The organism is Geitlerinema sp. PCC 9228 (assembly GCF_001870905.1).
Classification (GTDB): domain Bacteria; phylum Cyanobacteriota; class Cyanobacteriia; order Cyanobacteriales; family PCC-9228; genus PCC-9228.
In genome coordinates this window covers 1-45,585 of the sequence record NZ_LNDC01000045.1, presented here as the reverse complement: position 1 = coordinate 45,585, position 45,585 = coordinate 1, and the positions used below count along the sequence as shown (strand labels likewise).

The window sequence follows — 45,585 nt, the reverse complement described above, 5'->3', positions numbered from 1 at the left end:
ATTCGCCATTATCATCAGAAGATTCATCATCATCTTCCATATCGGCTACTGTTTCTTCTCCTTCGTAATCGGAAGATTCGCCATCATCATCAGAAGATTCATCATCATCTTCCATATAGGCTACCGTTTCTTCCCCTTCGTAATCGGAAGATTCGCCATCATCTTCCATATAGGCTACCGTTTCTTCCCCTTCGTAATCGGAAGATTCATCATCGTCTTCCATATAGGCTACTGTTTCTTCTCCTTCGTAATCGGAAGATTCGCCATCATCATCAGAAGATTCATCATCATCTTCCATATAGGCTACTGTTTCTTCTCCTTCGTAATCGGAAGATTTCCCTTCGGAAGTTTCCTCTTCCAACATAATAGCCTCAATTGCCAGAGATTTTTCAGTATTGTCATCTAACTGAGTTAATTGCGTTGTGGTAAATGCCATGATACTCTCCCTTGAAAGATTGTTTGAATGCTTATGTAACCACCGCATATGTAGATTTCCCACCTGCTATGCTTGATGAAGGTTTCACAAAGCATGTGCGATGATTTGCCGTTTCTGGGTCTTTTTCCGTGAAAATCCGTAAAAATACGTAGTTACCACGCGATTGATAAGGAATCGATGAAATTTTATGTTCCCCTCAAAATCCCATTTCGAGTATGTCACAGCTTCTTCAAAATTCTGCCCAGAAAAGATAAAGTTTCGATAAAGAAACGCTTAAAATACGTGTTAATGCGTAAAGTGAGAAAAATAAACATAAAAAAGGAAAACCGCCTTTCATTGGTGGTATGCTTGATTTGTCAGAGGGAAAAGTCAAAGAAATCTATCTGCCATTTCTAGGAAAATTTTTGAAAGTCAAGAATTGAGGAAAATGGGAAACTTCGTTTCTGAAGAATCCTGTGGGATGGTGCGCTATCTTCAAGTTGGAAAGTGCGATCGCGGATAAAGAGGGGAACTGGGAACTTTTTCCGCTGTAACATCCATCCCCATTTTGAGTTGGTATTGGTTTGGAATCATTTTATATGGCTTCTCTCGCAAAGTTCGCAAGGCATTCCCCATCTCCTCGAACCCATCCCCAGGAACTAATGCAGTTTGGGTTGCAAATGATGCGGTTGTGACTGGTTTTGTTGGTTTTGGTGGGGTTGTTGGGAACGATCTTAGCGTTGTTCAATTTTTCCCAAGGTCAGAAAACCAATCCACCCTGGTTGTATGCTTGGCTGTGGGGGTACGATCGCTGGTTGCAGGGATGGCCACATGCTACGTTGGTTTTGTGTTGGTTAGTGGCGGGATTTTTTCTCTGTTCTACGTTAGCGAATCGCTACCACCATTGGGAACAGGCACAGGTTAAAGAAATGGCGGCTAGCATAGCTGGGGAAAAGATGGGGAACCATACGCACCGCAATTGCGGTATATGGTAGAACAGACCTATAACGTACTTCTTTGGCAATTTTTATTGCTACCATAAGCGGTGCGATTTTGCCAGTGTTGGGATTGTTGGTTCCCTATCGGGGGATTGACCCTCAGCATTGCCGGACTTTTGTCGGTGAGTTGGCTGGCGGTTTGTTTGTGGTATGGTTGGGAACCAGCAAGTTTTCAAAAACGATAGGGAGGATGGTTGGCTGCGATGTCGTTGACCTGGAAAGCGGATGTGGTAATTCGACCTTGGGAACCTGGCGATCGCGATATTTGTGCGAAGATTATTGAGGAAGTGTTAACGGAGTACGGTTTGGCTTGGGAACCGGAAACCAGCGATCGCGATGTGGTAGAGGTGGAAAAATATTATTGGGAAACTGGCGGCGAGTTTTGGGTGGTGGAAAAACAGGGAACTGTGGTGGGAACTGGCGGCTACTATCCCGTCTTTCGTGGAGAAAATCAAGCGTCTCAACTATCCTCAACCCAAGTGGAGATTCGGAAAATGTATTTGCTGCCGTCGGTTCGCGGCAGTGGGATGGGCAAATTTTTGCTACAACAATTAGAAGCTGCGATCGCAGCTAGAGGATTTGAAGCCATCTGGGTGGAGACAGCCAGCGTTCTCACCGAAGCGGTCAAGCTGTACGAAAAATATGGCTACCAACCAGCTACCGATGTAGAAACCCCTCGCTGCGATCGCGTTTACGTCAAGTTCCTTGATTCCCTATATTCAAAATATAGACAATCGTAAAGATGGATAGCTTCTGGAAACACCGATGACAACCACTACATTACAACAGATACAAAAAGACCTAGGTGCCACCTTTGATAGGGATACCCAGTCCATACCGGTGAGTTTTGGCAACGATGCCGAAGCGTTGGCGGCTGCCAGGAACCAAGTCGCTATATGCGATCGCTCTCACTGGGGATTGCTGCGGCTATCCGGCGAAGAACAGTTGCGGTTTTTACACAACCAAAGTACCAACGACTTTAACAATCTCCAGCCAGGACAAAGCCAAGATACCGTATTTACCAATTCTACGGCACGGACTATCGATCTGGCTACTGCCTATGCCACCGAAGATGCCATTTTGCTGCTGGTTTCTCCCAATCGACGGGAAACTATGATGAAATGGTTGGACCGCTATATCTTTCCTTTTGATAAGGTAGAACTAGAAGATATTAGCGATACCCACAGCATTTTTAGTTTAATTGGACCCCAAAGCGATACCGTTTGGGAAAAATTGGGAGTTTCGGTTGACTTACCTGCCAACAGCCACCAAATGGTTGATTTGCAACAAATGCAAGTACGGGTTGCCACCGGCAATGGATTGGCAATGCCAGGATATACACTAATAGTCAACCGCGAGGAAGCCGCCACCGTCTGGCAACTGCTAACAGAAACCGCCGGCGTTCCCCCTATGGGAGATGCTTGTTGGGAGAAACTACGAATTTTGCAGGGAAGACCGGCAGCAGAAGCAGAATTAACCGAAGATTACAATCCTCTAGAAGCCGCTTTGTGGCATAATATTTCTTTTGAAAAAGGTTGCTACATCGGTCAGGAAACCATTGCCAGGTTGAATACCTACAAAGGCGTGAAAACCCAACTTTGGGGAGTTCGCCTGCCAAGTTTCGTGGAACCGGGAACGCCAGTGATGCTAGACGGCAAACAGGTGGGAACCCTAACCAGCTGTACGGAAACGCCAGAAGGGGTGTTTGGTTTGGCGTATATTCGTACCAAGGCTGGCGGTCTCGGGTTGCAGGTATCCATCGGCAAGGTGGAAGCCGACGTGGTGGATCTCAATTTCGCTTCCCGGGGATATTTGGCAGCACAAACCTAACTTGCTTTGGTTACCTACCACCCCCGATAATAGCGATATTGGTTCATTTTTCATTGTACGTTATGGCTGCTTCTTTACAAGATATGTTTTTGGTTACTGTAATTTGTGAATCAGTTTTGCAAGACCGCATGGTCAAATTGTTAAAAAATTCTGGTGCCAGCGGCTACACAATTATCCAAGCCGTTGGTTCCGGTCGCCACGGTTCCCGCATGGGAGATATCGCTGGTTTCAATACCAATATTGAAATCAAAATCCTGACCTCTGAGGAAATTTGCGATCGCTTGATAGAAGAGATAAAACCGTTTCGGGAAAAATACGCTCTCATTGCCTTTCGCCAACCAGTGGAGGGGTTGCTGTAAAATCCCGTAACTACAAGAAGAAAATAAGGGCGATCGCTTGTCGCCCTTATTTTAACCATCTAGCTGACTGATGAAAATTCTATCAAGTTCCTTGAAAACCGGGTGCTTCTGCTCGTACAGCAGAACTCAAATCTGGCGTAAACTCAATCGTATAGTCAAAGGGAGAACTCGTATCGGGTCCATTATTTTCCATCCTGGTTTTATCTACCTGCAGAGGTGAGAAGTAGGATGCTGCCTGAACCACCACATTGCCATTGCTATTTAGCGACAAATCAGTGACCGTCATGGTATTGCTGTTGCCATTACTGAGTTTGGCATAGAGGAAAGTCGCATCCGTGGGAATACCAGTATTTGGGTCAATCTTGGCGATAATGGCAACCTTGGCACCACCGCCTTGACCGTAGCTAGTCAGCCAGCCATCAGTAGCAAACTCGCGGAAGTCTTCATTGGTACTGCCTTGCGTACCATCTGTACTAAAGACGGCATAGAGATTGTCACCGCCATCCCATAGTAAGCCATATCCCCGCGTATCGGTACTACTTTCTTCCAATTCGCTGCCAACCACCCAATCTTGCGTACCGTTGGTAAAGCTGACCATCACTGGATTTTGATTGAGGTTAGTCACTTGTTCGTAACCGATATAAATCGAGCGATTTCCCACAGTAACGCTAGGACCTCCTCTGGCAGCTACCTCAGATTCATTACTTAAATCTATGTCATCATTGTAACCGCCTAACTTAGCAGAGTCCGATACGGCGGTGGCAATATCATTATCCGAAATCGTTAGAGAGGTGGTATCCTGACTTCCCAAATTCGCATTACCGCATTGGTTAGCGTTAGCTGTAAGGTTTCGTTTCCTTCTGCATCGCTATCGTCGCTAATGGGAATTTCAATGGTTTTACTAGTTTCCCCAGCCGCAAAGGTTAAAGTTCCACTTTGGCTGGTGTAATCCGACCCAGCAGTTGCCGTATCGTCGCTAGTGGCGTAATGTACACTCACTTCACCATATCGCTACCACCAGTTCGGGTAACAGTAACCGTGGCATTGCCGCTATCTTCACTAACGCTATAGTTAGCAGTATCGAATGCTAAACTAGCTGGGTCTGGTGTCGGTGATGGGTCTGGTGTCGGTGATGGGTCTGGTGTCGGTGATGGGTCTGGTGTCGGTGATGGGTCTACGTTGCTGAGATTGACAAAATCATCACCATCAATAACCGAACTATCAATTCCTTTGAAAACCGCAAAATATTCACTACTTCCGCGACTGCGAATCACCGTATCTTCGCTGTATTCTCCTGTTCCTTGGGAAATTTCAATATCATCAGCGTCGATATTGCCAGCGATTTCGATACTATCCACACCATCGGTAAAATCATTAATGACATCTGCCTCTTCTACAGACATTCCCCCCAAATCTACACCAATAATAAAGCGATCGCTTCCCAAACCTCCTTGTAAAGTGTCTTTCCCTAAATCGCCGCTAAGGGTATCATCTCCTAAATTGCCAAAAATGCGATCGCTATCGCGACCACCGCGAATCAAATCGTTATTTTGACCGCCATAGATGTTATCTCGACCGCTGTTGCCGAAGAGTTGGTCGTTGCCTTGATTGCCGTAAATGAAATCGTTACCGTTACCGCCGGCAACAACGTCGTTATCTAAATCTCCGGTCATCACATCATTACCATCTCCCCCTAGCAGCCAGTCATCTTGCTGACCGCCTCGCAGAATATCTTCTCCTCCATTGCCGCTGAGGAGATCGTTTCCCTGGTTACCAAACAGATAGTCGTTGCCTCCCAAAGCCGCGACGATGTCGGAACCTCCCAAAGCCACAACCAAATCGTTCTGACCGTCGGTTGTGTAGGTATTGTCGTCTGGGTTTAATACGTGAATAGCGTCAAAATCCATATTTTTACCCCTTATGGATGTTTTGCAAGCAATACAATTGGTTGTCGGATTCTTACCGTTTGAGAAGTTCGCTGTAACGGTGGTTTCCTAGTTGCCAATAACTGCGATCGCGTATGTATATAGAAATAGAAAACTCCTGATGCTGGCTTCGGGTAGATGCGATATTTCTACCAAGCTTCTTTTGGGAATATCGTTGATTTTTTAATGAAAATTAACTCCCAAAACGCAAAATGCGATCGCAATTTATCAACCTATACAAGTTGTCCTTTCTTTCTCCGGAATCCCAAAATCACTTTTCTTAAAATTTCCCCAAATTCCCGTCTCATAAGGATTTACAACGAATGGTTTTTTCCTTCTCTGTTAAGAATAGATACAAAATTTCCGTAAAAATACGGATTTTTAAAGCCTTAGAAAAACAACGGATAAATTTTACGTAAAAACACGGAAATCCTGGCAGCGTTGTCTATATATAAAGAAAAAATATTCTATTTTTCGGAATAATTATCAGAAAAAAGAAAGAAAATATGCGATCGCATTTATTATTTTAAAAAAGAAAAAATAACAAGAAATCGATTTCAACATAGTGGACAGAAGAATGGCTGCATGGATTTTAAATTTATAAACTTTAGCGCTCGCTTTACCTACCAAATTAAAATAGACGTGCCACTACAAAATACATGCAAAATGATTGCCTATCGATCCAGCCAGCAGCTAGTATTTAATAGGACCAGCGTTTGATTTTCAAAAGCAATACATTCACTTTCGCTTTTAGGTAAAGGAATTTCGGGAACCACCCACTTAGCTAAAACGGGAGGTGTGGGTTGTTGTAGCGACGTCAAAGCCGTCTCGCTAGCCTCTTGGTATTGACGCAACCAGCGGTTTTTAGAAACGTATTCCGGGATAAACGCCACCCGGTCTATCAGCCAGAAATCAATATCGTAGGATTGAATAAAATTTTCCACCACAGCGCGATCGCGGCTATACTGGGCACGGATTAAATCTTCCGTACGTTGGCGAAATGGTTGGTAGTATCCCAAATGGTAGGGAATGGCATACTCGCTGGCAACCAACGTGGAACGACGTGCAAATGTAGGAATATTGTTGGCTTCCACGCTAACAGAAGCTACCAAGGTATCCTTCGGTGTTTGTTGGAGAAACTCGTATAATTTAGGATATCGTCCCACAATATATCCCGTCCAAGGAAAATTATCTAACGTTAGGGGATACAAAAGTAAATAACCAACCAAAAAAGCCACAATACTCAGCTGCCCCCCCCTTGCCAAAAATCGATTTTGCCGCTGGGAGAACCACTGCCAAATGCCATCTAACAGCAAAACCATAGCACATCCGGCTGCTAAGGAAATTGCCATGCGAAAACTATGCTGGGTGTAGCGACTGGGAAGGTGCAAGGCAAACAAAAGCATATGGGCAATCAAAAACATGCCCAAACCAGAAACCAGCAAGTGCGTTAGTGAGTGAACATTTTTCTGTACTTGATTCCCTAAAGGAAACCAATGGCGTAACTGCAAAAGCCAAGGCAGCAATAACCCCAAACACAGCAAAATTGGTTCTAACGACAAACGCAAACCACCGCGACCCACCATCCAAAACCGTCCCAAGTCATCATGGAAAAAGACTGTTCGCCCTTCGGGTTGGAATTCCGGCATAGTTTTTGCTGTTTCCAAAGACACAGTAGGGGCAAATTCCGACGTTGCGATCGCGTAGGGAAGCAAAATCAGAAACGAAACCCACAAGCCAACCCCGACCAACCTATAGCGATCGCGGGTGCCCAGCCAGCGAAATTCTAACTTGCGAAAGCCGAGCAACGAAAGCACCAACACCCCATCCGCAATAAAAACATACTGGGGATAAAATCCCCCCAAAACTGCGATCGCAGCTGCCATCAACCACAAATTCCGCCGCAGCCAGTAATACAAAAACACCAAAAACAAAGGATACACAAACGCCTTTGGCGTCGCCGACACCATACCATCCTGCAGCCAAAGACACTGATTCAGCAGCAACATCGACGCAAACCCAGCAAAGGGAACCGGCAAAATCTGCATGGATACCCCAAATCCGTATCCTGTTGCCAGCAACCCCAACACCAGCGGCAACAATTTGTGCAGCAATAGCGGCGAAATTCCCAGCCAACTTGCTCCTCGGTATAGCGTAGCGTATCCTTTGGGAGCAACCGATTGAAAATAATCGGCAATACGATCGTTGGGAAACAATTGCGGATCGACAAAACGCTGCATCCAGAACACATGCTGCCTGGCATCGTCTTGAACCACATACTCGCCGTCAAACGCCGCCTGCATCGCCAACAAAGCGTATACAGCCGCCAACGTGATGGTGAGGCTAAACCAAAAAATGCTGTGGGGATGCCAAAAACTGGCAACCGAACCGGTAAAAAATTTTCGTAGGCTGGGCATAGATGCTACCGCCATCTGGTACTGTGAAATGCTTGGGTCTGTCTTTATCGGTTTTATTGTCCCATCTTTAGACCGCGTAACCACCTACAAACAAAAAATCCCGTTATGCTATCCAAGTGGATTCACAAACAAAAATATTCCCAGAACTGGCTACCCCTGCTATGCGTTGTAGTCTTGGCAATCGGCATTTGCTTTCGCTTTGCCAACCTAGAGGATAAGGTATATTGGAGCGACGAAGCCTACAGTTCCTATCGCATTGCGGGATATGAAATGGCAGAGATGGTGGAGGAGTTATACGGCGGCGAACTGTTAACTGTAGACGATATTTTACAATTCCAACGTCTCAGTCCCGATCGCGGTTGGGATGATATGATGCATGTGATGAAAACAGAAGCTCCCCACCATCCCCCTTTATACTATGTGATGTCCCGTTGGTGGCAAGAATGGTTGGGGGATAGCGTTTGGTGGCAGCGGTGTTTTTCCGTGGTGGTGAGCTTATTTGCATTTCCTGCCATATATTGGCTGGCTTGGGAATTGTTTGGTTCGGCGGCGGCAGGATGGGTCGCGATCGCTTTATTGGCGGTTTCTCCTATTCATATTTTATACGCTCAAGAAGTGCGGGAGTATCCTTTATGGATTGTTACCACGATTTTATCCAGTGCAGCACTTTTGTACGCTCTGCGAAAGCAGACTATATGGGGATGGGGAATGTATAGTTTCTCCCTAGCTGCTTCCTTTTATTCCCATTTGTTTTCCGGTTTTGTGGTCATTGCCTACGGTCTTTACGTACTGGGTACGGAAGGTATACGTTCGATCGAATATTGGCTTTCTCCTTGGTTCAATTTCAAAATATCCCCAGAACAAGGCAGCAAAGCAAATAAAAATTTATTGGGATATTTTTTAGCAAGTGCGATCGCCACCGTATTGTTTTTACCCTGGTTGTTTGTCTTTTTAGAAAGACAACTACAAGTTAACAAAGGTTGGGCGTGGGTCATTAAAGAACTAACATTTCCCGTACTTTTCAAAAATTGGGCTACCAACTTCATACGGACCTTCTTTGACCTGGAACTCGCCTACGAAGACCCATTTAACGTTATGTTTCGCCCCGACAATCCCGTTGTATATCTTATCGTACCGTTGGGATTGCTGCTGGCGTATGCTAGTTATTATTTGGTTCGCCACACCTCTCGCGACACCTGGTTGCTGTTATTGTTCCTTGCTATTTCCACCACCCTCCCCATGGCAGGAACCGATGTTTTATCCGGAGGCAGGCGTTCGATTATTGCTCGCTACCAGTTTCCCGCCTACATCGCCATTCAACTGACCGTCACCTACTTGCTTGCTTCGCAAATTACCAATTTTGCTGCCAAATTGCGTACCCAACGCTTTTGGAAATTGGTAACGGTCTTTTTACTTTCGGGAGGCATTTTATCGGGAATTGCCATTGCCAAAGCCGAAACTTGGTGGACCAAATACAGTGATTTTCACAATATTTCCCTCGCTAAAGCCATCAATCAATTTGAAGGTGCTTTGGTATTAAGCGATAATCAAATTAACCGTGTCCTTTCTCTGAGCCACGCTCTCGATAAGGATGTACGTTTGAAATTGGTTGAAAGACCTTCCCGGGATTTCATGGAAGAAAACGGCATTCCCCAAGATATTTTACTAGATATTCCTCCCGGCGAAACCAATGTTTTGCTGTGGGAAACGATCCCTCCTTTTTCGCCATTGAGAACCGCCTACGAACAATACCGCAACTATTATTTTGAAGCGGTTTACCAAGAAGAAATCACCTTCAAACGCCGAACCCACCAATTGTGGAAACTGCCATCGATATTTTTAAAATAATATGAAATCCGGCTGTAGACTTATGGAGAAGAAATCTTTGTAAGTTCCCCTGACTAAGGAAGACCGCGACAGCCGGGGGTCTGAGAATTCAATCTATTCATACCAAATCCGCGACGCAAAACCCCAATTTTTCTGTAGGGGCAACCCCCTGTAGGGGATTCTTTTTTTAGGGTAGGCACAGGGGCGCTACCCCTACATTTTTTTGGGTCTACATAATACATCGGATTTGGTATCATATAAGAAAAGGAGGGAGAAATAGCATTATAGCCCCAAGGAAAATATGGTACACTTCTATCTCCCACGCTCAATAGGCTCCTATCCCCCCTCTCGCGAACGAACCACCAGATCGTCCAACGCAGCTTGCATATGCTGTCGAACTTGCTCGTAACAGGCATCCACGTATTTGCGATCGCGTGCGGCTTTTCTCCCAGAACGCTCAAAATCAATAGGAGAACAAACGCGGGTATAGATTTTTCTAGGCAGGGGAATATTGGGAGCTGCTCCCGCCGCCAATCCCCAAGGCAAACCCAAATAAATAGGAAATACGCGGGTAATGGGTGTACTGGCATCAATCAATCCTTGCTGTCGCAAAACCCCCATCAAATCCTTACAATCCGTCAAAACCATTAAAGTTTCGTGAGCGCCTAGGGATACCAAAGGAATAATAGGAACGTTCTCCCGCAGAGCCAATTTAATAAACCCCTTACGGCCGGCTAACTCAATACGATGGCGCTGGCTGTAAGGACGAAATACATCATCGATGCCCCCAGGATACACCAAAACCGGTGCCCCACGACGTAGGGCCGCTGCCGCAATTCTAGGTTCCGCCGGGAGTGCCCCCATTCTCGCTGCCGACGCTGCTGCATCTGGAGAGGTCAACACTTCCCGCTGCATCAAACCGTAGGCATTTCGTTGCACCCCAAAGCGGCGATACCAATCAACCAAAAACATGTGCATATCAGGGGCTGCCAAACCGCCGTTGTGGGAACCAACAAATAAAACGCTTCCCCGTTCGGGAATGTGATGCCAACCGTCGGTTTCTACGCGGAAGTATAAGTGATACAAAAATTCCCAAAAGGGGAGCATCGATTGAATCATTTCGGGATCGCGTTTGTCTAAGAGGGATTCTGGTTGGTAAGTTGAAAAAGTCATTTCTTGGTGGGTGAATTTGCTAGGGAAAGGGTCTGACGTCCCATTTTCCTAAGTTTTTAATAGCAGTGTAGCCGTTGGCGAATATCTGCCTCATCTAAATTGTACAAAACATCCAAAAAATGTACCGCCAGGCTCCCCGGTCCTGCTGCTTTCTCGGCTGCTATTTCTCCGGCAATCCCGGCAACGGCCATGGCGGTGGCAGCAGCAATCGGGGGAGGAGAGGTAACGCTCAGGCAGGCGGCAATAAAAGCGGAAGTGTTGCATCCCATGCCGGTGACTTTCGCCATTAAAGGATGACCGTTGGCAATGTGTAAAGTTTGGTGGCGATCGCAAATGGTATCGACAGCCCCGCTCACCACTACGGTACAATCGTACTGTTTGACCAAAATGCGAGCGGCTTCCTGGGCATTTTGAGAAGGTTGCGTTGCATCGACGCCTTTGGTGGTGCTTTCGTCGCTAACAAGGGCCGCAATTTCAGAAGCATTGCCGCGAACGACGGTAACTGGGTTACTTGCCAGCAGCCGGCGGGTTACCTGGGTCCGATAGGGGGTGGCACCAGCGCCCACCGGATCGAGTACGATGGGTTTGTGGCTATCTCTGGCTTGCTGCATAGCCAGGTCCATGGCTTCCACCCAGTCGGCACTTAAAGTACCAATATTCGCCACCAACGCCGAGGAAATGGTTACCATATCCCGCACTTCTCGCAAAGCATGGGCCATGACGGGAGAAGCTCCCAAAGCCAGCAAGGCATTGGCGGAAGAGTTCATGACCACCAAGTTGGTGATGTTGTGAATGAGGGGTTGGTTGTAGCGGATGGTTTTTAGGGTAGAAAATACCGACTGAGCGTCGAGTTGGGAGGTCATGGGCTTAAGATTTCTTAACGCTTGCGGTTCTAGTTTGCCATCCTACTATAAATCGGTAGTTCAAGAAGCCACTCGATCGCTGCTGGGACCATCTTTTGACTCTGGCGACCAGCTACTATCTTGCCACACCACGCGATCGCGTCCTTCCGATTTAGCGACGTACAGAGCTTGGTCTGCCTTAGCCACCAAGTTTTCTGGCGAAGACAAGGCATCGGGAACCATGGTAGCAACCCCCAAACTTAACGTCAGATTGCGTCCTACCGAATTGTCGGATGGCGAGAAGTCCAAAGCTCGTACCCGCACTCTAATTTCTTCGGCTATTCTCATAGCAGCGGCACTATCGGTATGGGGCAAAATAATAGCAAATTCTTCGCCACCGTAACGCGCTACCATCTCCGTAGACCGTTTCACCGACCGTTCCATAGCATCGGCTACTTGTTTCAAGGCTTCGTCGCCGGCTTGATGTCCAAAGGTATCGTTGTACTCTTTAAATTGGTCCAAATCGCACAAAATTAAGGAAAGGGGAGCATTTCTCTGACAGAGGGTTTGCCACTGCTGGTACAGATACTCGTCGAAATAGCGGCGATTGGCCACCCCAGTAAGTCCATCTACAATGGCGAGGTGGTGAAGTTCCTGGTTGGCAGCTTGCAGTTGCTGGTATAGTTGCGCCTGATGAATGGCGATCGCGGTTTGATTGGCGAGAATGGAAAGCAGTTGAATTTCCGACTCCTGCCAGTGGCGGGATTGGTGGCATTGGTGGACGAAAATCAATCCCCACAGGTGGTCTTCGTGGATAATTGGCAAAATCAAATTGGCTTTGACTTGGAACTGTTCCAAAAACTCAATGTGGCAAGGGGAGAAATGGGAGTCGTAAATATTGTCCACCGCCAAAATTTTCCCTTGCTTGTAGGCAGAAACATATTTTTCCCGGAAACAGTTGTCGTTAATAATCATTCCTAGTAGGGATGGGACATTTTCGGCAGTAGACTCAACCACCACTTTTCCCCGATAGTCTGGTTGGAAGCGATAGACCATCACCCGGTCGGCTTGCAAAAACTCCCGCACTTGGGTAACGGTAGCGTTGAGAATATCTTTCAAGTTCAGGGACTGGTGGATTTTCTGGGTCATTTGCGCCACCAGCTGTTCCCGCTTAAATTGTTGCTTCCAAGAAGCTTCCAATTCTTGATATTTGCGCAGTTGTTCTTGCAGTTTTTGGTTTTTGCGGTACAGCAAGCGTACCTGATGCTGGACAATGGGGTCGCAGTGAAAAGGAAGGTGGCCGTTGGCTAGGTAATTTGGGGAGGTTTGTGGCGTCGAACTGCTGCTGTCAAATTCGATCTCCATTTCGCCGGGGGAAGTGGCAAAGGGAGCAAGGGTTCCCTGCCAGTTGTTATCTACAAACAGGTGTCTTTGCAGCAAGGAAGCAGCTGCCTCCCGATTCATGGGTTTCCCAAACAAGTATCCTTGCACGAAGTCGCATTGCAGCGATCGCAGCAGTTCCATTTGTTCGGGGGTTTCCACGCCTTCTGCCAATACCCGCATGTTGAGTCCTTGACCCAAGGCAATAATGGTTTTCGCGATCGCCACATCTGTAGAATCGCTCATCAAATCCCGGACAAAGCAGCGGTCAATTTTGAGAGTATCCACGGGAAAGTTTTTGATGGCATTGAGGGAAGAATACCCGGTTCCAAAATCGTCAATGGAAATTCGGATGCCGGCTTGCTGCAGCTGCTGTAAAATCTGAATGGTAAAGGGAACATCCCGAACGGCGGTGCTTTCGGTGATTTCAATTTCCAGATATTTCGGGTCCATCTGGGTTTGCGCCAGGATGTCTAAAATATTGTCTACCAAATCCGGACGCTGGAACTGTCTGGCGGACAAATTCACGGCAATAGGAACTGGTGCTACACCTTGAGCAAGCCATTCCTGATGTTGCTGGCAAGCGGTATGCAATACCCACTCGCCGATTTGACAAATCAAACCGGTTTCTTCAGCAACGGGAATAAATTCTTTGGGAGAAATCAATCCCCGTCGAGGATGTTGCCAGCGAATTAATGCTTCCAGACCGGAAATTTCGCCGGTTTTCAAGTCGATTTGCGGTTGGTAGTACAGGAGAAATTCTTCGCGCGCGATCGCTTGACGCAGTTCTGCCTCAAGCAGCAGCTGTTTTTGTTGTTCTTCGTTGGCATAGCTACCCTCGATAGCAAAGAGGTGTTTGCCATTACCGTTGACCTGAGTCTTCGTATTCTCCATGTCTAAAAACTGCCCGATTTGGGATTGTTCTCCTTGGGCGATCGCGGTAGAGATGCGATTGATAATCGTTTGTAAAAATTGCAGTTGGTGTTGGGAGAAAAAGTAGGTTTGGCTGTGGTGAACGAACAAAATGCCCCACAAATTTTTTTGCTGCCAAATGGGGACCGTTAGGGAGGTTTGAACCTGATACTCTAGTAGCAGTTGCAAGCGATCGGGGTCCACAGAAGCGCGATACATGGTATCCCTGGTCACTTGGCTGCATTCGTGGGATTGGTGGATCCCCTCAGCAATGGACTCTACCCCCAACATAGTTTTCTGCTGGGCATCTACATCTACAATTTCCCACTGACAGCCTTGCTTTGGCGCGGAACGGACCTGTTGGGGAAGCAACGCCGTTGGTAAATTCTGACCCAATAAAGAGGGTAATCGTTCTTGCTGGCAAGCCTCCGCTATTACTTTACTGCAGCGATCTTTTGGCAGGCGGTAAATAAAAACTCGATCGACACCCAAATAAGCAGCCGCTTCTCGCACGGTTCCCTCTAGAATGTCGGATAAATTAGGCATGGATGGCAAGCGATCGCCCGCGTTATGGCACGAATGACTTCCTTGGAATGCGTTCATGGCACTCTTTTTGGCTTGATGGTTGGCAAAACTGGCCGTAGTGTTTTTCATGGAAACTCCTTATCCGCCGCTCAAACAATCCTTTCCAATGCACCCTACTTGTGTATGTTTTTTCCCAACTTTCCCACCTTACCCACAACCATCGGATGGTTGTCTTGGTGGTTTGGTTTGGTTGTCTACGCTTTTTTCTTCTAAATCAAAAACAAATGAGGAACCGGACGGTATAACGACGCGATTATCAAAACAAAATGGCGTGAAAATCTGGATTTTAGGCAACACTTGCCAGCCAACATCGATAGATTTTTTTTTCAATTTGCTTTGATTTACCTTCTATTTTAGATCTTGACATTTTTTGTGCAAAATATAACGAAATACCGCAGAGAATTTACAAAAATTAAAAAAATTACAGGTCGTAAAGTTTTGCAGTCAAAATCTTTTCTAATTGCTTAGTGGCAACGTTTTATTTCACCTTTTGGGCATGTAACTGGCAAGAGTTGAACAAACCATATAACAAACTAACATATTTCCAATATATTGTCGGCAAACATGCCGTCTGCAATAAGGATTTTTAGCAATTTCCCATCTTCAAGCAACATAAGAAAAAGCGATCGCTGTTTGCGTTCAATCAGCTTGCCAAGTACCGTGAAATCCTATGGGAATGACCCGAGGCAACTGCAAACGACAAACGGGATGGCCATCAAAGCGATTCGCATCCAAAATCCACAGTTCGCTGGTATGGCAACTGCTGCGGTAAACCACCACCAGCAACCACATTTGCTCCTCTCGATCGCGGTCGGGAATACAAATAGGTTCGCTGGCATAATCCCCCGCCGGCAGTGCCACAGTAACCGATTTTCCTTCCCCACGGTCTACCCGCGCGATCGCGCCACCCACCAATTCCTTACCCAAATCCTCCTCATTACGCAAAACCGATAAATACGTAAACCGCCACGGCTGACTCACTTGGGAAGACACCACGCAAGGAAACTCACAAGTGCGATCGTACAGGGGCGTTAGTTCAATCACTTTACCTTTTTGAACAGACAAACGTAGCTGCCAGAGATTGCCCCGCGCCTTGGTTTTGGGATTTCCCGTCGCCACCTCCTGCAGGTAACGATTGGTTTGGAAATCTTCATAACGAACCATATCCAAAACAATATTGCCCCCTTCATCCTCGCAACCGTTGCCAAAATGCCACTGATACCAAGGTTCCGCCTGCAAGCGACAAGTTTCCTGTAACGTTTCCCGGTCAACCACCAAAATCTCCGTTCCCAAAGACGGTTGCCAGCTCATCGCTTGAGAAAACGTCATGAATTTTAGTAAAACCGGCAAAACTTTCAAGCGTACAGGTGGTATACAAAACACCAAATACCGACCTGCCAAAACAAAATCATGAATCAACGACATCCCACTCAAAGGAATAGCATTTTGCTTGACAATTTTGCCCATTGCATTGCAACGATAGAGGTTGAGAGAAGGCTGCCTGCCAAACACAACACCAAAATTGTAAATCTCTCCCGTTTGGGGGTCGCGTTTGGGATGGGCAGAAAACGGCGCTTCCGCTGCCAAACCGTCCAAATCGTCCGTTCCGCGCGTTTCTAAGGTTTGCGGGTCCAAAGCATGGGGATGACCCCCCTCCCACAACGCCAACACCTTATCCGGCAGCGCCAGAACCGAGGTATTGGCAACATTTTTCACGGGATAGCGCCAGCGATTCCACCAACTTCCCGGAGGCAGCATGCCATAACCACCGTACAAGAGGGTTTCCGCTTGTTCCTCGTGGCGATAGCCGGCAGTTTGTACAAAGCGATAGGTTCCGATGGCTTTGTCGGAGGTAAAACGAACTCCCAATACAGCCCCATCACCGTCAAACCAATGACCAACGCGGCGTTTTCCCCGCTGCAAGCGCGCTGGTCCGTTGCGGTATAGAGAACCACGAATTCCTGGGGGAATCGAACCCGACAGTACGGTGAGTTCGGTGGGGGGGAATTCTACCCCTGGCGGCAGAACCGCTCTTGCCCAAGCAGTTTGGTTGGTGTTTGAGGTTGGCATAAGGCAGGCTCGAAGTTCGCAGATTCCTTCTCTATTGTACGCCTGAAAGCCTGCTATCGGAAATCCAAATTTTTTGTAGGGACAATTCGCAAAGCGCCTCAACCAGGGAAATTGGGGGACTTTAGAAAATAAATTATTGTTTTTTTAGATTTTTTATCTTTGGTTCGGATAAGTGGAATATGGTTGGCCAATGCTCCGATTGCCTGATTTGGAAAAATTGACCGCTCGCAATTGCTTCTCCATCGCTATGACAACATATGACTGCTTCGATCGCTATTCGTTTTTTTTGCAGATAAGAAGCGATCGCATGAAACTCTCCTTTCAACTGCAATCGCAGCAAAAATTTTCGTTTTTAAACTTTCTTTAACTTTTAGATGGTATGGTTCTATAAAGATAAAGCCCAACAAGAAAATCTTTCTGATTGGCTGCATTTTAGGAACGCATCTCACACTGGAGAATTTTAGGAAACAAAAGCAAACTGAAAGAAAATCCTCTAGAAAAAATGGAAACAATCTACAAGTTCAAAGAGGAGAAAACTTATGGTTCCCTCAAAAACTCCCAAAACCGTACGAAAACATTTTTGTTATTTTGCAAGTTTCGTTAGAACTGCTTGTGGCAATGAAGGTTACGAAAATAATGGTAGATTTAAGCGATCGCATCGAAAAAACACCGCGCAGAATTCCCCTACGTTACGCCCTCATAATTCCCTTTCTCCTACAAATTACCATAGCCGTCGGTTTAACGGGATACTTTTCCCTACGCAACGGGCAACAAGCCGTCAACGACCTAGCCCAAAAACTGCGATCGGAAGTTAGCCAACAAGTAGCCCACCTGCTAGATCATTATTTAGGATTGCCCCATCGCCTCAACCAAGTCAACGCCAAAGCCCTGCAAGCAGAAATTATCCAACAGAATAACTTCTCCAAAATCTCCCACCATTTCTGGCAGCAGATGCAAGTTTTCAACGTCGGCTATATCAGCTACAGCAATCCCCAAGGCAGATTTGTCGGCGTCGGCAGAATGCCCAACGGCGAATTTGCCATCGACTCCCTACCCTCCCCAGCAACCAGCAAAGTCTTTTTCTACAGCGTAGATAGCCAAGGCAACCGCAGCGAGGAACCTTGGGGCATCAAAGAAAACTACCAACCCACCGAAGATACCTGGTATACCGATGCCGTCGCCACCGGCAAACCCCGTTGGAGTCAAATTTATCGGTGGCAGGAATGGTGGAACCAATACGACTCTTTTTTATCAATCTCTGCCAGCCGCCCGGTTTACGATAAAAAAGGAGAACTCATCGGCGTTCTCGGTATCGAACAACCCCTCAATTACATCAGCAATTTTTTAAGCCAATTAGACATTAGCGAAGTGGGGGATGTTTTTATTATCGAACGCAACGGGCGTTTGGTAGCCGCCGATAGCCAACAAGGGATTTCTAAACAAAGAAACGGCGAACTCAAACGCTTGCCAGCCAGTCAAAGCCAAAATCCTCGTATTCAGCAAACCGCAAAATATTTAAACCAAGAATTTCCCAATCTAAAAAATATTGATTCTCCCACCATGCTGAGTTTCCAGCCGGAAAGCGATCGCCAATTCGTACAAGTAACCCCCTGGCAAGACCAATACGGCTTGGATTGGCTGATTGTGGTTACCGTTCCCGAATCTGCCTTCATGGGGCAAATTAACAAAAATACCCGAACCACCATTATTTTATGCCTGACAGCCTTAGCCATTGCTTCAATTTTAGGAATTTGGACTTCCCGTTGGTTGAGCAAACCCATTTTACAACTTTCGCAAGCTAGTCGGGGATTGGCAAAAGGTTTCCTAGAACGGCGCGTTCCCATACGCGGTGTAGACGAAGTACGCATCTTAGCCGTATCCTTCAATGCCATGGCAGAACAGTTGCAAGAATCGTTTCGCGCCTTGGAAAATACCAACCAAGAATTAGAAGAACGAGTTGCTCAACGCACTTCAGAACTCACCCAAGCCAAAGCCGAAGCCGAAGCCGCCAACCAAGCCAAAAGCCAATTTCTTGCCAGCATGAGTCACGAACTGCGTACGCCCCTCAACGGCATTTTAGGCTACGCTCAAATTTTACAGCGATCGCAAGCTCTCACCCACTCGGATAAAGAAGGATTGCGCATTATCCAGGAATGCGGTTCCCACTTACTGATGTTAATCAACGACGTATTGGATTTATCTAAAATTGAAGCGCAAAAATTAGAACTAGCCCCCATAGATTTCCATTTGCCCTCGTTTCTCAGCGGCGTTGCCGAAATTTGTCGCCTCAAAGCCGAACAGAAAAATATCGATTTTATCTCGCAATTCGACGAAAATTTGCCAACAGGTATCCACGCCGACGAAAAACGCCTGCGCCAAGTATTAATCAACTTATTAAGTAATGCCGTAAAATTCACCGAAGAAGGCAACGTTATCTTTCGCGTCTTTTTGCTAGAAACCATCGACGCCGATACCAACCAATCGAAGGCGCGTTTGCGGTTTCAGGTAGAAGACACGGGAATTGGGATTTCTCCAGAACAAGCCAGCAAAATTTTCCAACCCTTCGAACAAACTGGAACTGCTATCAAAAAATCGGAAGGAACGGGATTGGGATTGGCAGTTAGCCAGAAAATTGTCGAAATGATGGACAGTCAAATTCAGGTTAGCAGCATTCCTGGAAAAGGCAGTACGTTTTGGCTGGATGTGGAAATTCCCATTGCCAGGGAATGGGCGCATTCTAGCAGCAAAACCTACAAAGGAACCATCGTGGGATACCAAGGAAAACGGCGTCAAGTTTTGGTGGTGGATGACAAATGGGAAAATCGTTCGGTGATTGTGAATTTACTTAGTCCTTTGGGATTTGACGTTGCAGAGGCGACGGATGGAGAAGAGGGATTTTTAACTGCAGAAGCGATCGCACCAGATTTAATTATTACCGATTTGGTTATGCCAGAAACCGATGGCGTATATTTCATTCGCAAAATTCGCGAACGTGACTCCCTACAAAATATCCCCATTTTGGTTTCTTCTGCCAGCGTTTTTGAAAGCGACCAATACAAAAGCCTCGAAGCTGGCGGCGATGACTTTCTACCCAAACCCATCCAAGCCCCAGAACTGCTACAAAAAGTGCAACAATTATTGGAAATTGAATGGCAGTACGAACAATCCCACTCAGAAAAAGAATCCCAAAAGGCAGAAGCCATTGTTGCTAATATGATCCCGCCGCCGATATCCGATGTGGAAGCTTTTTACAATCTAGCCATCAGGGGCAGCCTAAAAAAACTGCAAAAACAAGCAGAACAGTTGAAACAAACCGATGCCAAATTTGCCCCGTTTGCCCAGAAAGTATTGCAGTTGGCACAGGAGTTCAAGGAAAAAGAGTTAATTGCTTTTTTGCAAGCTTATCAATAATTTTCCCGATGGGGTCTTGACAATCGATGAAAAATCCTCTACAATAAGAACATCATCAGTGAAATTTACTGCCAGCGAAAAAGAAAAAAAGGAAAATTTTTTCCTGGAGGCTGGTGTTCGGGGAAGGCTTCGTTGGGACTCCTTCGCTCAAACATCTAGGCAGCGCGAAAATAATATTTTGTTCGTACAAATTATCCCATTTCTGAAAAACAATGATTTTCTAGGAGGGGCGCAACGCGTGAGGAGAAGCGCTTCGCGAAGTGCCTCTACGAAAATACCTCTACTATCTCTTGCATCCTATTCAGGAAATGGTATAACCTACAAAAGCCTTACCTCTTAAATCGGCAAAACCTTCCCCCGCAACCCTTTCGGCGCGGCAATGCCATAACGAGCGAGCAAAGTTGGTAAAATATCGTAAATCTGGGCATCTTCAATATACTGACCGCCTTTGGGATTTTGCGGGTCGTGAAATATAATAATACCATTTTGCGCGTGATTGGCATCGTCAGGACCGGTATCATTTTCCCACTGATAAAGGGAATCGCCGCCAATGGTTCCCAGCGATCGCCAAGCCATATCTTGAAAATAAACAATCAAATCCGGCGCAATTCCCCGAACCCGCTGGTAGAGTTCCTGTGGCGTATAGGCTTTCACCCCCAACGAATTCCCCCAAGGGTCGCAGAGGGATTCTAATTTGTCGATTAATTTTTGCCGTTCTTCGTGATAAGCTGTAACCGGAATGGTACCTTGGGGTTCCCTGCCTTCTACATTCAAAAAGATACGCCCGTAATAACCACCAGACCCCCAAGCTTTCGTACGCGACCAATCCACATCCGCTTTTTCCAGAGGAACTGGCGTATCGGGATTTTCCTTTAACGTTAAATAACCATTTTCAATCAACCATTGATTTAAGCAAAAGCCTCCCATCAGCGGTTGCGCCCCGTGGTCGGAAACCACCAGAACGGCTGTATCTTCATCGCAGCGGTCTAATAATTTACCAATGCAGCTATCCACGTGGCGGTAATAATCGTAAATGGCATTTTTATAAGGAGAATTGGGAATATGTAGGGGATGGCGATCGTCCATATGTTTCCAAAAAGCATGGTGAATGCGATCGACCCCCATTTCCACCAGCATTAACAAATCCGGCTGGTAACTTTCCACAAGATGCGATGCCATGGTAAACGACTGGTTGCAGAGGTGGTAAATATCCCGCAAAATGCGCCCTTTATCGTCGGAACGAAAATTGGGAACATCGAACATATATTTGTCTACCCAGGCGCGGATTTGGCTGCCGAGGCTGAGGGGATAGGTATATTGGCTGTCGGTGTTGGGTGTGAGAAAGCAAGAAACCAAAGCGCCGTTGACCAGTTGCGGTGGATAGGTTCCCGGAACTCCTAAAACCGCTACTTTCCAATCCGCTGCCCCCAGGATATCCCACAAGCGGGGAACTTTGACTGCATTGCTATTGGCGATCGCTAAATTTTGGTAACTGCGATCTACCCGATTGCGAAACCCGTAAATCCCCAACTCTCCTGGGTCGCGACCGCTGGTCATGCAACTCCAAGCGGGAACCGTAATCGCGGGAATGCAGCTTTCCAGCTTACCATAGCTTCCCTGTTCCATCAAACGGGAGAGATTCGGCAAATCCTCGCGAAATCGATGGAACACCAGGGAAGGTTCCGCGCAATCCAAACCAATAATTACCAGTCGGGGAAATTTACCCATAGATTCTGACAATTAACTAACTTTGCGATCGCGAGTTCCCCAGTGGCGGCGAAACAGGAGAACTGCGCCAACCACCACCGCCGCGAAACAAAGAATGTGAACCACATTAAACGGCGTTCCTGGGAAAAACCAAGAATCGGTTCGGAGAAACTCAATAAAAAACCGACCGCCGGGATACCAAATTAAATACAGTAGTAAGATATCCCCATCTTTGAGTTGCGCGCCAAACCGTCGGGAAATCCAAAAAATCAGGAAAAATCCCAGAAAATTCCACAACGATTCGTACAAAAACAAGGGATGGAAGCGGGTACTTTCGGGATATTCCGCTAAATTGTTATAGGGGGGAATGCGGTGGGATAGATCGATGCGCAATCCCCACGGTAAAGTGGTAGGAGGTCCATATAGTTCTTGATTGATGAAATTGCCCCAACGACCGATCGCTTGGGCAAGGGGTAATGCTAACGCGATCGCATCGAGATAAATTAACGTTGGCAGCCGATTGAGTCTGGTATACAACCACAGGGCAATGCCACCAAAAATAAACGCGCCAAAAATATGGATGCCGCCATCCCAAATTTGCAAAATTTCGATGGGATTTGACAAATAGCGACCAATGCCAGTTTCATCGCGTGGCGATTGAATAAAAACGTAGTACAGCCGCGCGCCAATAATCCCTGGAATTAAAATCCAAATCAACATATCCCAGAGATTTTCGCTATCTTCGCCACGTTTTTGAACCCTGACACTGGCAACATAAGCGCCAATTAAAATAGCGCTTACCATTAACAAACCATACCAGCGCAGGGCAAAGGGTCCAAACTCAAAAATTATCGGATCGACAGGTGGATACATGATGGGCTATCGTTCATTCTAAATATCCGAGGTCGCGCAGGCGACGGTAGACTTCCGGGTCGTCGTGATTGTCGGCGGTTCGGTCGCTGGCGGTTGCCGTGGCTGGGATTTCCCCGACAAACGATTGCAAGCGATCGCACAAAGATTCTACCGTTTCCGGGAAAATATCGTGCAAATTGGTTTTTTCCGCCGGGTCATCGGCAATATTGTACAGTTCTCGCCGTTTTAACCCATCTTCGCCGTTGGCTAGCAGTTTGTATTTCCCCTGCCAAATAGCGCGGGTGGTAACATCGTAACCGCGATCGCAAACCAAATGCGGCTGTCGCTTCAACAGCAAATTCACGGCATTTTGCGGCGGAACTGCTTCTGCAAACACGGCATCCCCTTCCGAATTCGTCGCCGAAGCCAAATTCAACGCCTCTTCATACTCGTTTGCCAAACCAGCCGCTGTCAATACCGTATGGAACAAACGGCGGGTAGACACTACGTCATACCGTTTGCCCACAGCAAAATCTCCTCTAGGGTCGTGGATAATTAACGGTACCCGCGCCAATTCATTGTACAAAGCATTGGTATGACCCACCAACTGCTTTTCCCCTAAATGTTCGCCGTGGTCGGAACAAACCACCACCATGGTTTTGTCTAGCCTACCGCTATCCCGCAAAGTTTTTAAAAACCGTCCCACCTGTTCGTCTTGCGCCGCTACTTCCGCATTGTACATGCCATCAAGGGTTGCTTTGCGGCGATCGTCCAGCGGGTCAGCCAAAGGCGCTAGCCATCCATACACGTCGCTGTTAAACTGGCGCAAATACCGCTGTGCTTCTTTATCTTGTAACACGTGGGGAGCAAATTTTTCCACATATTGGCGCGGCGGATGGTAGGGCATGTGGGTTCCCATTAAATTAATAAAAGTAAAAATGGGGCGTTCTTCGCCAATTCCCCGTCGTTCTACTAACAAACGCGCTGCATCGGCGAGGGATTTTTTGGTGTTGCCTTTAAAACTTAGTGCTGTTTGCCACAATGGAACCATAATCGGTGTAAACGAAAGCGCTAACATGGTTTCCGATCGCGCAAAGGTATCTTGGACTTTGTTTAACGTACCGGCAAGCAACCGTTTGAATCCCTGGCGGTAGCGATCGATAAAGTTAGAACCTACGCCGGCTTGGTTGGGATGTGAGGTTAGCCAACCGCTGTAGTTGAGGAAGCTATAAAATCCCCGCCGCAAGCCGTTGTTGATGACACCGACGAGGGGATTGTTACAAAAAGCGGCTGTGTAGTAGCCCCCAGATTGCAGTCTTTCGGCTAGGGTGGGTAAGGTTTCTGGCAGAACTGAGTAAGATTGTACGGTGTTGTGGAGGGAAGGGTAAACGCCGGTAAACATGGAAGCGTGGGAAGGAATGGTCCACTGCGCTGGCGCTACGGCGTTTTGAAATTGCGTTCCTTGGCTGGCAAGTTTGTCGAGTTCGGGGGAGGTTTCTAGGGGATAGCCGTAGCAGGAAAGGCGATCGAACCGTTGGGTATCGAGGACCAAAAATACGATGTCAAGGTTATTCATGGATTGTCCGGATTGCAAGGGTTGGCTATGGTGAAAATGGTTGCTTCTTTTTACGGTACCCTATTCGTTCCGCGATCGCCTAGAAGAATTTTATCGATGGGCTGGATTTCCCTCGAAAAAAGCGATCGCGCTTGCCTCGAAAATTTAGAAATGATATAGTATGAGCTAACTACCGTCATTAAATTAGGAGAATAGGGATGCAAAATCAATCTTGGAAACCTCTCAATTCCAAAGATGTTATTTCAATTACAGATAGCCGCAATCCCCTTAGACGATTACCTCCTCATATCACTTTCAAGAAAAATGAATTGATGAAAGCTTTATCCCAAAAATCATCTATAGCTCTTTATGGTAATGAGAAAATATCTATGAGTGAATGGACCGAAAAAGGGGTCAATTGTGAGTTTTTAGACCCGCAAACAGGCGTATGGCAAAAAGGAAAGGTAAGAATTAGTCTAGAATTTTGTCCTGACCAACCCCAACCCCAACCCACCGAATCTCAATCTTCGGAAGATTCTCTTGATGAATTTCGCAACCAAACATCCAGGTAAGTCCATTTCCTTAAAGTTTTTCCAGAGAAAATGGGGATATTTTTGTAGGGGCGCTTCGCGCAACGATCTATCAGGTTAATGGAAAAATTCTATCTAGACAATTGCTGTTTTTCAGAAATTGTACGCTCGCGTGATACCCACCGACCAGAGTTCTATAGCGATCGCAAATGAAATCAACCGTTGAAAATAGCCATTGTATTGCCTACAATTTCGATCTAAACGCGCTATGATTATTTGATGTTGCTATTCTTTTTTTCTGCAATGAAGAAGCTCGCCATGAAACCTGCTAGCATCGCGATCGCTGGTGCCAAACACATTAGCATTCCCAATCTTCCCCGCCATTCCCAAAACATTTTTTTTAAGTCTCTTTACTGGCCTTTAGACCGAATTTGGTCGCCCTTTCAAAATTTGGCAACCTGGCGATTCCCCATTTCCCAGGAATGTGATTTGCTGCATGCCTTTAATGCCATTCCAGTAACCAATAAACCTTTCTTAGTCACCATCAGCGTTCCCCCCTTTGTATATAAAAGTAAAAGAACCAGAGGTGCTGAAGCATTGTTCTTTCGCTTTTTGCGATCGCAACTAACGGCTGGCAACTGCAAAAAAATTATTTTTCAATCTGATTATGCCAAACAACGCTACTTAAATGCCATTCAAAATGAAAAACACCGGAAAATTGTTCTGGAAAAAGAAACCATCGTCCATCCCAATTTTATCCAAAGAACCTCGGAACCCAAAGCACTGCAAAATAAAGATCGGGTAAACTTGATATTTGTGGGAGGTCATTTTGCTCGTAAAGGTGGCGTTGTTGCCGTACGAGTTGCGAAAAAAGCACTGGAAAAGAATTTACCTATTTCTGTTCGTATTATATCGGATTTAAAATTGGGAGCGGGCGTCCCAACTGATTTTCCCAATAAAGAACAATATCGTCCGGATTTAGAACTGTTGGATTTACCTAATGTGGAATTTTACGGTCGCTTGCCCAACGATCGAGTATTGGAGATGATGGCGAATAGTGACTTTCAAATTATGCCTAGTTTGCACGATGAATATGGCTATAGTATAGCAGAAGGATTTTCCACCGCCACACCAGCGATCGCTACCAACATTTGTGCGTTACCAGAGTTGGTTCGAGACAACCAAAACGGATACATAATTTCATTAGGCAAAAAAGAAAATCGCTTGTGGTCGGGGTGGGGAAATTGGAAAAGATTGGGTAGCGATCGCCACTGGGAATTGGTCGATCGTGCCTATAACTATCTGGCAGAAGAAATTTTTACCAGACTACAACTATTTTTAGAACGCAGCGATCGCCAAGAACATTACGAAATGTTAAGCCAAGGTGCCTTGCATCGATTTCAAATAGCGCACGAATCGCGAAAAATGAGTGAAATACTCGATCGGATGTATGGGGAAGCCTTAGAAAATTAAATTCAACTGGAAAACCAAACGTAAATTAATGCCAACCAAAATCCCTTCCTAAATATTCGTATAGTTTTTCATTGTACGGACGAAAATAGTCCATCAGTTTTTCCCGAAGTTGTGGGTCGATGGAAGAGTAGCTTTGCTTGTATTTAGAATATTGTTCGGGATACCACTCAGGTAAATCTAAAAATTGCCAAATTTCCTTCAGAACAGATTGTGGATCGACAAAAAAATCTTCGCTTTTAAAAATTAAAAATTGTTCCCGCGGGAAAAGATCGAACCAACGCTGCAACTGTTCCTGATATTTGCCGCGTTCCAAATAAGATTTGCGATCGCGAACTTCGCTTTCATAAGTAGGATCGGAAAGCATCTTTTCCAGTTCTCCTCGCAAGCGTTCTGGTTCGGCATTCACCGCTTCTTCAAAGGAAGGAAGGGGTTCTCGCTTATTGCGGACTTCATGGTTGTAATGAGCGTAAGCGCGATCGGACGGATTTCTTAGCAATACAATAAATTTGGTATCGGGAAATAATTCCTTAATCCGTGCTGGAGCATGGGGATGAAAAAGATAGTCAGGCGTTGCTTCTCCAGTAATTTGTTTTGAACCAAGTTTGTCTAACTTCGGCAAGGGAAACTCGCTAAAATAAAAATACTTGCCTTTGCGATATTTGGGGCGATCGAAAAAATGGAGTTCTTTTTGGACGGCAGGTACAATGGTAGGGTGACGCCTCATGTATACGCTTAAAATAGAGGTTCCCCCTTTTTGGGTACCAATAATCATAAACTTAGGTTTTAACCGCAAAGGGATGGTTATTCCACGATAATATCGCCTTAACTTCAACCAAGCTTCCCTCATCATCTTGCGATTCCAACAACAGCAAGCAATATTTTATCAAAATCATTTGTAATTAATTGTGAATATTTGATAAATCCCCCAAAACATTTAAGACGATCTTTTGAGCAAGGCTTGAAGATTTGTTTTGATATTGTGCTTGGTACTTGTCCAAATTTGCTGCCAAAACGGAACCTTCACTGGTTCTGGTTTGGGTTCGTACATGTAGCGATAGTACTCCCAAATTTCCTGGTAGGCATCTTTCGGTCTTCTACCCGCCCAGTGTAAATATTTCAAGCGCCGATTGCCATCGTAAAGAACCCCCGGTTCTACCTGCTGGAAATGGGAAGAACCTGCCCAACTACCAGCATTGCAACCAGGAACTCTGACTAAATTTAAACGTTTGGAGGTACATTTCAGAACCATATAATTTAAAAGAGGTTGGTCCACAATTCTATTAGTAAAATCAAAATACTCTCGATGGTTGCTACATTCTTGTAAAATTTCATCCATGCGAGACTCGGAGATTATATTTTTTCTGGATGCAAACAATCCACTGTTAAAAACATATTGCAAATCGCTATCTGTAAAAATTTCTTTTTCTCGTACTACGGGATTAAAAATATTTTTCAATCCGCCTTTATGTTGGAAATCGCAGCAGAGGAATTCATATTCTGACAAATAGTCTAAAATATCGGCAACTTTTTCAAAAACAACGATATCGGTATCTATATAGAGAAATTCATCTAACGGTCCCAACCAAAAATTAAACTTGCGTAGCTTATTCAAACTGGATTTTCCCGAAAAAAAGCCTTCTGGAAACCAGGCTTTCATTTTTTGGGAGAGTTGTTGAATTTTATCTAAATTGGGAAACAATTCCACCCCTTTTGGCTGCAAGCTTGCTAGTAGCTCTTGGTATTGGTCGTCAAAGGGAACTAAGTAAACGGGAATTTCCCGGTCATACAGTCGAATGCTATTCAAAAGCGCGATCGCATTCTCTCGAACCCGGTTATTGCCTAAAATATAAATGCCGCGTTTCATAACCTCACGGAAGCAAATAAAAACTTATAGATATCCTGAAAGCCTTCTCCAACGCGAAATGCGAGCGAGATGTTAGCTTCTTTTGTGATACGCCGATATTATAACACGACCCTTCTATGCCTGCCACCAAACGTAGCATATCTTGGAATTCACCTTCAACCAAGCCAGACATATAAGAACTAAGCAACCTCATTCACAAAAAAAGGCGAACTGCCTCTCGCATTCGCCCCCTGGTCAACAAATAGATTGTCATGAAACTTTACAGGCCAACCATACTGTAGCGGTAGTTGCCCATTTCAACCAAGAAATTATGCCAAGGTTTCCGGGCAATAGCCCAGTCCCTTCACAAATTGATGCCGGAAGAGCTGAATTTCATCAAAATTAGGTTCGCCGTGGGATACAATTGCAACGTGATAGCGCCGCATTACCTGAGTGGGAGACTGTCCGCTTTCCAAACTCCACAGGGCCATGCGGATGCGAATATCCGGCTGGTAAGGAATACCTAGTTCGTTCATAAACGCCAGGAAATTGCCAGCCTGGTACGAATCCAGCGAATCCTTCACCTTGACGCGAACCACCCATCCATCAATTTGATGAATTACCGTCATAAATTCCGTGGGGAACTCAGGATGGGCACGGAGATGGTTTGCTACCCGTAGGGTTAGGCTCGTATTGGCGAGGTGATATATATAATCCATAGCTAATATGCTCTGGGATCGCTTTACTTATAGCATCGCCCATTTGCCCGCGACCTTACTAGGGGCAATCCCCCCGAAGTTACTTGGGGAATTCTACCCAAAACTTTCTTTTCGGGCCGCAAAAATGTAAAAATAATAGCTAGTATTTCTGCCCCCTATCCAGAAGTGTAACCGTGACTGAATCAGGACCTTCGTACAAAGACACCGTAAACCTCCCCAAAACCTCGTTTTCCATGCGGGCCAACTCCGCCAAGCGAGAGCCGGAAATCCAGCAGTTTTGGGAAGACAAGCAGATTTACCAGCGATTGTCCCAGAACAATCCGGGGGATATATTTGTTTTGCACGACGGTCCCCCCTATGCCAACGGCGCTTTACATATCGGTCACGCCCTCAACAAAATCCTCAAAGATATTATTAACCGCTACCAGCTGCTGCAAGGGCGTAAAGTTCGCTACATCCCCGGATGGGATTGTCATGGATTGCCCATTGAACTAAAAGTCCTGCAGCAAATGAAATCGTCGGAACGTTCCCAACTGACCCCCTTGACCCTGCGACAAAAAGCGCGGGATTTTGCCCTAAAAACTGTAGAAGAGCAAAAACAGGGCTTCCAACGCTACGGTGTGTGGGGCGATTGGGAAAATCCGTACCTAACCCTGAAGCCGGCTTACGAAGCCGCCCAAATCGGCGTTTTCGGTCAGATGGTTCTAAAGGGATACATCTATCGCGGCAAAAAACCAGTTCACTGGAGTCCTAGTTCCAAAACTGCTTTGGCAGAAGCCGAACTGGAATATCCCGACAACCACATTTCCCGCAGCATTTATGCCGCTTTTGCGGTTACCGAACTCAACGCCGAGGTCAAAGAACAGCTATCTCCATATTTACCCAATTTAGGGGTTGCCATCTGGACGACCACCCCCTGGACCATTCCTGGAAATTTGGCGGTCAGCGTCAACCCGGAACTCAAGTATGCCGTCGTCGAAGTCGGGGGGAGGAAAAACCAACAGTCCCAAGACACGGGCGGCAAAAGCTTTGGGGAAACTTCCCCATCAGAGTCCGACCAAAATGCCCCCCGTTCCAGTTCCGGGACTCTAAAATTTCAGTATTTAATTGTAGCTGCGGAACTAGTAGAACGCCTCAGCCAGGTCATGGGGCGGCAGCTAACGGTGAAAGAAACCCTCACAGGAAGGCAGTTAGAATATTGCAGCTACCAGCATCCTGTGTTTGAAAGAACCAGTCCCATTGTCATTGGTGGGGATTACGTAACCACCGAATCCGGAACTGGTTTGGTACACACAGCCCCCGGTCACGGTTTGGAAGACTTTCAGGTGGGGCAACGCTACGGTTTGCCTCTCCTATCGCCAGTAGACGAACATGGCAACTTTACCGAACAAGCGGGAGAGTTTGCCGGGACCAACGTTTTGGGAGATGGCAACCGCGGGGTCATCGATGCTTTGCAAGAACGAGGCGTTCTTTTACACGAAGAAGACTACAACCATAAATATCCCTACGACTGGCGCACCAAAAAACCCACCATTTTCCGCGCTACCGAACAGTGGTTTGCGTCGGTGGATGGCTTCCGGGAAGCCGTGTTGCAAGCCATCGAACAGGTCCAGTGGATTCCTGTCCAAGGGAAAAACCGCATTCAATCAATGGTGGCGGAACGGTCCGACTGGTGTATTTCCCGCCAGCGGAGTTGGGGGGTTCCCATTCCTGTATTTTACGACGAAGCAAGCGGCGAACCTCTGCTTACGGAAGAAACCATTGCCCACGTGCAAAATATTTTTGCCGAACGGGGATCCGATGCTTGGTGGGAACTGCCGGTGGAAGAACTGCTGCCGGAGTCTTACCGAAATAACGGACGCACTTACCGGAAGGGAACCGACACCATGGACGTATGGTTTGATTCCGGTTCTTCGTGGGCGGCTGTGGCAGCACAAAGAGAGGAATTAACTTATCCGGTGGATATGTATCTGGAAGGATCCGACCAGCACAGGGGTTGGTTTCAATCCAGTTTGCTGACCAGTGTTGCTAACAATGGCATTTCTCCTTATAAAACAGTGCTAACCCATGGGTTTGTTCTGGATGAAAAAGGACGCAAGATGAGCAAATCTTTGGGAAATGTTATCGACCCCCAGGTGGTTATTGCTGGTGGAAACAATCAAAAACAAGACCCGCCTTACGGTGCCGATGTGTTGCGCTTGTGGGTGTCTTCCGTTGACTATTCTTCGGATGTGCCGTTAGGGAAGAATATTCTGAAACAGCTGGCGGATGTGTATCGGAAAATTCGCAATACGGCGCGTTTTCTGTTGGGGAACTTGCACGATTTTGACCCCAGCCAGCATGCGGTAGCTTACGAGGAAATGCCGGAGTTGGACCGCTATATGCTGCATCGCATGAGCGAAGTGTTCGCAGAGGTGACCACGGCGTTTTCTAACTATCAGTTTTTCCGGTTTTTCCAGATGGTGCAGAATTTCTGCGTGGTGGATCTGTCGAATTTTTATTTGGATGTGGTGAAAGACCGGCTGTATATCAGTGCGGCGGATTCCTGGCGGCGGCGCAGCTGTCAGACGGTAATGGCGATCGCGGTGGAAAATTTAGCTCGTTCCATTGCCCCAGTGATGTGTCACATGGCGGAAGATATTTGGCAGAATTTGCCCTATCCCACCACAGCAGAATCGGTGTTTGAGTCGGGATGGGTATATACCGAACCCCACTGGAACCAGCCAGAACTGGCAGACCGCTGGCAAAAATTACGGCAAATTCGGATGGAAGTCAACAAAGTCCTGGAAACGGCACGCAGCGAGAAGAAAATTGGTGCTTCCTTAGATGCCAAAGCCTTGCTGTATGTGAGCGACCCGCAACTGTGTCAAGCGGTGGAAGAGTTACACCAAGTTGCCGCTACCTCACCACAACCGGAACCCAATCCCCAACCATCCCCAGCCAAAGTCAGCCAAGAGATGACCGTTGACGATGTGAAATTTCCTGAGACTTTCCCCAAATCCAGGGAAGAATGGGATGCATTTTTTGCGGCGCTGAATACTGCCTGGCAAGTTTGGTCGCCAGTGGTCACCAAAGGAGCAACTTTAGCGGCAGTGGTGCTGTCTGCGGGGATTGTGTTGAAAGTGACCGCTAGTATTTTAAATGCGATCGCGACAGTTCCCGGATTGCCAGCCATTTTCCAACTCATTGGCTTGGGATACAGCGGTGTATTTGTCGTCCGCAATCTTCTATTCTCGCGCGATCGCCAGGCATTGCAACAGAAAATCCAAACCACCAAACAGCAAATCGTCGGCGAACCCGCCACCACCGAAACCGCAACCTCCCTACCGCAACAGCCAGCCAAACCCCAAACCAACGGCGTTGACGAACTGCGCTATTTGTTCTTGGTTTCCCAGGTAGAAATGGTTTCCTCGCCAGAAGCCATTCAACAATTGGATTATCGCAGCGAAACCGACAAACTAGCCGTTGGCATTACCGAAGCCGACGGTCAAAAATGCGATCGCTGCTGGAACTATTCCACCCAAGTTGGCATTTCCCAAGAACATCCCACCATTTGCGAACGTTGCGTTGCGGCGTTGGATGGGAAATTCTAAAAGCCACTTTAGAGGTCGTTCGGCGCGGTATCTCCCTGGAAAATGCTGCCATCTGGCAAAATACTATCCGCCAAGGTAGCGCCATCGAGATTCGCACCTTCCAAATCCGCCATAAACAAATTGGCTTCTTGGAGTTTGGCGTTGGAAAAATTGCCATCTCGCAGTACCGTTTTCCGCATAGTAGCCGACTCAAAGCTAGCATGGGGCAAACTAGCACCTGTTAAATCCGCTTGGGTCAAATCGGCAAAATCGAAGCGTGTCGGCGCTGGCGGTTCCCGTTCGGTCAGTCTTCTACCGTAAACATCCGTCAGATTGGCATTGCGTAGGGAAGCATTGAGGAAAAAAGTCCCACTGATAGTAGCCTCAGTGAGGTTGCTGCTGCTAAAGTTGGCATTTCGCAAACTGGCAGCCGTTAAGTTAGCTTTGGTCAAATCCGCACCAGAAAAATCGGCATTGACCCCATTCACGCGGAGTAAATCGGCCTTGCGCAGGGTTGCATTTTGTAGTTGGGCACGGTATAGATTGGCCCCATCTAAATTTGCCGAGTCTAAATTGGCAAAACTCAGCTTGGCATCGCGCAAATCCGCAGCGTTTTTTAACACCGAATCCAAACGTTCCGCGTTAGCAACACCGGGAAAGCGATCGCGATCGTAAAAATTGCCGTTGCCAAAATTGGCTTTCTCCAAATCGGCATCGGTCAAATCGGCGTTGCGTAGGTCGGCACTGGCTAAATTAGTTTTCCGTAAGTTGGCTTGGCGTAAATTGGCGCGGCGCAAATCGGCACCCAAGAGGTTGGCATCTTCTAAGTCTACACCAGGCAAAGGGGCACCGCGGAGGTCGCAACCGGGACAAGTATTGTGAACCAACAACTGTCGCAGGTGTTCGGGATTGTAGGCTACCGCCGGCAAGGTACAACCCAAGGTAGCGGTTAAAGCAGCGATCGCAGCGATTTTGAACTTCATAGCAATCCCTCTTGTTCGATCTTTATACTGGAATAAAGGCACGTTGGAGTAAATAGGCAAACGCATGGTTTCCAATCCCGCTATATCGCAGGCAGTGGAAAAGCTAAACTATCGGGTCACCGTTGGCGACGTGGCTACGAAAGCCGGTTTAGATATTAATACCGCACAACGGGGATTGTTGGCTCTGGCTTCCGATGCCGGCGGTCACTTACAAGTAGCCGAGACGGGAGATGTCGTCTACCTGTTTCCCCAGAATTTTCGCACAATCCTGCGTAACAAATACCTACGCCTGCAACTACAAGAATGGTGGCAAAAGGTATGGAAGGTTTTATTTTATTTAATCCGTATTTCGTTTGGGATTATTCTGATTCTCTCGATTATCTTAATCGCGATCGCCATTACCATCATTATATTCGCCCTCAATTCCAGCAGCGACGATGACGGCGGTGGCGACAGCGATGGCGGTGGTGGCGGCTTTTTCTTCATGCCGTACTTCTGGTTTGGTCCCGATATGTTTTGGGTATTTTCCCCAGACTACGAAGAAAGACGCTACGAACGACAGCAACGTCGATCTAGCGGCGACACCAGCGACATGAACTTTTTAGAAGCGGTCTTTTCCTTCCTGTTTGGCGACGGCAATCCCAATGCCAATTTGGAAGAACGCCGCTGGCAAGATATTGCTACGGTCATTCGCAACAACAAAGGTGCAGTGGTCGCCGAACAAATTGCCCCCTATTTGGACGATTTGGGAACCCAATGGCAACGGGAAGACGAAGATTTCATGCTGCCGGTGTTAACCCGTTTTAACGGTACGCCTCACGTCAGTCCCGATGGTGGGATTGTGTATCATTTCCCCGATTTGCAAACCACAGCCGGTCAGCAACGCCAGCAATCCGTACCCGCTTACCTACGGGAGTTTTCCTGGCCTTTCAGCCAGGCGAGTTCCAGTCAGCTCACTTTAGCCGGTGGTTTGGGCGTGCTAAACTTTGTACTGGCGATTATTTTAGGGGTCTTGCTGCAAGATGGCACCATTGCCGCACAGATTGGCGGTTTGGTAGCCTTTGTCAACTCCATTTATTGGCTATTGTTGGGATACGGCACTGCCTACTTGGCGGTTCCATTGATTCGCTATTTCTGGCTGCAGCGACGCAACCAAAAAATTGAAGAGCGCAACCAAAAGCGCCAAGAACGCGCCACAGCTCTCAATCGCGCTACGCCAGAGGTACAGAACAAGCTGTCTTACGCACGCCAGTTTGCTGAAGAAACGGTCATCACCGAACAAGATTTGGCGTACACCACCGAAGACGATTTAATCCAGCAAGAACTGGACCAAGCCGAAAAAATCGATGCCGAATGGCGGCGGCGTTTGGAAGAAAGAACGGACAACAAATAGGGTGCCATCCCCACCGTCCCCCTTGACAAGGGGGACCACAGGGGGTATAATAACATGCTTTTGAATCGCGCCATCTACTCCGCTGGCAACAGATACAATCCCGATTCCCAATCGTTGCCGGGTAGCAATTCCTGACTGCTTTTCACCCCTTGCCGTTCGCACAATTTAGCAAACGCTAGCAGGCTGTCGAGTCTGGCAGCCAGTTCGCTGAGGGTATCGAGATATTCCGCCAAAGCCAGTTGCTGGTATTGCCAATGTTTGTCCAAATGCGGCTTGGTGCGACTCATTTGCATTTCTACTTCTGCATCTTGCTGTTTTTGCCAGGCTTTTTCCGGGGAAAGATCGCGATCGCGCTGAGAAATTCTCGCAATTCGTTGCACCCGTTCTTTGCTAATATGGTCTTGGAAGTAGGGAGTGGCAAAGCGATAGGCAGTATTGAGTTCGTCGCGATCGCTTTCTAAAAGTTTTTCTCCCCAATGCTGCGCGTTTTCCTGAAGCTGGGGAACCGTTTCAGCGAGAACCTCTCTAGCATCTGTAATATAGCCATGCCTCAACAAAAGTTGCGCTTCTGTAGCCGTCGCAGCCACCCAACCTTGCGTCGCCACATCCACCAGCATCAGCGTATTGGGTTCCAATTCACAAGGCGTTTGTAGCGCTTGATTTCCCAAAAAAAGACGAACCTCAGTAGCCGTATTAATCGCATCTTTCGGAGAATCGTCAGGAAATCGCTTCAGACTTTCCAATTCCGCTTGCAGTTTAGCAATTTTTTGAATCAAAAAAGCCTTGTGTAGTTCGGTAATCGCTTGGCTGAGGCGTTTTTGTTGTTCCCTACTATCTTCCACCAGCAAATACAGATAATTAAGCTGACCGGAAATTTTATCCAAACGGTCTTCAACACGCTGAAATCCCGCATCCATTGATTTTTGCAAATTGGCAACCGATTTTTGCACTTGATTGAGTTTGGAACCCATGTAGGCAAAACCGGCAACACTTACCCCCAACCCCAAAACGCTAGCGCCAGCCGCAATTTGACTGACACCAAGAATCGAGGAAGCTGTTTGCTGCAAGCCAGTCAATTGGTGGTCAATTCCCACCAATTTGTTGAAAGTCACAGCGTGACCAACACCGTTAACTACAAAATTCGCTGCACCAGTAATGGGAGCAAAAGGCAAGCCTGCCAATTGACTGGTCAATCCGGGAGCTTCTGCCAGGTGGCGAACAATTTGACCACCTTGAACTGTACCAGCAGCATGGCGAATTACGCTACCGTAGCGAACCAACTCTCCGCTGGCTAATCCTTGTACAATTCCAGAATCGGCGATTAGATTGGTTGGAATTAGCATTGTTTTTTCCTCTTTAGCGATTTTAGCGATAGAGATGGGGATTATTGTAGGCTTCTTTAGGAAGGCGTTGGGAAACTTTGGTGATTTTGTGGGAGTCAGGTTTATTCGCTAATCTTTTGAAAGCATTGTATCGCGACATCGCATTAGCATTCCTTTCAAACTCTATTTCACGTTTAGCTAGCTCAATTTCAACGACATACACATCATATTCAGAAACTTCTGAGTTTGGAGAGCAATCAAAGCTTTTATTCAGTTCTTTTTTAGTAAATTCCTCCTGAGTTCCTTGCCACAAAGCCATAATAATAGAAGTAGAAGATAAAATATGGACCATTTCGGAAGTTATTTTACCTTCAGAACGAAGATTTGGAATAATTTTTTTACTTCCTTCCGCATCTAAAATTAACAAAAAAATTGTTTTTTCTTGGGAACCTTGTGGTACTCTTTCTATTTCTAATGGGAAAGTTTTTATTTCCCTTTTGTCATTGGACTTTTTTTCTTTTTCTAACTTCAATATCCAAAGTACTAGTCCAATTGACATTAAAACAAAAGCTATTATCAATATTAATTTTATATCCATTTTTTTGATTCTATTTTTTGTATCTTTAACAATACTTTCAATTCCATCTTTTGCACCTTGTAAAATTGGATTTCCTACCAAATCATCCCACAAAGGGAATACAGGCATATGGGTATTCTTTTTGCCATATTCCATTGTTGAACGAAGCAATTGGTTGTATATCTTGCTAATATTGTCTACAACCCATCCATCTTCGATCCAACTATATAACTCTTTTTTTATCTGTTGGTAGCTATCTCCATAGCCAATTTCATCACACCACGAGCGAATGGCAACGTCTATATCTTGATTCTTTTCATCTTGAGCTAGTCTATCAAAAGCATCCCTAAATTTACTCATCTTCTATTTCTCCTATAATTCGATTGTGCAATTGAGTCCGAAGTTCGACAAGCAAATCTTTCTCCGCTTCAATTTGATGCCAACGGTTTTGTTCTTCTTCAAACTTCATTTCAATTACTTTCAGTTGTTCTTCTAGAAAACGATTCATTAAATCAAGAACTTGCTCAACAGCTTTCGTAAATTGTTCGCTGATTTCATCTAAGTATTGGATGATCCATTCAGATAGTTCATCCCAAAGTTGCTCTTGCGAGTTGAAAATTCCCTGCCGCCACTCATCAGAAATCGTTGTAAAATACGGAACTTTTAAAGCCTTGTATTCAAACGTGTCGTAAATAGGTTTGATATCATGTTTTTTAACCGGCCATGGAATAATAAACAAAAACCATTCTAGTTCGGTATATTCTATGGTTTCGCATCCCGTTTGTTCCTCTTTAACTTCGGTTTTTGATTGAATTTGTTTCTCCAAAGTAAAGAAATTCTCTGGAAGTTCGGGAGGATTGGATGAAAGAATGAGATTCAAATCCGCTTGAATTGCTTTTGATAATCCCAACTCGGGAAATTCTTCATTGACGGCGGCAACGACTTGTTCGGCTTGCTTCCTAGCAAATTCTTGCAAAATATTTTCTAAATCTGCGGCTTGAGCTTGGATGCTAAATTCCGCTACTTGAGATAAGGCTTTTTCCATGCCAGTATACAGCCGTATCAATCCTTCTTCTATTTTCTCTAGCTGCTGTATTTTGTCCGAATCTTCCAGTTTCGCACTAATGGTAAAATAACCCGATTCTTCATTGCCTTCATTGTCTTCATCTGTACTTTCTATTTCAAAATGTGTTAAACCGTCTTTGATTCGGTCAAACCCTCTCCCTATTTCTTCTGCAATATAAGGATGAACGACTTCTCTTAATCGATCCTGTAAATCATAAGGTGATGCTTGAGCGTACCAAGCTTCCTCAACAGGGATAATTAATTTAAAATTAATTTCGTCTCTAACAGTATCGACTATTCCCAGGAGCTTTTTAAAACCCTGCATTCCTTGGTTTTCAGCTTTGTCTATAGCTGCCTGGCGGCGCTGAACGTTATCGCTTCTTAAATCTTGTCTGATATCTGCAATTGATTCTTCAAACTTCTTTCGCAATCGTTCGAGATTCTTGTGTAAAGCTTGACGCTCTGCTTTTAATCGTTCTAATTGTGCTTCTACCTTTTCTTGGTTATCAATTTTCCGAGTTTTGGCAATGGTCTCAAGTTTTGCCACCAACACATCAAAATTCTTAAATACAGGATTTAACGCGGGTAGAATCACAAGTTGAGGAAACGACTGCTGAACGCGAAATCGCAATGTATCCCAAAGTTTTTGCGCTCCACTCCATTCTAGAGCGTAGTGAAGAACATGCCGCATCCTTTCATCACTGATAGATTCACCATCTTCTACATCATCTTCTAAGTCTCGAAACCACCGACGCCAATTTTTATCTCTCTTGGTATTTTCCTTGATGAGTTTTCCACAGTCGCGAAACATGGCTTGTAAAAATGCCAACCGCGTTTTTGGGTCAACTTCGGATTGAAGGTGACCACCTTGCGTTCCCCAAGCACATTGCGCGTAATAAATGAATAGAGAGCTTAATGGAATAACATCTGGCGTTTCTTGCAGGGATAGCACGGATTGAATTTCTTCTTTTAACCTTTGAATATCCTCTTCAATCGGTGGATTGTCTTCCGTTCTCAAATCGACGCGATTCAAAACAAAAATCATTGAGTCCGTACGACCATTTAAGGACTTGACCACATCCTTTAATTCTTGCAGCAAGCGTTGCCGGTGTTGTTCGTCAATTTGTCCGTAATCCAAAGCAACCAAACTGCAAGATTTTCCCACTTGGGGTTGAATCACGCGCAGATTCGCCGCATCTTGCACCGATTTTAGTCCTGGCAAATCAATGATTTCTACATCTACACTGGAGGGAAGATTCAGCAAAGAGCGATTGTCAGCCGGCAACAGGGGACCGTAAACGGTGATTTGCGGTGCCATACACCCCTGTTCTTGTTGCTGAAAATCAATATTGTGATAGGAGAGCATGACGTTTTTAACTCGGTCATAAGTCTCTCCATCATCGATTTCCGACCATTCTCCCGTTTCCCACTGAGCGCCTTCTGTCTCATCAATTGCCAAACGCGAGGTATCGGCAGCTTTCATTTTCAGGACACCACCGCTCATTTGTTGGTTTAACATGGGAGCTACCCGACGACCAACCAGAGCATTTACGAGAGTAGATTTGCCAGAGGAGGTGGTTCCAAAAGTTGCGATCGCAAGTGCTGGATTTTCCAATCTTTCCGTCGCTTCTTGGTATGCTTTCTGAAACGCCGCCACTTGAGCTTTTAAGTCTGGGTCGTCAAAAACATCTGGATAAGCATTCGCCAGCTCGACGCTTGCCTGACCTAGTTCGTGCAGTAAGTCCCGGAAATGACTTAAAACGCTCTCAACTGTAGGGGAAGATGCTATATCTACCATCGCTACCTGTAAATTTTTTAACCTGACTTTTCCATTTTTCCCTACTTAACGGAGATTTTAAACCAAATTGTCACAATTTTTTACTTACGGATAGAGTGAAACATATAAAAAAATTAAACAATACATAACCATACATACGGTCAATGAAACCAATTGAGCCGCAAATCCTAGGTTTTCCAGAAACTAGAGTGCCTTGAGGAGGATAAATCCTTACTTTCTGTCTAAATTGATACAAAATTCGGTTGCACAACCACAAATAAAATTGTAAAATGAGTCCTGCCCTAGCGATCGCGATCGCTTTCTATAGGTAGATTTGTCAGCGCGATCGCTTGTTGTTCGGTTTTTTCCAGCAACTTTCTATTCATTTGAGCTAATTGTTCGATTAGACATTGGCAAATTATATTCCATAGTTGCACTTGCGACCGTTCGATTTCCTCCCGCCAGTCATGGAATATCGTGTTAGCATAGGGAATTTTTGTAATTTGAATTTCTACAGTTTTATACATTAATTTGGTTTTGGATTTTTTAAAGAGGGTTCGAGTTTGGACAGTTCCTGCTAGCTCTTTTTTATTTTTCTTCGTGACCTCAACTGGATTGGGCAACACAAAAAAGGATTCTGAAAGTTTTGGGGTTTGAAAATCAAGAACAGAAATACAATCGTTCAACTCTATTGGCGGCATTTCGGATAAAAACCAATCGGGATGCCTATCTCTCAGTACATTTCTAATATTATCGGCTTGTTGGCGGACCAAACTTTGCAATACATTTTCCAGCTCGGTAGCTTGAGACTGTAAGCTAAATTCGGCTAATTTAGAGTAAGCCTTCCCCATGACAGCGTAAAGCCGTATCAATCCCTCTTCCACTTGTTCCATTTTTTGAATTTTTTTCCGATTTTGAAGTTTGGCTCCAATGGTAAAATGATTTGGTTTTTTATATTGTTTGAAATGCCCCAAACCTTCTTGTATTTGCTCGAAAGCTTTTGCTATTTCTGCTGCCATATACCACGGAAGAATATCTTGCAAACGCTCCTGTAACTCAGAAAATGGAACAAGAGCTAGTGTCTCCGTTTCCCATGCTTGCCCAACAGGAACCAGTAACTGAAAAATGAGTTCTTTCTTAACTGTGTTGGCAACATTGACCAATGGTTCTACTTCTGGCATTCCCTTGTTTTTCGCTTTTTCTATGGCAGCATGACGACGTTTAAGGTCGTTACTGGCTACATCCGAGCGAATTTCTGCTAGGGTTTGCATAAAATGATGGTGTCTTTCATTGAGCTTGTTCTCTAAAATTTCTTGTGTGGTTTTCCATCGAGGGAATTGTGCTTCTGTTTGTTCTTGGCTATCCATTTTTTTCTTTGCCACAATAGGTTTCATCTTACAAATCTAATACGAAATCTGCAAGTAGGGTAGGCAATGCCCACCCTACCACTGGCTTGTGTCGTTTTCCATCGAGGGAATTGTGCTTCTGTTTGTTCTTGGCTATCCATTTTTTTGTTTGCCACAATAGGCTTCATCTTACAAATTTAATACAAAATCTGCAAGTGAAGACCCGAAAAATCCCCCAATTCGGTCTCTATCTACAATGCGATCTTTATAAATCGGATTTGCTATGCGCTAGTTCGTTGCAGCAACTCATAGAAACTTGGAAATCTCCCTACTGCTGTGATGGTTCTCTGTTGGGAACGGTATCCTTAGTTTGCAGGCTTTGTTCGGCAATTTGGGCTTTTCCTAGTTCGGCTTTGGTTTGCTGCATCTTGGCTTAAGAATCTTCGGGGATTTGTGGGTTTAGTTGTTGGTTGAGATTGGCGATTTCTTGGCTCAAATTTATAGAATTTTTCTTTTTAAAAAATTATTTCAAAATGGGTAAAAAAATAAACGATTCCTTCGATGGCACAGATGTTTTACCGTAAAACTGACAAAGTGACGGTAACATATTGCGCATTTGTTGTACATCGGGATTGACACGAGACATAACGCGCAATCCTTGCAAGCTAGAAGTTAGAAAAGCTGCGATCGCTTCTCGGTCGAGTTCGGGAGAAATTTCTCCTTGCTGTTGGGAACGCAGCAAAGCTTTTTCAAAAGCTTGTTTGACTTGTGCGAAAGTCCGCGCGATTTGCTGTTGAATTTCTGGGTCGTGGGAAGCCAGTTCTACGGCGGAGTTGGTAATCAAGCAGCCGCGACGCTGTACGTCGGATACGGCTTGGTCTACAATTTCATCAAAGCGATCGCAAATAGCCTGTTTGGCAGCATCTGGCGCTTCCAATGGCTGAACAATGGTGGCGAGGACTTTTTCCTCGTACAAAGCCAACGCACTTTCAAACAGGGAACGCTTGCCACCAAAAGTATCGTACAAGCTGCCTCGGTTGATGCCCATATTTTTGAGCAAGTTTTCCATGGAAGTACCTTCGTAGCCATACCGCCAAAAGGTTTCCATGGCTTGTTCCAAGGCTGCTTGTTGGTCAAACTGCTTGCATCTGGCCATGGCTACTTGCTGGGCTTTCTATTGCCACGGTAACGATTTTGGAACAAATAGTCAAATTTCATCATATCCTAGATGGGGAGGTTTTTTAGCAACCAGCGATCGCAGGGACTGGAGTTGCGCTACACTCGGAAAGCAAGAAATGCGACGAAGTTAGGATAGCTCATTTTTTTATGAACGCTGCTGCAACGACAATTAAAGTTCTCAAACAACCAACTTCGACCGATTGGATCGACCAAGCGATCGCCAATATGGATACCATTTTACTCGATCGTTCCCACTGCGAGAAAAAAGCAGCGGGAAACGCCTTGCGACTCATCTGTCGCTATCCTTCCCACGAAAAATTGGTCCGCCAGCTAACAGCCTTGGCGCGGGAAGAACTAGAACACTTTGACATGGTCAACCAAATCCTCCAAGAAAGAGGGATTCCCTTGAAACCCCTACCACCCCCACCCTACGGCGAAACGCTAATATCAAACGTCCGTGGGGAAGAACCCAAAAGATGTTTGGATTTTCTGCTGGTTTCGGCGTTAATCGAAGCCAGGAGTCACGAAAGATTGGGATTGCTAGGCTATCATTGTCCGGATGAAAAGCTAGCAAAATTTTATCGGGGATTGATGGCATCGCAAGCGCGTCACTACCGCATATTTTGGTTGCTGGCTGTAGAAAGCTTTTCCCGGGAAGAAGTAGACCAACGCCTCGACGAGTTGGCAACGGTAGAAAGCGACATTTTATCTACGCTGCATCCCCAACCTCGGATTCACAGTTAGTTAGGCAAGGATTTTGCCAAAACTTGCTAGTTTGACAATTGATCCAACTCCTATTGGGTGCCTAGCATCATGGCCAAATCAGAATACGAAGGCTATACCAGCAAAAAAGCGACCGTTCGCTTGCGAGAAAAATTTGGTAGTGCCAGCGTTTATAACCAAAAGGCACAATCAATCCTAACAAAAGCTACGGGATATATTGGGAGTTACGATTTTACCTTAAATCCCTATCGGGGATGTCAGTATGGATGTAGCTACTGCTATGCAGCGGCTTTTAGTCCCAATCCCAGAATGCGTCGCGATTGGGGAAAGTGGGTGTTGGTGAAGGAAAATGCTGCCCAACAGTTAGACAAAGAACTAGCTAAGTGGTTTGAAAAATGTCCCGACACGCCGCCTAGTATCTACATGAGTTCGGTAACTGACCCGTACCAACCCATCGAAGCTAAGGATAAAATAACGCGACGGTTGCTGGAAGTGATGGTAGAATACCAACCTACTTTGGTAATTCAGACGCGCAGTCCCATGTTGGTGAGGGATTTGGATTTGTTGCAGCAGTTGGAACGGTTGCGGGTCAATATTAGCATTCCCACCGGTAGCGAGAAAGTACGCCGGGATTTTGAACCCCAAACACCCAGCATTGTGGCTAGGTTTCAAGCTGCGGAAAAGTTGCGCTACGGCATTGATATGTTGCGGGGATACGTTCCTAAGATTTCAATTACGGTGACGCCTGTGTTGCCGACGTTGCTTGAAGACGAACCAGCTTTTATGCGTCGTTTGCAAGTGGCGGATCGCGTGGTGGTGCAACAGTTTCATGCGAGTAAAAATCAATCTCTGGTGGCGGTAACTCGTAAGGAAGCTGAGGCGATCAAACGTCGGTATGCTTGGTGGTTCGATAAAGAAAATGAGTGCTATGAGGGGTTTAAGAAGCGATTATTTGATAGACTAGAAGGGATTGTAGATGATATTCAAGAAGGCAGGCAGGGGTTTGGTTATGAGTAATCTGGTGGTAAATTGGTGGCGATCGCTACAATTTAACTTAGCATTACGTCGGGGAAGCGATCGCCGCGCCGGAGAAATTTTAGGAAAAATATGGAATTCAGGTGCCAAGCTATCGCCGCTACAAAAAGTTTATCTCGAAAAACTGCAAGCACAGGAAACCATCCAGGCACAGAAACAAGAAATTCAAGCGCTCCAGCATCAATATACGCAACTTTCCCAAAAAATTCAAGATTATCAAGAACTCCTGGATTTTTTGCCACCAGGGATTCCCACCATCTTTCCTAACCAACAGTTTCTCCAACAGGTTCGCCAGGACTTGAACTTACAAGAAATTGACGAAGCTTTGGTTCAGTGTACGGGAGTGGATGAAGTTTTTAACAAATTCGATCGAAATTTAGCTCAATTTTGTAGAGATAAAGTAAATCAAATTAAAGAGCCAAAAAAAAAGAAGATTTTTTCGACAAATTACAATCGGCGCTATTAGATTTAAATAAATTAAAAAAGGTCAAGATCCCAATTACGATGGCGATGATGCAACCGTCTATACGTACTTAATTAGATATTTTCTCGAAAATGTCTATTGTAACTACATTGCTTGGTACTATATTTACCAAAACCAATTATTGCCGACCAATCTTACCATACTTGACATTGGTGCCGGTCCAGCAACAGTCGCTTTTGGTTTAGCTTTATTGATAGAAAGTAGCGTTTCATTTGGCACTCAAACCAGTCCGAATATATGCTATTTTTCGCTAGACAAACAAAAAATGTTTCAATTTCGAGGATTGCAATTTTGGCGGAAATATATAGAATCAAAACAATCGCCACCCAATGCCTATTTTCGTTTTGTTACGAAAGATATATTAAAACCTGACTTGGAAATTGAAAAACTACCCAAACAATTTTTTAACTTTATTGTTATTAGCCATTGTTTTTTCTCCGATTCAGATTCTCAAGTATATGCTAAGCATAATTATACCCGCATTATTCAAAATTGTCTCCAACCGGGTGGATATGTTTTGCTAATTGTACAAAATAAAAAGCTATTCAGAATCTACAACGAATCCCCCAGCGATGATATAGAGCAAGAAAAAGAAATTGTTAATAAGTTTTTGGGAGAGTTAGGATTGCAACTAGTCTGGTATAAATGTCTAAGTTCTACCGAGAGTCGGCAACCATTAGGGGGAAAGCGATTTCGACAATATGCAACGGATCGTTTAGCCGCACAGCAGTATATTAGTAAAGTAGCTCAAGAGTATCTTGGAATTCCTTATGATTATTCTTATGTTCTAGATGACTATATTATTTTGGCAAGTTACAATTAAGACCAAATCCGTACTACCAAGACCCGAAAAATTTCCTCACCTAAGACCTGCAGTCTTCTTCCCCATCTTCGGTACTCCTCGGTCTCCTCTATCTTATGCCAAATCCGACATGGGAAAACCACATTTTTTCTGTAGGGGCAACCCCCCGTGGTTGCCCTTTTTTGTAGGTCATGGAAACTTGTGGTTCTCTGGGAAGTTGGAGAGCGATCGCGACATGTTTCTAAAGATTACAAATTTCAAAAAAATTAGGCATTTTTTTTATAAAATTTAATATTTTACCGCCAAATCGGCTAAAAATTTGCTAAGTTGGCGGTTTTGCTCGTTTCTAAATACGCTATTTTGCTGATGAATTTTTTCCCTATGTATAGGAAAATACATAAAAGAGAGGAATTCTAGCTAGGCAGACTAACCAAATCACTGAACATTAATTGACATCTGTGTTAATTGTGTTCGGTTAGTCCAGTCTTAGCCTCTTAGCGGGCT

36 protein-coding genes and 1 pseudogene are annotated in these 45,585 nt (G+C 45.6%); 16 read left to right on the top strand and 21 right to left on the bottom strand.

Features of this window, described 5'->3' with window-relative positions; all coding sequences use genetic code 11:
• A pseudogene (locus AS151_RS03075) lies at positions 1–436 on the bottom strand (hypothetical protein); the annotation flags it as partial.
• Between the two features lie 719 nt (positions 437–1,155).
• On the opposite strand from AS151_RS03075, the gene AS151_RS03070 reads away from it, so the two are divergent.
• The 5 genes from AS151_RS03070 to AS151_RS03055 all read left to right on the top strand — a co-directional run bounded on the left by AS151_RS03070 (position 1,156) and on the right by AS151_RS03055 (position 3,602).
• Complete coding sequence (locus AS151_RS03070) at positions 1,156–1,410, top strand: hypothetical protein (RefSeq protein WP_139240476.1); 255 nt, start codon at positions 1,156–1,158, stop codon at positions 1,408–1,410.
• Positions 1,411–1,432: 22 nt separating this feature from the next.
• A complete protein-coding gene (locus AS151_RS21900; RefSeq protein ID WP_170861292.1) occupies positions 1,433–1,696 on the top strand; it encodes a hypothetical protein in 264 nt (87 codons plus the stop codon).
• A complete protein-coding gene (locus tag AS151_RS03065; RefSeq protein ID WP_071515602.1) occupies positions 1,617–2,153 on the top strand; it encodes a GNAT family N-acetyltransferase in 537 nt (178 codons plus the stop codon). The genes AS151_RS21900 and AS151_RS03065 overlap by 80 nt, the downstream gene beginning before the upstream one ends.
• Before the next feature lie 25 nt (positions 2,154–2,178).
• Positions 2,179–3,243 carry a folate-binding protein YgfZ gene (locus AS151_RS03060; RefSeq protein ID WP_071515601.1) on the top strand — a complete coding sequence of 355 codons (1,065 nt, stop codon included), beginning with the start codon at positions 2,179–2,181 and terminating at the stop codon, positions 3,241–3,243.
• Positions 3,244–3,305: 62 nt separating this feature from the next.
• Positions 3,306–3,602 (top strand): hypothetical protein, encoded by a 297-nt coding sequence (locus AS151_RS03055; protein ID WP_071515600.1) that lies wholly within the window; start codon positions 3,306–3,308, stop codon positions 3,600–3,602.
• A gap of 82 nt (positions 3,603–3,684) precedes the next feature.
• Here the strand turns inward: AS151_RS03055 and AS151_RS03050 are convergent, their stop codons facing one another.
• From AS151_RS03050 to AS151_RS03035, 4 genes are all read right to left on the bottom strand, one after another.
• Positions 3,685–4,413, bottom strand: coding sequence for a hypothetical protein (locus AS151_RS03050; RefSeq protein ID WP_071515599.1), 729 nt, complete (start codon positions 4,411–4,413; stop codon positions 3,685–3,687).
• Entirely contained in the window at positions 4,386–4,601 is a 216-nt protein-coding gene (locus AS151_RS03045; protein ID WP_071515598.1) for a Calx-beta domain-containing protein, read from the bottom strand. The genes AS151_RS03050 and AS151_RS03045 overlap by 28 nt, the downstream gene beginning before the upstream one ends.
• Positions 4,598–5,509: a calcium-binding protein gene (locus tag AS151_RS03040; RefSeq protein ID WP_071515597.1), complete on the bottom strand. Its 912-nt coding sequence runs from the start codon at positions 5,507–5,509 to the stop codon at positions 4,598–4,600. Before AS151_RS03040 ends, AS151_RS03045 begins: the two co-directional genes overlap by 4 nt.
• 692 nt (positions 5,510–6,201) lie before the next feature.
• Complete coding sequence (locus AS151_RS03035) at positions 6,202–7,959, bottom strand: hypothetical protein (protein WP_211517503.1); 1,758 nt, start codon at positions 7,957–7,959, stop codon at positions 6,202–6,204.
• Between the two features lie 90 nt (positions 7,960–8,049).
• Between AS151_RS03035 and AS151_RS03030 the strand changes: the two genes are divergently transcribed.
• Positions 8,050–9,792: a glycosyltransferase family 39 protein gene (locus tag AS151_RS03030; protein WP_071515595.1), complete on the top strand. Its 1,743-nt coding sequence runs from the start codon at positions 8,050–8,052 to the stop codon at positions 9,790–9,792.
• 315 nt (positions 9,793–10,107) lie between these two features.
• Here AS151_RS03030 and AS151_RS03025 read toward each other — a convergent pair whose 3' ends face one another.
• From AS151_RS03025 to AS151_RS03010, 4 genes are all read right to left on the bottom strand, one after another.
• Positions 10,108–10,944: a 1-acyl-sn-glycerol-3-phosphate acyltransferase gene (locus AS151_RS03025; RefSeq protein WP_071515594.1), complete on the bottom strand. Its 837-nt coding sequence runs from the start codon at positions 10,942–10,944 to the stop codon at positions 10,108–10,110.
• Between the two features lie 56 nt (positions 10,945–11,000).
• Entirely contained in the window at positions 11,001–11,807 is an 807-nt protein-coding gene (gene thiM, locus AS151_RS03020) for a hydroxyethylthiazole kinase (RefSeq protein WP_071515593.1), read from the bottom strand.
• Between the two features lie 60 nt (positions 11,808–11,867).
• Positions 11,868–14,732: an EAL domain-containing protein gene (locus AS151_RS03015; RefSeq protein WP_071515592.1), complete on the bottom strand. Its 2,865-nt coding sequence runs from the start codon at positions 14,730–14,732 to the stop codon at positions 11,868–11,870.
• A gap of 570 nt (positions 14,733–15,302) precedes the next feature.
• Complete coding sequence (locus AS151_RS03010) at positions 15,303–16,733, bottom strand: carotenoid oxygenase family protein (RefSeq protein ID WP_071515591.1); 1,431 nt, start codon at positions 16,731–16,733, stop codon at positions 15,303–15,305.
• 618 nt (positions 16,734–17,351) lie between these two features.
• Here AS151_RS03010 and AS151_RS03000 point away from each other — a divergent pair.
• A complete protein-coding gene (locus AS151_RS03000; protein ID WP_071515589.1) occupies positions 17,352–20,144 on the top strand; it encodes an ATP-binding protein in 2,793 nt (930 codons plus the stop codon).
• A gap of 336 nt (positions 20,145–20,480) precedes the next feature.
• Here AS151_RS03000 and AS151_RS02990 read toward each other — a convergent pair whose 3' ends face one another.
• Genes AS151_RS02990 through AS151_RS02980 form a run of 3 tightly spaced genes read right to left on the bottom strand, consistent with a single transcriptional unit; the run spans position 20,481 to position 24,279 of the window.
• On the bottom strand, positions 20,481–21,872 hold the full coding sequence (locus tag AS151_RS02990; RefSeq protein ID WP_071515587.1) for an alkaline phosphatase family protein: 1,392 nt from the start codon (positions 21,870–21,872) through the stop codon (positions 20,481–20,483).
• Positions 21,873–21,884: 12 nt separating this feature from the next.
• Entirely contained in the window at positions 21,885–22,724 is an 840-nt protein-coding gene (lgt, locus tag AS151_RS02985; RefSeq protein WP_071515586.1) for a prolipoprotein diacylglyceryl transferase, read from the bottom strand.
• 13 nt (positions 22,725–22,737) lie between these two features.
• Positions 22,738–24,279, bottom strand: coding sequence for a sulfatase (locus AS151_RS02980; RefSeq protein ID WP_071515585.1), 1,542 nt, complete (start codon positions 24,277–24,279; stop codon positions 22,738–22,740).
• Between the two features lie 27 nt (positions 24,280–24,306).
• On the opposite strand from AS151_RS02980, the gene AS151_RS23020 reads away from it, so the two are divergent.
• From AS151_RS23020 to AS151_RS02970, 3 genes are all read left to right on the top strand, one after another.
• On the top strand, positions 24,307–24,438 hold the full coding sequence (locus AS151_RS23020) for a hypothetical protein (protein WP_275527966.1): 132 nt from the start codon (positions 24,307–24,309) through the stop codon (positions 24,436–24,438).
• Positions 24,439–24,476: 38 nt separating this feature from the next.
• Positions 24,477–24,830, top strand: a complete 354-nt coding sequence (locus tag AS151_RS20540; protein WP_084639364.1) for a KGK domain-containing protein — start codon at positions 24,477–24,479, stop codon at positions 24,828–24,830.
• Between the two features lie 276 nt (positions 24,831–25,106).
• On the top strand, positions 25,107–26,261 hold the full coding sequence (locus AS151_RS02970) for a glycosyltransferase family 4 protein (RefSeq protein ID WP_071515583.1): 1,155 nt from the start codon (positions 25,107–25,109) through the stop codon (positions 26,259–26,261).
• Between the two features lie 25 nt (positions 26,262–26,286).
• Here the strand turns inward: AS151_RS02970 and AS151_RS02965 are convergent, their stop codons facing one another.
• The 3 genes from AS151_RS02965 to AS151_RS02955 all read right to left on the bottom strand — a co-directional run bounded on the left by AS151_RS02965 (position 26,287) and on the right by AS151_RS02955 (position 28,823).
• Positions 26,287–27,033, bottom strand: a complete 747-nt coding sequence (locus AS151_RS02965) for a sulfotransferase (RefSeq protein ID WP_170861295.1) — start codon at positions 27,031–27,033, stop codon at positions 26,287–26,289.
• Positions 27,034–27,195: 162 nt separating this feature from the next.
• Complete coding sequence (locus AS151_RS02960) at positions 27,196–28,125, bottom strand: Npun_R2821/Npun_R2822 family protein (protein WP_071515582.1); 930 nt, start codon at positions 28,123–28,125, stop codon at positions 27,196–27,198.
• 308 nt (positions 28,126–28,433) lie between these two features.
• Positions 28,434–28,823: a DUF732 domain-containing protein gene (locus AS151_RS02955; protein ID WP_071515581.1), complete on the bottom strand. Its 390-nt coding sequence runs from the start codon at positions 28,821–28,823 to the stop codon at positions 28,434–28,436.
• 173 nt (positions 28,824–28,996) lie between these two features.
• Here AS151_RS02955 and ileS point away from each other — a divergent pair, with 173 nt between their 5' ends.
• Positions 28,997–32,416 carry an isoleucine--tRNA ligase gene (gene ileS / locus AS151_RS02950; RefSeq protein ID WP_071515580.1) on the top strand — a complete coding sequence of 1,140 codons (3,420 nt, stop codon included), beginning with the start codon at positions 28,997–28,999 and terminating at the stop codon, positions 32,414–32,416.
• Positions 32,417–32,424: 8 nt separating this feature from the next.
• On the opposite strand, the gene AS151_RS02945 is transcribed toward ileS, so the two are convergent.
• A complete protein-coding gene (locus tag AS151_RS02945) occupies positions 32,425–33,378 on the bottom strand; it encodes a pentapeptide repeat-containing protein (RefSeq protein ID WP_170861294.1) in 954 nt (317 codons plus the stop codon).
• Between the two features lie 64 nt (positions 33,379–33,442).
• On the opposite strand from AS151_RS02945, the gene AS151_RS02940 reads away from it, so the two are divergent.
• Entirely contained in the window at positions 33,443–34,771 is a 1,329-nt protein-coding gene (locus tag AS151_RS02940) for a hypothetical protein (RefSeq protein ID WP_071515578.1), read from the top strand.
• 74 nt (positions 34,772–34,845) lie between these two features.
• Here AS151_RS02940 and AS151_RS02935 read toward each other — a convergent pair whose 3' ends face one another.
• The 5 genes from AS151_RS02935 to AS151_RS02915 form a co-directional block, all read right to left on the bottom strand.
• A complete protein-coding gene (locus AS151_RS02935; protein ID WP_071515577.1) occupies positions 34,846–36,114 on the bottom strand; it encodes a hypothetical protein in 1,269 nt (422 codons plus the stop codon).
• A gap of 22 nt (positions 36,115–36,136) precedes the next feature.
• Complete coding sequence (locus AS151_RS02930) at positions 36,137–37,030, bottom strand: hypothetical protein (RefSeq protein ID WP_071515576.1); 894 nt, start codon at positions 37,028–37,030, stop codon at positions 36,137–36,139.
• Positions 37,023–39,533, bottom strand: coding sequence for a dynamin family protein (locus AS151_RS02925; protein WP_071515575.1), 2,511 nt, complete (start codon positions 39,531–39,533; stop codon positions 37,023–37,025). The genes AS151_RS02930 and AS151_RS02925 overlap by 8 nt, the downstream gene beginning before the upstream one ends.
• A 281-nt stretch (positions 39,534–39,814) precedes the next feature.
• Positions 39,815–40,879 carry a hypothetical protein gene (locus AS151_RS02920; RefSeq protein ID WP_071515574.1) on the bottom strand — a complete coding sequence of 355 codons (1,065 nt, stop codon included), beginning with the start codon at positions 40,877–40,879 and terminating at the stop codon, positions 39,815–39,817.
• 502 nt (positions 40,880–41,381) lie between these two features.
• Positions 41,382–42,014: a TetR/AcrR family transcriptional regulator gene (locus AS151_RS02915; protein ID WP_071515573.1), complete on the bottom strand. Its 633-nt coding sequence runs from the start codon at positions 42,012–42,014 to the stop codon at positions 41,382–41,384.
• A gap of 170 nt (positions 42,015–42,184) precedes the next feature.
• Here AS151_RS02915 and AS151_RS02910 point away from each other — a divergent pair, with 170 nt between their 5' ends.
• The 4 genes from AS151_RS02910 to AS151_RS20530 all read left to right on the top strand — a co-directional run bounded on the left by AS151_RS02910 (position 42,185) and on the right by AS151_RS20530 (position 45,102).
• Positions 42,185–42,781 carry a tRNA-(ms[2]io[6]A)-hydroxylase gene (locus tag AS151_RS02910; RefSeq protein WP_071515572.1) on the top strand — a complete coding sequence of 199 codons (597 nt, stop codon included), beginning with the start codon at positions 42,185–42,187 and terminating at the stop codon, positions 42,779–42,781.
• A 69-nt stretch (positions 42,782–42,850) separates the two neighbouring features.
• Positions 42,851–43,777: a radical SAM protein gene (locus AS151_RS02905; protein WP_071515571.1), complete on the top strand. Its 927-nt coding sequence runs from the start codon at positions 42,851–42,853 to the stop codon at positions 43,775–43,777.
• Complete coding sequence (locus AS151_RS20535) at positions 43,770–44,261, top strand: hypothetical protein (RefSeq protein WP_084639361.1); 492 nt, start codon at positions 43,770–43,772, stop codon at positions 44,259–44,261. The genes AS151_RS02905 and AS151_RS20535 overlap by 8 nt, the downstream gene beginning before the upstream one ends.
• A 139-nt stretch (positions 44,262–44,400) precedes the next feature.
• A complete protein-coding gene (locus tag AS151_RS20530) occupies positions 44,401–45,102 on the top strand; it encodes a hypothetical protein (RefSeq protein WP_084639360.1) in 702 nt (233 codons plus the stop codon).
• The last annotated feature ends 483 nt before the right edge of the window (positions 45,103–45,585 follow it).

What these genes read in the sequence shown, in the direction of transcription:
- AS151_RS03015 (WP_071515592.1), bottom strand. Translation starts at nt 14,732, where the DNA reads ATGAAAAACACTACGGCCAGTTTTGCCAACCATCAAGCCAAAAAGAGT.
- AS151_RS02940 (WP_071515578.1), top strand. Translation starts at nt 33,443, where the DNA reads ATGGTTTCCAATCCCGCTATATCGCAGGCAGTGGAAAAGCTAAACTAT.
- AS151_RS02965 (WP_170861295.1), bottom strand. Translation starts at nt 27,033, where the DNA reads ATGATTATTGGTACCCAAAAAGGGGGAACCTCTATTTTAAGCGTATAC.
- AS151_RS02990 (WP_071515587.1), bottom strand. Translation starts at nt 21,872, where the DNA reads ATGGGTAAATTTCCCCGACTGGTAATTATTGGTTTGGATTGCGCGGAA.
- AS151_RS20535 (WP_084639361.1), top strand. Translation starts at nt 43,770, where the DNA reads ATGAGTAATCTGGTGGTAAATTGGTGGCGATCGCTACAATTTAACTTA.
- AS151_RS02980 (WP_071515585.1), bottom strand. Translation starts at nt 24,279, where the DNA reads ATGAATAACCTTGACATCGTATTTTTGGTCCTCGATACCCAACGGTTC.
- AS151_RS03065 (WP_071515602.1), top strand. Translation starts at nt 1,617, where the DNA reads ATGTCGTTGACCTGGAAAGCGGATGTGGTAATTCGACCTTGGGAACCT.
- AS151_RS03040 (WP_071515597.1), bottom strand. Translation starts at nt 5,509, where the DNA reads ATGGATTTTGACGCTATTCACGTATTAAACCCAGACGACAATACCTAC.
- thiM (WP_071515593.1), bottom strand. Translation starts at nt 11,807, where the DNA reads ATGACCTCCCAACTCGACGCTCAGTCGGTATTTTCTACCCTAAAAACC.
- AS151_RS02910 (WP_071515572.1), top strand. Translation starts at nt 42,185, where the DNA reads ATGAACGCTGCTGCAACGACAATTAAAGTTCTCAAACAACCAACTTCG.
- AS151_RS03055 (WP_071515600.1), top strand. Translation starts at nt 3,306, where the DNA reads ATGGCTGCTTCTTTACAAGATATGTTTTTGGTTACTGTAATTTGTGAA.
- AS151_RS02915 (WP_071515573.1), bottom strand. Translation starts at nt 42,014, where the DNA reads ATGGCCAGATGCAAGCAGTTTGACCAACAAGCAGCCTTGGAACAAGCC.
- AS151_RS03035 (WP_211517503.1), bottom strand. Translation starts at nt 7,959, where the DNA reads ATGGCGGTAGCATCTATGCCCAGCCTACGAAAATTTTTTACCGGTTCG.
- AS151_RS02970 (WP_071515583.1), top strand. Translation starts at nt 25,107, where the DNA reads ATGAAACCTGCTAGCATCGCGATCGCTGGTGCCAAACACATTAGCATT.
- AS151_RS02925 (WP_071515575.1), bottom strand. Translation starts at nt 39,533, where the DNA reads ATGGTAGATATAGCATCTTCCCCTACAGTTGAGAGCGTTTTAAGTCAT.
- AS151_RS02935 (WP_071515577.1), bottom strand. Translation starts at nt 36,114, where the DNA reads ATGCTAATTCCAACCAATCTAATCGCCGATTCTGGAATTGTACAAGGA.
- AS151_RS02960 (WP_071515582.1), bottom strand. Translation starts at nt 28,125, where the DNA reads ATGAAACGCGGCATTTATATTTTAGGCAATAACCGGGTTCGAGAGAAT.
- lgt (WP_071515586.1), bottom strand. Translation starts at nt 22,724, where the DNA reads ATGTATCCACCTGTCGATCCGATAATTTTTGAGTTTGGACCCTTTGCC.
- AS151_RS03060 (WP_071515601.1), top strand. Translation starts at nt 2,179, where the DNA reads ATGACAACCACTACATTACAACAGATACAAAAAGACCTAGGTGCCACC.
- AS151_RS03025 (WP_071515594.1), bottom strand. Translation starts at nt 10,944, where the DNA reads ATGACTTTTTCAACTTACCAACCAGAATCCCTCTTAGACAAACGCGAT.
- AS151_RS03010 (WP_071515591.1), bottom strand. Translation starts at nt 16,733, where the DNA reads ATGCCAACCTCAAACACCAACCAAACTGCTTGGGCAAGAGCGGTTCTG.
- AS151_RS02920 (WP_071515574.1), bottom strand. Translation starts at nt 40,879, where the DNA reads ATGGATAGCCAAGAACAAACAGAAGCACAATTCCCTCGATGGAAAACC.
- AS151_RS03000 (WP_071515589.1), top strand. Translation starts at nt 17,352, where the DNA reads ATGAAGGTTACGAAAATAATGGTAGATTTAAGCGATCGCATCGAAAAA.
- AS151_RS23020 (WP_275527966.1), top strand. Translation starts at nt 24,307, where the DNA reads ATGGTGAAAATGGTTGCTTCTTTTTACGGTACCCTATTCGTTCCGCGA.
- AS151_RS20540 (WP_084639364.1), top strand. Translation starts at nt 24,477, where the DNA reads ATGCAAAATCAATCTTGGAAACCTCTCAATTCCAAAGATGTTATTTCA.
- AS151_RS02930 (WP_071515576.1), bottom strand. Translation starts at nt 37,030, where the DNA reads ATGAGTAAATTTAGGGATGCTTTTGATAGACTAGCTCAAGATGAAAAG.
- AS151_RS02905 (WP_071515571.1), top strand. Translation starts at nt 42,851, where the DNA reads ATGGCCAAATCAGAATACGAAGGCTATACCAGCAAAAAAGCGACCGTT.
- AS151_RS02955 (WP_071515581.1), bottom strand. Translation starts at nt 28,823, where the DNA reads ATGGATTATATATATCACCTCGCCAATACGAGCCTAACCCTACGGGTA.
- AS151_RS03030 (WP_071515595.1), top strand. Translation starts at nt 8,050, where the DNA reads ATGCTATCCAAGTGGATTCACAAACAAAAATATTCCCAGAACTGGCTA.
- AS151_RS02945 (WP_170861294.1), bottom strand. Translation starts at nt 33,378, where the DNA reads ATGAAGTTCAAAATCGCTGCGATCGCTGCTTTAACCGCTACCTTGGGT.